Below are 57,671 nucleotides of genomic sequence, written 5' to 3'. Positions count from 1 at the left end.
TTGCGGCAGCAGATTAACAGTACTTAAAGCTTCTTTCAGGTTTTCATAATAAGCATAAGAAATATCAGCCTCAAAACCAATCTGCTCTAATTTATCTGTTTTAAGAATTTGAGCAAGCTCTGCTAAAGGCGTGCGACTTTCAATGATATCAAATCCTTGGATAGCAGCTTTGGCCAACAAGCTATAGCGAGCATCTGTTATAAAAAGACTGCGCTTAGCTGTTAAAAAGATAGTGGCTGCAGTACCCGAAAAGCCTGTTAAATAATAGACATTTTTTAAATTACTAATGATAATGCCATCCAAACCCTTTTCCTTAAGCAAGTTTTTACACTTCTTGAGACGTTCTTCTAAAAATGTTGACATTTTTTTCTCCTTGGTTCTTAGACTAACTTTCTTAAGTTTATCACGATTCTCTTCCTTTTAAAAGCCAGAGTCCATAGTTCTATAAACTGGAATGAAAGATAAAGAGAGTCAAAGAAATATGAGAAAATTCTTTTAATTTTTAGAAAAGACAGCTTATCAAAAATAAAGCGTTTACATAAATGGTAAAAAAGTGTAAACTAAATAAAAAAGTAATGAGGTTTGATACATGATACAAATGGGTTATATGAAGATTATAGTTTATATTCTACTAGCTGTTTTGGCTATTAGCATACTTAGTCTACTTACACCCCTTATTTTTCTAGCTGGACTTTTCTGTCTGTGGTTCTATAGCAAAAAAAGACCAGATAAGAAAAAACGTAACTATGCTCTAGCTGCAATCCTAATTGGTTTCATTGGAACAATCGGTCTCCATTCAATTTCAACAAAGAACTCTCAAAGTGCTCTTTCTCAACCTAAATCAGAACTAAAAGCTGAAGCTAAGGCTGGTACAGAAACGACAAGCTCAGATGCAAAAGAGAAAGAAAAGGAAGATCAATCTAAAAGCATTCAAGCTGAAAAAATGCTCTCAAGCTTTGAAAATGAAACAAGCAGAGAAAACTATACCAAGACATTCGAAGCTATCAATCAAGTTAAAGACTCAAAAGAAAAAGAAGGGTTACAAAGTCGTTTTAAAATAGCTGAACAAAGACTACTCGCAAAAGAAGCTGAGACTGAGCTAAAACAACTAGAAACCACACAAAGCAGCAACTACGTTGAAACTACAAAACAGAAGCTTAACCTTATTTCTGACCCCGTTAAAAAAGAAGAGTTGCAAAAGCGAATTGATACTGTAGTTTCAGCAATTGAGGCTCAAAAACAGGCTGCCGCACAAAAAGCACAGGAAGAAGCTAATCAGCAGCAAGCTGCCCAAAGTCCAGATACTAACCAAAGACATTATGCTAACTGTACAGAAATGAGAAACGCAGGAGCAGCACCAATTCCTCAAGGTCAAGCAGGATATGAACCACGCCTTGATCGTGACCATGATGGATGGGCTTGTGAATGATGAAAAAAAGTATCTCTATCATTCTAATCCTTGCCTATTTCCTAATAATTGGAAAACAGACAGTCTGCGCAACTACTATAAGTAGCTTATCGCAAACTGAACAAAGAGACATTGAAAATTATCAAAAAAATATTAAAGGTTTGAAAGAAGTATCTCTTTTTGATATCAACAAAATGATGACTCAAAAAAAGACATTTTACCTTTATACGGGGCGGTCTACTTGCCCTCATTGTCGTCGTTTTTTACCTAAATTATTAAAAGCAAGCAAAAAAAGTAAAAGAACTGTATTCTACCTCAATTCTCAACATACAAAATCAGACAAGCCTTTGCAAATTTTCAGACAGCACTACAAGATAAATACTGTGCCTAATCTAAGCTTCTTTAAAGCTGGTCAAAGTCTTCAAAGCTTAAAAAAAGGAAGTAAAGCAAGCAAACAAGATATTTATTTCTTTCTTAAATCTTTACAAAATTAAAGAAATCCGACACTTGTCAGATTTCTTTTCTTATAACTTCGTTTTTAAATACTGGCCAGTATAGCTTTTTTTGTTCTGGGCAATTTCTTCTGGGGTTCCTTTAGCAATGATTTGACCTCCGCCAACACCACCTTCTGGTCCCAAATCAATGATATGGTCAGCAGACTTAATCACGTCCAAATTATGCTCAATAACAAGGACTGTATTTCCATCATCAACAAAGCGTTCTAAGACCTTAAGTAGGCGGGCGATATCATCTGTATGAAGGCCTGTTGTTGGTTCATCCAAAATATAGAGACTCTTTCCAGTAGAACGCTTATGCAGCTCGCTAGCTAGCTTCATCCGCTGAGCTTCTCCACCTGAAAGTGTGGTTGCAGGTTGACCAAGGGTAACATAGCCCAAACCAACATCCTTGATGGTTTGTATCTTACGAGCAATTTTAGGAATAGCTGCAAAAAAGTCTACCGCATCATCAACTGTCATTTCCAAGATCTGAGCAATATTCTTTTCTTTATAATGCACTTCTAAGGTCTCAGAATTGTAGCGTCTTCCATGACAGACTTCACAAGGAACATAGACATCAGGTAAGAAATGCATTTCAATTTTAATAATACCATCTCCAGAACAGGCTTCACAGCGTCCACCCTTGACATTGAATGAAAAACGACCCTTCTTATAGCCTCGGATTTTAGCCTCATTGGTTTGTGCAAAGAGATCACGGATATCGTCAAAGACACCAGTATAGGTAGCAGGATTTGATCTTGGCGTTCTACCAATCGGACTTTGGTCAATATCAATCAAACGCTCAATATGTTCAATGCCTTCAATGGATTTGTGTTTACCTGGCTTATCAGCATTGCGATTTAACTTTTGGGCAACTGCTTTTTTCAAGATACTATTAATTAGGGTTGACTTCCCTGAGCCTGATACCCCTGTTACCGCAATAAATTTACCTAAGGGAAACTTAACATCTAAGTTTTGCAGATTATTTTCACAGGCACCTTTGATTTCCAAGAAGCGTCCATTACCCTTACGTCGTTCACTTGGAACAGGAATTGTTTTCTTACCAGACAAGTATTGGCCAGTAATAGACTTCTTGTTTTTAGCAACCTGTTTTGGAGTTCCTGAAGCAATGATCTGTCCACCAAAATCTCCTGCACCTGGACCCACATCGATTAACCAATCCGCCTGCATCATGGTATCTTCATCATGTTCAACAACAATCAGTGTGTTGCCTAGATCCCGCATTTTTTTAAGACTTTCAATAAGGCGGTCATTATCTCTTTGATGTAAACCAATGGATGGCTCATCTAGGATATAAAGCACACCAGACAGATTGGAGCCTATCTGCGTCGCCAAACGAATACGTTGACTTTCACCACCTGAAAGTGTCCCTGCTGCCCGCGATAGGGTTAAATAATTTAAACCGACATTTTTTAAGAAGGTCAATCGATCATGAATTTCCTTGATAATAGGCTTTGCAATGGTCTCTTCGTTTTCACTCAAGATCAAGCTCTCAAGATGATCAATGTGATCAGAAATGGATAAATCAGAAAGCTGACCAATATTGGGCCCATCTTCACCACCAATATGTACACACAAAGCCTGATCATTGAGACGATAGCCATGACAGGTGTTACACTTAAGAGCATTCATATAAGTGCGCATGACATTTCTTGTGTACTCACTATTTGTTTCATGGTAACGGCGATTAATATTGGTAACAACTCCCTCAAAAGAAATATCAATATTACGTTCACCACCAAAATCATTGACATAATGAAAATGAAATTCCTTATCACCAGAACCATATAAGACCAAGTGCTTTTCTTGATCACTAAGATCCTTAAATGGGGTATCCATATCAATGCCAAAGGCTGCCATAGCTTGCTCTAGCATAGTTGGATAGTAGTTGGATGAGATCGGATTCCAAGGAGCCAAAGCACCTTCTCTTAGTGTTTTACTAGGATCAGGGATTACCAAGTCCATATCAACTTCCAATTTCACTCCTAGTCCATCACAGGTTGGACAAGAACCAAAGGGAGCATTGAAAGAAAAAAGGCGCGGTTCTAATTCTGGAACTGTAAAGCCACAGACTGGACAGGAATAATGTTCTGAAAAGAGTAGCTCATTGCCGTCCATTGTATCGATCATTAAATAGCCATCACCCAGCCTCAAAGCTGCCTCTACAGAGTCAAACAAACGACTTCTGATACCATCTTTAATGACCAGGCGGTCAATAACCACTTCAATATCGTGCATCTTACTTTTTGATAGTTCTGGAACTTCTGAAATATCATAGATGTCCCCATCAACACGAACACGAACATAGCCATCCTTTTGAATTTTTTCAAAAATATTTTTATGCTGCCCCTTTTTTCGTCTGACTATGGGTGATAAAATCTGCATTCTAGTTCGTTCTGGTAAGGCCAGTACCTGCTCAACAATTTGTTCCACTGATGAAGCCGTAATGGCACCGTGCCCATTAATACAGTAAGGAGTCCCAACCCTAGCATACAAGAGTCTCAAATAATCATTGATCTCAGTAACAGTACCAACTGTCGAACGAGGGTTTTTACTGGTAGTTTTTTGGTCAATAGAAATAGCCGGGCTAAGACCATCGATGGAGTCAACATCGGGTTTTTCCATATTTCCCAGAAATTGACGAGCATAGGCGGACAGACTCTCAACATAGCGCCTTTGACCTTCTGCGTAGATGGTGTCAAATGCCAAGCTAGACTTTCCTGAACCAGATAAACCAGTGACTACAACTAATTTATCTCTCGGAATTTCAACATCTATATTTTTTAGATTGTGAGCTCTCGCTCCATGAATAATTAATTTATCTTGCATAATTATGTGCCCTTGGCATCCCTTCGAAAACATTTATTACATTATAACAAAATTTTCTAATATTAAGTTGCCCCAAACTTTGGGATTTATAGTATAATGGTTAAGTGTTTAATGACAATGAGAGGTACTGCGCTTCTAAGCCTTTTTTGATGGGCTGAAATGGCTGTTTCACTCTGAAATTAAAACATCTCATAAGTAAAAATGTTAGCGAAAAAGGAGGGCTGTCATGAAACAAATGTTTCTTTCATCGGCAATTGAATTCAAAGAAATTGAAACATTCGAGCCAGGAGCTTGGATCAAATTGGTCAACCCTTCCCAGGAAGAATCCGAAGAAATTGCCGATCAATTCGACATTGATATTTCTGACTTACGAGCACCCCTTGATATAGAAGAAACGTCACGTATTGCTATTGAAGATGAGTACACCTTGATTATCGTCGACGTTCCAACCTATGAAGAGAGAAATAACAAAAGTTATTACGTAACGGTCCCACTTGGCATTATCGTAACGGAGAATGCTGTTATCACGACCTGTTTAAATGATTTAACCTTATTTGAACATTTCCACAAAAGACGTGTTAAAAACTTTTACACTTTCATGAAAACACGTTTTGTTTTCCAAATTCTTTATCGTAATGCTGAGCTTTTCCTTACCGCCTTGCGTACCATTGACCGCCAAAGTGACCGTTTGGAAGCACAGCTGGAAGCTTCTACTCGAAATGAAGAGCTTATTGATATGATGGAACTTGAAAAATCCATTGTCTATTTGAAAGCTTCTCTAAAATTTAATGAACGTATTGTCAAGAAGCTCTCTAGTTCTACCAGTTCCTTAAAAAAATATATCGAAGATGAAGACTTGCTTGAGGATACCTTGATTGAAACCCAGCAGGCCATTGAGATGGCTGGCATCTACGAAAATGTCTTGAATGCCATGACAGAAACAACTGCATCAATCATTAACAACAATCAGAATGCCATCATGAAAACTCTGGCTCTGATGACCATGTCTTTAGATATCCCTACTGTTATTTTCTCTGCATATGGGATGAACTTCCAAAACAACTGGCTCCCTTTTAACGATTTACAGCACGGCTTTTGGCTCATTGTGCTTATCGCCTCTTTGGGATCTTCAGGAGTTATACTCTACTTTTTGAGGAAAAATTGGTTTTAGTTGAGCAAGCCCTATTGCAATGTCATTTCTAATAGAGCTACTTATAGATAAGAAGCATTATCGGCTTCTTATCTATGAAGGCTGTAATTGGGTGGGCTATCACACTTATTAGTTTTGAAGAAAGATATTATCGTTTTTTCTTTAAAAGGTCATAATTATGAAGCGGGGTTTCGGCCTCTTAGCTACAAGGGCGTATTAGTACCACTTTCGTTAGTTTTAAGCTTTTTATTGGAGCGGGGTTCATAGGTTTGGCTTTATCTGATATGTGGTATAGAAGACTTTTATTTGCGCGCTGCTTTTTAAGATTACTTATTTGTTTAAGGAGATATAATGGATTTACAAAATCTTACTAAAAAAAATCAAGAATTTATTCATATCGCTACTAATCGGCTGATTCAGGATGGGAAGTCTGATCAAGAGATCAAAGATATCTTGGAAGAAACCGTTCCAACTATCCTTGAGAAACAAAGACAAGGTATTCCTGCTCGAACCTTTTTAGGAGCACCCACAGCTTGGGCGGCTTCATTTACCGAAAAAAAGGCTGACGCCAAAGCAGCAAAAAACGGAGATAGACCTAAAAATACCAACCCTTGGCTCATGTGGTTAGATACTTCCCTTTTATTCATCGGAGTTGTTGCCTTATTAAACGGAATGATGTCATTCTTTAATAGCAATGCTAATGCTACCGGCCTTGTTTCTTTATTGGCCCTTGGTTTTGGGGGTGGAGCATCTATGTATGCGACCTATTACTTTATCTATCGCCATATTGGTGCCGACAAGAGTCAGCGTCCAAGCTGGTTCAAAATTATTGCAGCCTTATCCCTAGCTATGTTGGTCTGGGTTACTCTTTACTATGCGACCGCCTTCTTACCTGCAGGCCTCAATCCTAAATTGTCACCATTTATCCTAATCCTTATGGGTGCAGCAGCTTTTGCTCTTCGCTATTTCTTACAAAAGAAATACAATATCCAAAATGCCATGTCTGCCCACTAATAAACAATAAAAGTAGCAAACCCCGACCTTAAGAAGATCGGGGTTGTTTTTTATTCAAAAAAAGACCCTTCGGATCTAATTTCACTTCTCCATCTTTTGGTGAAATTAAAAAATAGTCCCCTGGACTATTTTTTAATCTTCGTTTACGTAAGGCATAAGTGCCATAACGCGAGCACGTTTGATTGCTGTTGTTACTTTACGTTGGTTTTTAGCTGAAGTTCCTGTTACACGACGAGGAAGAATTTTTCCACGTTCTGAAACGAAACGGCCTAAAAGCTCAGTATCTTTGTAATCAACATATTCAATTTTATTAGCTGCGATGAAGTCAACTTTTTTACGGCGTTTGAATCCGCCACGACGTTGTTGAGCCATATTTAATCTCCTTTTATATTATCTGTTTGACCACCTTTGTTGTCATGGTCTGAACTCAATTGAATTCACTTTTTTCCAAAACCATTCTATTTAGAATGGTAGATCGTCATCTGAGATATCCATTGGGTTTGAGTTCCCAAATGGACTTTCTTCGCGACCAAAGTTAGGTGTTTGTTGAGAAGGAGCCGAATAACTATTATTGGAAGAATTATTATTAAATCCAGCAGCATTATAAGAGTTAGATGATCCACCTTCACGTGTAGCACGGCTTTCCAACATTTGGAAATTATCCGCAACTACTTCAGTTACATAGACACGTTGACCTTGTTGGTTTTCATAATTACGAGTCTGAATGCGACCTGTAATTCCCACCAATGCACCTTTTTTAGCCCAGTTTGCTAAGTTTTCAGCTGGTTGACGCCAGATGACACAATTAATGAAATCAGCTTCACGTTCACCATTTTGACTTTTAAATGTGCGGTTAACAGCAAGTGTAAAAGTAGCAACTGCCACTTGACTTGGTGTGTAACGAAGTTCTGCATCTTTGGTCATACGACCAACTAGTACTACATTATTAATCATAAACTACCTTCTAACTAAGACTTAAGCGTCAAGTTTAACGATCATATGACGAAGAATGTCGTTGTTGATTTTTGATAGACGGTCAAACTCATTAAGTGCAACTGCATCAGTAGCTTCAACATTAACGATGTGGTAAAGTCCTTCACGGAAATCATTGATTTCGTATGCAAGACGACGTTTTTCCCAATCTTTTGATTCAACGATTGTAGCACCGTTGTCAGTTAAGATAGAGTCAAAGCGTGATACCAAAGCGTTTTTAGCTTCTTCTTCAATGTTTGGACGAATAATATAAAGAATTTCGTATTTAGCCATTGATTTTTCCTCCTTTTGGTCTAATGACCTGCACCTCTTGGCACAGGTAAGTGAGGTATGCTCACAGATTACCATTATACCTTAAAATATAGTCAAGTGCAAGAAAAAAATGATCCCTATCTGGACAAATAGGAGCTTAAGCTCTTGGCCTAGCTTTTAAGCAGACTTTCTTTCTTACTTATCTCAAGCAAAACTACAAGACAATTAAGTAAGCAGTCAGCTTTGGCAACTCTGAACATAGACAGACTACAGACAGCTTCCCTACAAAAAGATTATCAGGATGATTCAAAAACTTTACGGTCTTTTCATTTCCCAAAATCCTTTTCTTTGCTACAATAGTCTTATGTTAGATTTAAAGGATTATGGTATCCAAATGTGGGACGAAAAAAAGATTGCTTCTTTTCGACTAACCCTCCTAAATTGGTATGACCAAGAAAAAAGAGACCTGCCCTGGCGGCGCAGTCAGAACCCTTATCATATATGGGTTTCTGAAATCATGTTACAACAAACTCAAGTTCAGACGGTTATTCCTTATTATAACCGTTTTTTAGAATGGTTTCCTACTATTGAAAAACTGGCGGAGGCCCCTGAAGAACGACTACTTAAAGCCTGGGAAGGATTGGGCTACTACTCTCGTGTACGCAATATGCAAAAGGCTGCCCAGCAAATCATGACTGACTTTGACGGACTGTTCCCAAATAATCATCAAGATATCAGCAAGCTAAAAGGCATCGGCCCCTATACTGCCGGAGCCATATCAAGCATTGCCTTTAATTTGCCAGAGCCTGCAGTAGATGGGAATGTGATGCGTGTCATGGCTAGGCTATTTGAAGTTAATTATGATATTGGCAACCCTAAAAACCGAAAAATCTTCCAGGCTATCATGGAAATCCTCATTGACCCTGAGCGCCCCGGAGATTTCAACCAGGCACTGATGGATCTGGGCACAGATATCGAATCTGCTAAGAACCCCAAACCCGAACAATCCCCTATCAAGTTTTTTTGCGCAGCCTATTTACATGGAACCTATGACAAGTACCCCATCAAATTACCAAAGAAAAAGCCCAAACCTATTCAGATACAAGCTTTTGTTCTTGTTAATGCCCAAGGTAAATATTTGTTGGAAAAGAATAATCAAGGTAGACTTTTAGGTGGTTTTTGGTCCTTCCCCTTTATAGAAACTGACCTGATTGGACAACAATTGGATCTATTTGAAGAAAATAATACAGTCTTAGAAAGCATCTCAAAGGTAGCTACTTTTGAAGACACTTATCAACTAAAACCCCAGTGGACTAACCAAACTTTTCCTTCTGTCAAGCACACCTTTAGTCACCAAAAATGGACCATTAACTTAAAAGAAGGCCTTCTTTCTGATCAGCCTAGTTTTCAAGATCAGAGCAGAAAATTAGAATGGGTTGACCCAGATGATATGAGTCACTACCCTATGGCAGCTCCACAAAAGAAGATGCTTGAAGCCTACTTTAAAAATAACAAATAAGCCATCTTCTACTTGCTTTACAGACCTGTCAACTTCCTGTAAAGAACTATCAGGACACCCCTTAGAAATCCTATTCTTTAGCCATGTCAAAGAGCTTTGATAGACAAAAAATAAGATCCCACCTATACTGATTCTTGGAAAGGAGATTAAGATGAAACTTGGTAAGCAAATCATCCGCTACCGCCATAAACATCAGCTCTCACAAGAAACACTTGCAGAAAAAATATATGTCAGCAGACAAAGTATTTCAAATTGGGAAAACAATAAAACCTATCCCGATATCCATAGCCTTTTACTGCTCTGCAATATTTTTCAAGTGAGTTTAGATCAGTTAGTCAAAGGAGATCTTAAAGAAATGGAAAAAATAGTATCAGCAGACGACAAGAAAAATTTTGATCGCGATAGCCTCATAATGACCAGTCTCATGTTCTTATTGATGGTTGTCGCTTTTCCCTTATTTTACTTCCTATCATGGCTTGGTCTGGGTATTTTTCTTCTTATCTGGGCTGTTTGCATGTTTTATGCTAACCGTGTAGAAAAGTTTAAGAAAAAATATGATATACAAACCTATAAGGCCATTCTTGCCTTGGAAAAAGGAGAAAGGTTAAGCTCTATAGAAACTTATGAAGAAAGAGCCAAATATCCCTATCAAAAACCACTCATAGTCCTAGCTTTTACCCTCATTGCTGCATTGATCTGCTTTATTAGCAGTATGGTCACTATTTTCTTACTCAACTTTTTTAATTAAAAAAGCCCCAGTAGTTAATCTACCGGGTTTCTTTATTGATCTTAAGAAGCTGGAAAAACTCAGTGCTTAACCAATCTCCTCCATGATAGCTTTGATTTGCTCTTTGGTATGAACGCCAGCTACCTTCTTAACAACTTGTCCGTCTTTCTTGAACAAAAGTGTTGGAATAGACATAATACCAAATTCTTGAGCTGTATTTGGATTTTCATCAACATCAAGCTTCACAATCTTTAAGACGTCTTCATCTAATTCTTCTGAAAGCTGCTCAAGGATAGGAGCTTGCATTAAGCAAGGTCCACACCAGGTTGCCCAAAAATCAATTAGAACAAGACCTTCTTTTGTTTCTGATTCAAAGTTTGCATCTGTAACGACTTCTGTCATCGCTTTTCTCCCTTTCTTTTATAGTCCTAAGTTTATTTTAGGGTAAAAAGCCCTAGAAAGCAAGAATCTGCTACCTAGGATTGAATGTCCTAAGTATCAGCTTGAAAATAAATTGTGAAGCAGTCTATCCCCCCTCTTTCTATGCAGCATTTGCCCTTAAAAAATAATCTCGTAGCAGCTTTAAGACATGATCTTAGACTTTTGTTACAATCAGTTTAGAAATAAGTAAGAAAAGAGGAATTTATGATGTACACTTACGATATGATTGTTATCGGTTTTGGTAAGGCTGGAAAGACCTTAGCTGCTAAAATGGCTCAGCTGGGTAAAAAGGTAGCTCTTGTTGAAAAAGATCAATCCATGTATGGCGGCACCTGCATTAATATCGGCTGCATTCCCACAAAAACTCTGATTACTGCTGCTAAAGAAAAGATGACTTTTGCAGAACTTATGAATCAAAAAGAAACCGTGGTCAGCCGTCTAAGACAAAAAAACAAGACTGGCTTAGAAGCTTCTGGAGTTGTTTTATACAACGGCTTTGCCCAATTTATTTCAGACAAGGTTATTGAAGTAAAGGCAGGCGAGGATCAGCTAGAGCTCAGCGCTGAAACTATCATTATCAATACTGGTGCAGTTTCTCAGCATTTTCCAATACCAGGTCTAATGGAAAGTAAACATGTTGTTGACAGCACAGCTATGCTCTCTATCACAGAAAAACCAAAGAAACTGGCTATTATTGGTGGAGGAAATATTGGGCTTGAGTTTGCTAGTCTCTATGCAGGCTTGGAAAGTAAAGTCAGTGTCTATGAAGCTGCTCCTAAGATTTTGGGCTCCTATGAACCAATAGTGGCTGAAATGGCTCAATCCTATATGGAAGAAGATGGCATCACCTTCCACCTGGGTGTCAAAGTTGAAGAGATCGCAGACACTGAGGATGGTAAAGTTTCCCTAAGTGTCAATGGTCAAAAAGAAGTCTTTGATCTCATTCTCTATGCTATGGGACGTAAACCAGCAAGCTCACACTTGGGGCTAGAAAATACTGCTATCGAAGTTAGTGACAGAGGCGCTATCCTAGTAGATGACTTCTGTCAAACTACTGTTAAAGGCATCTACGCTGTGGGAGATGTTAACGGAGGTCCACAATTCACCTATACTTCTCTTGATGATTTCAGGATTGTCTTTGGCCACCTGACTGGACAAGGCCACTACAGCCACAGTGAACGCAAAAACATCCCAAGTACAACCTTTATTAACCCACCTCTAGCTCAAGTAGGATTAACAGAAAAAGAGGCAAAAGAAAAGGGTCTAGCTTACAAGACCAAGGAATTATTAGTAGCCAATATGCCAAGAGCTCATATCAATAACGATCTCAGAGGAATCTTTAAGGTCATTGTTAACAGCCAGACCAATGCTATCTTAGGTGCAACCCTTTTTGCAGAAGGTTCTCAGGAATATATCAATTTAATTAAAATGGCAATGGATAATAATATCCCCTATACCTATATTAAAAACCAAATCTTCACCCATCCTACTATGTCAGAAAACCTTAATGACCTTTTTAATTTTTAAATAGACTAAAAAGCTTGAAAAGAGTATCAGCCCCTAAAGTTGGACAAGGATCCAGCTGAGGGAAAACCTACTCTTTTCAAGCTTTTTGATAGGTCTATAAATGAATGAAGCTTTACCCAAAACTATCCTAAGTTAGCAATGGTACAGCCAGAACCTCCAGCATTTTGTGGGGCATAAGCAAAGCTTTTAACATGTTTATTTTTGCGGAGATACTTGCTAACAGCTTCACGGATTACCCCTGTTCCTATACCATGAATGATATCCACTTGGCTCATATTATTGACCAAAGCTTGGTCGATGAAGGCATCTAGTTCCTGCATGGCTTCTTCATAACGTTTTCCACGTAAATCAAGTCGCGCTCTAGGTCCACCACTAGCCTTAGCATTTCTTTTAACCAGATTAACAGAACGCTCTTTTTGTTTTTGAGACTCTTCAGCAACTTTAAGAAGGTTAAATTCATCCTCTTTTAGGGTCATCTTAATCAAACCTACCTGGGCTTCCCAGCTATTTTCTTTCTTTTGCTTGATTAAGGTTCCTCTTTGGCCATAGGCAGTTACAATAATATCATCACCTACACGTGGTGCACGTAGCTTTTTAGCCTTCTTCAAGACCTTGTTTTTAGAAAGTTCAGGACTTGGGACTAACTTTTTCAACTGAGCCTTTGCTTCTATGATCTCATGAGGTTTTAATTGCGCTTTGTCATGCAGTTTACTTAAAATATCCTCACTCTCTGCTAGAGCTAGATCAACAATTTCCTGCGCCTGCTGGCTGGCCTTTTCAAGTTCTTTTTCCTTAACTTGGGAAAATTCATTGTAGAGCTTTTTGACAGCACGATTAAATTTCAGATTATCTTGTTCCACTTCTTTAATATGGTCTAGTCGTTTTCTACTGTCAATAGTTTGTTTTTCCAGTTCTTCAATAATCCTATTGACATCACTATCAGAAGCTGTCATATCCTCTGCTTGATCCACAATGATTTTAGACAGGCCCAGTCGTCTAGCAATTTCAAAGGCATTTGAACGACCAGGAACTCCCTGCATAAATTTATAGGTAGGCTTCAGGCTATTAGCATCAAATTCCATACTGGCATTTTCAACAAAGTCTGTTTCAATACCATAGGCTTTTAATTCTGGATAATGGGTTGTCGCCATTGTCTTAATCTGCTTTAGACGAAGCTCTTCTAAGATAGCCATAGCTAGACTAGCACCCTCTTGTGGGTCTGTTCCAGCACCTAATTCATCAAAAAGTACCAGGCTGTTCTGGTCAGCTTTTTCTAAAATAGCAACTATGTGGGTCATGTGACTAGAAAAAGTCGACAGACTTTGTTCAATGGATTGTTCGTCTCCAATATCAGCAAAAATATCTTCAAATATAGCAATATTAGAGCCCTGATCAGCTAGTATAGGCAGACCAGACTGCCCCATTATTTGCGCCAAACCTAGGGTCTTCAACATAATTGTTTTACCCCCAGTATTTGGACCGGTAATAACAATGACAGATAGATCCTTACTAAAGCCTAAATCATTAGGAACAGCATCCTTTAAAAGAGGGTGTCTAACATTTAATAAATGAATCCCTTTATCTTCACTAATTATTGGCCAAGTGGCATCTTTAGCCTCCTTGTAAAGGTATTTGGCACGAACAAAGTCTAAATGTCCTAACAACCAGGCATTATTAGCTAGAGCCCTGCTGTGAGGCCTAATCATATCAGACAAGGCCTTTAAAATACGACTCATTTCATGTCGCTCGTCAGCATGGTACTGGGTAATTTCTTCATTTAATTGCACCAAAGCCCTTGGCTCAATATAGACTGTATTTCCCGAAGCAGAGATATCATGGACAACACCAGCCACTCGGTTTCGATAAGTATTTTTTACTGGTAAAACACTTCTACCATTACGGCTAGCAATCAATGATTCTGACAGATAATCTCCCTGTTTTTTGAGAATATCTTGCAGGAGCTGTCTGACCTGATGCTCACTGTTAGAGATTTTCCTTCTGATACTTTCTAGTTCTGGACTAGCAAAGCTCTCAATAAATGCAGCATCATTAATAGCCTGTAGGCCGCCTTGAAGTTGTGGGAAGACTTCTAATTTCTCAAAAAGTTGGTTCAAAACCTTTAAGTCAACATTCTCTAAGTTAAGATAGAACTGGCTGGCCTCAGTAGAAACAAGCAGTAATTTTTTAATATCTAATAACTCTTGAATATTAAGATCAGCTTCTAGTTCCAGGCGACGTAAACTTTCTGAAATATCTCGAAGAGTCCCTAAAGAAAAACGATTGGCAGCTAAAAACATTTGCTCCATATCTGCAATTTCTTGGAAAGAGTCCCTTATTTTTTCACTCTTAGTAGAAGGCAGCAAGGCCTTTAACTCCGCTAACCCTTGTTCTGTCTGCAGGTAAGGGCTAAATTGTTCCTTTACCTTGTCAAATTCTAACTGTTCTAAAATTTTATTGTTCATAAGTCTCATTATACCTTAAAATACTGATAATTTGGAGTAAAGTAAAAGACCAGACAAAAAGTTCTGGTCCTATAGGATTTTGCTTATCCATAAATTCTTAATAAGTGAGGTCATTGGAGGACAGTGCTCGATTAAAAGCCTAGGCAAGACATGCCCGTGCAACTGATTTTGAATCAAGGGCACTGGTATTGTCGCAAGTAGACTAAAAATCATGGACAAAAAAATCACTGTAACAAGTACAGACATGAGCCCACTTCCTAGATTGAAATAAAGTGAATCCAGGTAATCAATTGGTAGAAAATGAACAAAGACACCTAAGAGCCTGACAAAGGCATAAACTGCTAGTGCAATGATCAAAAAAGCTACCCCTGCGTAGAAGACACGATTCAAATCGAAAATATTCACTTCCCTAAAAAAAGCAGTCCGCGTTCCCTCGGCTGGATTAGTATAAGGCACCCAGAGGGACAACTTATCAGCCAAAGTCTGGTAATAATGCTTTGCAACAAAAAGTGATGCCAGTGCACCAAAAAAGTAAAAAGTCTGTAATATGATTCCTCTATTATAGCCTATGTAAAAATTCCAAAACATAATTAGTAAAATAAAAATTGAAATCATTATTATCCCTCATCCAAGCTAGTCTGATTGATTTTTTCTTGAATGCCTTCAAGCATCTTACGTCTGAGTTCACTCATCTCAGACTCTAGTTTTTCAAATTCTATTTCACGATTCAATTGAGTTGATAAGGAATTAATTGCCATTAATATGGCCACTGTTTCACTATCTGCCTCTGGCAATTTTTCTTTAATAGCAGAGTACTTTTCTTTTGCTACCCGCTCTACCTCTTCCATAAAAAGATTATCTTTATCTGTTGTCAGGGTTAAGGTTTTTTCACCAAAGGTAAATTTATAACGATTATTACTTTTCATAGCGCCACCTCATATAGCATTATACCTTAATTTCGGACTTTCGTAAAATATAGAAATTCTTCAATTTATGATTAGGTACTTGCCCCACAGTTCCTATTTTTGTGTTAAAATATTTCATATGGAAACCATCGTAATGAAAATAAAAGAATCTGACAAAAACAGAATTCTTAAAAGACTTTTAGACTACCAAACTAGTAGTGCCAATCCATACCTTGAACTTTCTTCCAAATATAAGGGAGTCACAATTTCCCTCTATAAATCTGGTAAAATCGTTTTTCAAGGTGGAGCTGCTAAAGAAGTTGCTCATCATTTTGGTTTTCAAACTGAAAGTGATGACTCAAAAAACCAATCAGACAACTCATATAAAGAAGATTTGCCACTGATTGGAAGTGATGAAGTTGGCAATGGTTCCTACTTTGGCGGCATAGCTGTGGTAGCTAGTTTTGTCAGCCCATCTGACCACCCCTTTTTAAAGTCATTGGGCGTTGACGATTCTAAAAATCTCAATGATCAGAAGATCAGACAGATTGCACCACTTCTTGAAGAAAAAATTCAACACAAGGCCTTGCTCTTATCACCACAAAAGTATAATCAGTTGGTTGGTAAAGGCAAAGCTTATAATGCTGTATCTGTTAAAGTAGCCTTACACAATCAAGCTATCTATCTTTTACTAGAAAAGGGGCTAAAGCCTCAAAAGATAGTTATTGATGCCTTTACCAGTCAAGCCAACTATGAAAAGTACCTCTTGCAGGAGAAAAATCATTTTAAGAATGTCATCACCTTTCAAGAAAAAGCTGAGAGTAAATACCTGGCTGTAGCTGTCAGCTCTATTATTGCTCGCAATCTCTTCCTTGAGAATCTAGACCAATTAAGCCAGGAACTTGCTTATAAGCTACCTAGCGGCGCTGGTAAAGCTTCTGATCAGGTGGCCTGCCAATTGTTAGAAACATATGGATTAGAAGCCCTAAATCACAGCGCCAAGTTACATTTTGTCAATACCCTAAAAGCCCAAGAGCTTTTAAAAAATAGAAAATAAAGGAAAACAATGAAAAATTTTATTAAAGAATGGGGTTTATTTATCCTCTTTTTCTCACTTTTTGCCCTAAGTCGCCTTTTTATCTGGCAACCTGTCAAAGTAGATGGCCATTCAATGGATCCAACTCTTGCACATGGTGAACGCCTTATCGTTTTTAGCCACACCTCTATTGATCGCTTTGACCTTGTTGTTGCAAGAGAAAAGGAAAATGGTGAAAGTAAAGAAATTGTTAAACGTGTCATCGGCTTACCTGGCGACCATATTAAATATGAAAACGACAAACTCTACGTTAACGGCAAAAGAGTTAAGGAAAAGTTCTTACTAGATTACCAAAAAGCCTTTAACAACGACAAGCTGCAAGAAACCTACAATTATAACAGCCTCTTCCAAGAATTAGCCAGAAACTCTAACGCCTTTACCAGTGACAGAGAAGGAAGAGTCACCTTTTCAGTAACGGTACCAAAAGATGAATATTACCTCCTTGGTGATGATCGCATTGTTTCTAAAGATAGCCGCGAAGTTGGAACCTTCAAGAAAGAATCCTTAGTTGGCGAAGTCAAGTTCCGTTACTGGCCACTTAGTAAAATGACAACCTTTAAAAATTAAAACCTGCCTCTGGCAGGTTTTAAACTATCTCTTCCATTAGAAAGGGCAGCAAATGGAATATTACTTTTCAGGGACCATAGACCGTATTATCTTTGAAAATGCCAGCAATTTTTTCAAAATCCTTCTATTAAATATTGAAGAAACTGACAGTGACATGGATGATTTTGAAATCATTGTGACTGGAACAATGGCTGATGTCCTTGAAGGTGAAGATTATACCTTTTGGGGTGAATTAACCAACCATCCCAAATATGGTCAACAAGTTAAAATGACCAGGTATCAAAGACTAAAACCAAGCTCTTCTGGTCTGATTAAATATTTTTCCAGTGACCATTTTAAGGGAATCGGGAAAAAAACAGCGGAAAAGATTTTGGAATTGTACAGTGACAATACCATTGATCAGATCTTGGAAGACCCAAGTAAACTGGATACGATCACAGGCCTATCAAAGAAAAATAAAGAAGCCTTTGTCAGCAAGCTCAGATTAAATTATGGGACTGAGCAAGGGATTGCCAACTTGGTTAGTCTAGGCATTTCCAACCGACTTGCTTTTAGTATTTTTGATTGTTATAAAGAAGATTCCCTTGACATCGTTAAAACAAATCCCTATCAGTTGGTCGAAGACATCCAAGGGATTGGCTTTAAGATGGCTGATAATTTAGCCCAGGATTTAGGGATAAAAAGCGATGCACCTGAACGTTTTCGGGCAGCCCTCCTGCATTCCTTATTAGAACAGTCCATAAGCCAGGGTGATACTTACATAGAAGCAAGGGATCTTCTGGAATTTGCCATTAACCTACTTGAAGATTCCAGACAAGTTGAATGCCAACCAGCCAGCGTGGCTCATGAACTGAGTCAGCTCATAGCTGAAAAAAAAGTTTATAATCAAGGAACGAAAATTTTTGATATCAGCCTCTATCTGGCAGAAGATGGCATTAAAAAGCATCTTTCTCGCATTTTAGATCATGAGCTCTCTAAAGACTTTTCTAAGGAAGTCATTGAAGATGAAATAGAGGCTATCCAGCAAAAATTCCAGATTACTTATGATAACGTCCAAAGGCAAGCTATCCACCAGGCCCTAAGTCAGAAGGTTTTTATTCTAACAGGTGGGCCTGGTACTGGAAAAACAACTGTCATCAGAGGAATCCTTGAGGCCTATGCTGCTATTCACAAAATTGATCTCAACAAAAAGGATATTCCCATTATTTTAGCAGCTCCTACAGGGCGTGCAGCTAGACGAATGAATGAGCTGACTGGTCTAGCAAGTGCTACCATTCACCGACATCTAGGCTTAAATGGTGATAATGACTATCAGGCCATGGAAGATTATCTGGACTGTGATTTACTGATCGTTGACGAGTTTTCCATGGTAGATACCTGGTTAGCCAATCAACTCCTAGGAGCTATTTCATCCAACACGCAAATCATCATCGTAGGTGACAGTGATCAGTTGCCATCAGTTGGACCAGGACAAGTTTTAGCTGATCTTTTAAAAATAGCTGAGATTCCCCAGATTGCCCTCAAGAAAATCTTTAGACAATCTGAAGATTCAACCATTGTTGACCTTGCTAATCAGATGAGACAAGGCTTCTTACCTGCTGATTTTAAAGAAAAAAAAGCTGACCGATCTTACTTTGATGCCCTCCCCCAACACATTCCTACAATGGTAGAAAAAATTGTCTCGGCTGCAGTGAAAAGCGGGATTGCTTCTGATGAGATCCAAATCTTAGCTCCTAACTACAAAGGGCAAGCTGGCATCAACAATCTTAATCAACTCATGCAAGAACTTCTAAACCCTCTGGGAACAGGCAGTGAATTTGTCTTCAATGATCTCCACCTACGCCGAGGTGATAAGGTGCTTCATTTGGTCAACGACGATCAAGTTAATGTTTTCAATGGAGACATCGGCTACATTAAAGACCTGATTCCAGCAAAATACACGGAATCAAAGCAGGATGAAATTGTCATGGATTTTGAAGGTACCCAGGTGACCTATCCTCGAAATGAATGGCTCAAAATAACCCTGGCTTACGCCATGAGTATTCATAAATCTCAAGGCAGCGAGTTCCAAGTTGTTATCCTGCCAATAACCAGACAAAGCGGACGCCTCTTGCAACGCAATCTAATTTATACAGCCGTGACACGTTCTAAAAACAAGCTCATCTTGTTAGGGGAATACGCGGCCTTTGATTATGCCATCAAAAACGAAGGTGACAAACGAAAAACCTATCTAGTCCAACGCTTTTACCCAGAAAATGAGCAGCAAGAAAGCCCACAAGTTGAGGTAGAAGAGCAGATCAACGAGGAGAGCAAGGAACAAGAAGAAAAGGGTCAAAGAAAGGAAAGCAAAACTTCTAAGAAGGAGCAATTTCGCCTAAGCAATGAGAATTTTCTAACTATCGATCCAATGATTGGCATCACAGATGAAGATATTGCCACTTTTTTCAAAAATCATTAAAAATAGCTATTGCGAAATTAAAAAATGTGCTATACTAACTTTGTATTAAAGCCAATATACAAGTGAACATTAGGAGGTTCTCATGGTATCATACGAAAAAGTACGTCAGTCACTACGTACCTTAAATATTGTTATTATCGTCTTAAACGCCATTTTAGCAGTTTTGTCGATAATAGGCTTAGTTTCTATCGCCCTGGTCATGAATAATGAGGAAGCAAAAGCAGCACTAGATTCTGCTACTATGGCCTCTCTTGAGCAGCTAATGACACCATTTTCGATCTTTATTTCAGCTCTTTCCCTTTCTCTAACCATAGCTATTCTTGTGACAACAGTTATGAACCAATCAAAAATCAAAACTAAGCAAGAAATCAGCTACCTACCTTACTACCTTGGCTTTGCTCTTGTTACTGTAAATATCATTACACAACTACTATCAGCACCAAATATTATAGGTATTGCTATTCAGCTAGCTTTCTTAGCCCTTTATTACTTCCCTTATTCCAAAGCTAAAATCTTAAATAACAAGGAAGAAGATTTAGAGGTATAAAAAAAATAAAATAGTCTACAGATAGATTGAAGAAAAAGACTTTTTTCTTCAATCTTTTTATGTCTTTTTTGGGATTTTTCTGTTGTAGTAGCGAGACCAAAGTGTCTTGTTGAGAAATGGCCAAGTAAAAAGTGATGAAAAAGAGATTCACCACTTTAGCTATCTCTGTTTTAGACTTTAATTTCTTTTCTTCTTCAAATATTTAGAGGCCAAGGCTAATATCCTTGTGCTTATCTTCCAAGGCTGTCATGGTTACTCCCAGTAATCTAATGCCATTGGTTTGTTCTTCTAGACTTTCATAGATGGCAGCAGCCCTTTGGTTGATCAGCTCAAAATCCCTTGTTGGCTCAGCAAGACTGACCCTTTTTGTCAAGGTCGTAAAATCACTATACCTAACCTTTAAAATCACTATTTTTCCTAGCTTTTTATAGCTCTCCATAATTTCAGTCACGCGCTTAGCATTCTTGGCTATCTCTGCTCTGACGTCTTCTTCTGTATATAGGAGTTTAGCGTAGGTTCTCTCACTACCAATTGATTTACGGATACGATTGGCCTTAACTTCTGAATTACTAATCCCTCGAGCCTTGCGGTAGAGGTCATAGCCAAAGCGACCAAAGTGATCAATCAGTTGCATTTCTGGTATTTCTAAAAGATCTCGCCCCCGATAAACACCCATTTCATGTAACTTTTCCACTGACTTTTTCCCAACCCCATGAAACTTCTCAATTGGTAAATCTGCCAAAAAATCTTGGGCCTCTTCTGGTAAGATCAAGGTTAATCCATGTGGCTTTTCAAAATCACTGGCCAACTTAGCTAAAAATTTATTGTAAGAAATACCAGCTGAACAGGTCAATCCTAATTCTTCCCAAATATTATGCTGAATGAGCTTAGCAATTTTCACTGCTGATTTTATCTTTAGCTTATTGTCAGTCACATCTAAATAAGCCTCATCAATAGACATGGGCTCAACCAGATCGGTGTACCTTTTGAAGATACTACGAATCTCCAAGCCTACCTGACGGTATTTGTGGTAGTTCCCTGAGATAAAAATAGCCTGTGGACAGCGATCATAGGCTTCTTTTGAACTCATGGCGGAGTGAATGCCAAATTTTCTAGCTTCATAGCTGCAGGTAGACACAACCCCACGCCCCCCAGTTTCTCTTGGATCCTTGGCAATGACCACTGGTTTTCCCCTTAATTCGGGATTATCACGAATTTCCACCGCAGCAAAAAAGGCATCCATATCAATATGAATAATTTTCCTTTTGGTATTGTTTAACAATGGAAATATTAGCATAATCCCCTCCACTTTTATTATACCCTTTACTAGCAATAATGCCAATTTTCGACTTTTTAATACAGTTTGTGACTGTTTCAACAAACTGTACTAGAAAAGAATCTCTGATTTGTCAAGATTTTTGCTTGGGAAAACGTTTCCCGTATGTTAAACTAATGGTGTAAATGGAACACCCCCATTGTTACTAGAATATTAAGGAGACTCTTATGGCAACTGTAAAAACTAACACAGATGTTTTCGAAAAAGCTTGGGAAGGCTTTAAGGGAACTGACTGGAAAGAAAAAGCAAGCGTTTCTCGTTTTGTACAAGCTAACTACACCCCTTACGATGGAGATGAATCATTCTTAGCTGGCGCTACTGAACGTTCACTTAAAATCAAAAAAATCATTGAAGACACTAAAGCAGGTTATGAAGAAACACGCTTCCCATTTGACACTCGTCCTTCATCAATTGCTGGTATTCCTGCTGGTTACATCGACAAAGAAAACGAACTCATCTATGGTATCCAAAATGATGAATTATTCAAATTAAACTTCATGCCAAAAGGTGGTATCCGTATGGCGGAAACAACCCTTAAAGAAAATGGCTATGAACCTGACCCAGCAGTACATGAAATTTTCACTAAATATGTAACCACTGTTAATGATGGTATCTTCCGTGCCTACACTTCAAATATTCGTCGCGCACGCCACGCGCATACCGTAACTGGTCTGCCAGATGCTTACTCACGTGGACGTATCATCGGTGTTTACGCACGTCTTGCTCTTTACGGAGCTGACTACCTCATGCAAGAAAAAGTCAACGACTGGAATGCTATCACTGAAATCGACGAAGAATCAATCCGTCTTCGTGAAGAAATCAACCTTCAATACCAAGCACTTGGTGAAGTTGCTAAACTTGGTGATCTTTACGGAGTTGACGTACGTCGTCCAGCTGAAAACGTTAAAGAAGCTATCCAATGGGTAAACATCGCATTCATGGCTGTATGTCGTGTGATCAACGGTGCTGCTACATCTCTTGGACGTGTACCAATCGTTCTTGATATCTTTGCAGAACGTGACCTAGCTCGTGGAACATTTACAGAATCAGAAATCCAAGAATTTGTAGATGACTTCGTTCTTAAATTACGTACTGTAAAATTCGGTCGTACAAAAGCTTACGATGCCCTTTACTCAGGTGACCCAACATTTATCACAACTTCAATGGCTGGTATGGGTAATGACGGTCGTCACCGTGTTACAAAAATGGACTACCGTTTCTTAAACACTCTTGACAACATTGGTAACTCTCCAGAACCAAACTTAACAGTTCTATGGACTGATAAATTACCTGAATCATTCCGTCGCTACTGTATGAAAATGAGCCACAAACACTCTTCTATCCAATACGAAGGTGTGACAACTATGGCTAAAGAAGGTTATGGTGAAATGTCATGTATTTCATGTTGTGTATCACCACTTGACCCAGAAAACGAAGACCAACGTCACAACATCCAATACTTTGGTGCACGTGTTAACGTTCTTAAAGCTCTCCTTACTGGTCTTAACGGTGGTTATGACGATGTTCACAGAGACTACAAAGTCTTTAACGTAGTTGAACCAATCACTTCAGAAATCCTTAACTACGACGAAGTTATGGCTAACTTTGAAAAATCACTTGACTGGTTGACAGATACTTACGTAGATGCCCTTAACATCATTCACTACATGACTGATAAATACAACTACGAAGCTGTTCAAATGGCCTTCTTACCAAGTCAACAACGCGCTAACATGGGATTTGGTATCTGTGGTTTCGCAAATACAGTAGATACCTTATCAGCTATTAAATACGCTACAGTTAAGACTATCCGTGATGAAAATGGCTACATCTACGACTACGAAGTTACTGGTGACTTCCCTCGTTATGGTGAAGATGATGACCGTGTTGATGATATTGCTAAATGGTTGATGGAAGCTTACCACACACGTCTTGCAAGTCACAAACTTTATAAGAATGCTGAAGCTTCAGTTTCACTTCTTACTATCACTTCAAACGTTGCCTACTCTAAACAAACTGGTAACTCTCCAGTTCACCGTGGTGTCTTCCTCAACGAAGATGGCTCAGTTAACACAAGCAAAGTTGAGTTCTTCTCACCAGGTGCCAACCCATCCAACAAAGCTAAAGGTGGATGGTTACAAAACCTTAACTCATTGGCTAAACTTGACTTCTCACATGCCAATGACGGTATTTCATTGACAACTCAAGTATCACCTCGTGCCCTAGGTAAAACATTCGACGAACAAGTTGATAACTTGGTAACTGTACTTGATGGTTACTTTGAAAATGGTGGTCAACACGTTAACTTGAACGTTATGGACCTTAACGACGTTTATGACAAGATCATGAGCGGCGAAGACGTTATTGTTCGTATCTCAGGTTACTGTGTAAACACTAAATACCTTACACCAGAACAAAAACAAGAGTTGACTCAACGTGTCTTCCATGAAGTTCTTTCAATGGATGATGCCGCTGAAGCTGTCTCAGGAAAATAAGTTTTACGAAAGGAGCCTGTCTATTGACAACGCTCTTTTTTTCGCTAAAATAGTTTTATGATTATTAAACAAAGCCGCAATACCCTATCAAAAACCTATCTAGATGCTGTTAAAATACGCCAAACTGTCTTTGTCGGAGAACAGGGAGTGCCCCAAAATATTGAGATTGATAAAGATGAAGCTCATTGCTTACACTTTACTGTCTATAGTGATTCAGGAAGCCCTTGCGCAACTTGTCGCATACTACCAGACAATGTCAATCAGATTGCCAGCTTACAGCGTATGGCCGTTTTAAGTGATTATCGTGGACAAGAAATCGGGAAGACCTTGATCCTCTATGCAATGGATTACTTTAGGATTCAAGGTTTTGAAAAGATGGTTCTACACGCCCAGCTAAGTGCTGAAGATTTCTATAAAAAATTAGGATTCACCTGCCAAGGAGAGATTTTCCAAGAGGCAGGCATAGACCATATTACCATGGAAAAAGACTTGTAGACTGAAGACATGACAGACCTTCCTCAAGGCTCTCTCTTTGGTCAATAAACCTCGTCTCATTAGTTAAGAAAAGGAGCTTACTAGCTTGAAACAAAAGAAAAGATTACTACTCACCCTTATTATCAACTCTTGTATCAGTTCCTTTCTTTCCTACTATTTCTCTATCTCGCTTCTCCAGTTTGGATTTTTTCAGATCATTAATTTTCTATTCCAAATAATCTTCTATTTCCTAACAGTAGATAAACTTAAGAAACCCCTCAATAGGAAAGTCCTTCTTAAAAATTACTATCATAACCTAAAAAACAATGCTGGACTTTTCGCGATTATTTTGCTGATCATAAGCTTTGAACTTTTTGGAAGCAACTCATCATACAATCGGTTTTTTAACTATAACCTACTACTTCTAATTTTCTCAGCTTTTTATATTAGCAGTTTTAACGGTTATTATGCTCCTAAACTCTTTAAAAAACATCACAAAAAAGACCAAGCCTGATAGGCTTGGTCTTTTCTTACTGATAAAGCCTTCTAATAGCTTCCATAATCCGATTTCTTTCCTTGATCCAATCTTCACGATGATCCTTTTCATAAGTCCTATTGGTAAGAAAGATGGCTGCCTGATTTTTATCATTAAACATAATAAAAGGTCCAGTATAGCCTGTATGATCCAGCCAACCCGCTTCATATCGCCAGGCAATGGATCGCATATTATCTTTCTTACTGTAGTTTTGAAAAAGATTGTGGGACTCATGGTTTTTCATATACCACTCTAAGAAAAGCTCTAAATCCTTAAGACCTGAAAAAAGTCCAGCTGAACCTGTATGGTTCTCTAGCACCTTTGCCTTAGGATCATGAACCTTTCCATCATTAATTCCTTTTACAGTTGCCAGAGCATCCCTTCTAGGTCCAAAAGAAATCTGAGACATCCCCAGCGGCTGAAAAATATAGTCCTCAAAAAGTTGATCTAGCGGACGTCCATAAAATTCTTCCAGCATAAATCCCAAAAGGATAAAATTAACATCACTATATAAAAAATCAGTATTCCCTCTATCTTTTAGATGATTCATGGCTTCCTTAAGCTCTTTGGCATTTAGCTGATCCCTATTGGGGATAAAGGGATCTAACCCACTGGTATGGGTTAAAAGCTGCCGCAGACTAACCTGACTATTTTTAAAATCAGGGTAATAATCCTTCAAGGGCCTATCAAGCTCTAAAGCTCCGCTCTTAAGCATAAGAATACACAGGGTACCCACACCAACAACCTTGGAAACACTGGCTAAGTCATAAACCAAGCCAGCTTTGACGGGTTCATGGCCATCTATGGTTCCAAAATAGTAGTCCTGCCATTTTCCGTCCTTAAAAAGAGCCAAACTGGCTCCGTGGTAAACCTGTGAACTGATTTGCTCTTCAATCAAATCAAAGAGTTTGCTTGTCATTTCATCAACCAAACTTCTACTTGACTTGGATCTGACAGTACAAGGATGTTTTCTTTCTTATCAAGGTAGAGATCTAACCCCTTAGCTTCCCATTGTGCTTTTACTTGCTTCAGATCACATTCTTTTGGAACAGAAAACTCAAGGATTTCTAAGTCCCAAGTGAGATTGGGTGCAATAGCTAGATCAGGTCCACTGGCCTGTGTAAAATCCATTTCAATAGGAAAAGAACTTTCAAAGAGTGCCTCATAAAAATTACGCGATTTTTGTTCATCTAGTACATTCAAAACAATTTTTTCAAAGGTAAAGTCAGGCAGTCCTCTAAAGTCCTTGTCTGCTTCTAACTGTGGAAGTTCAGCTGCCTCTAAAAAATTGACATCATCTTCAGCGTGCAGTAAAAAGCGATCTCCTTCTGGAGAAAACGTCTCATAGGCATAGCCATTTTTCCCTTTAAAAAGTCTCTCGACTTCTGCTCCATGGGCTATTAATTGTTCAATGGCTTTTGGTTCCTTACTTTTAATAACGATTGTATTAAGCTTCTTAGCTCCTTCTACCGCACGGGCTCTGGCTGACGGTGTTTCTTCAATAACAAACCGTTCTTTGCCATCACCAAAGGATGTGAAGACAGCAATGGCATTTTCCTCATAGACCAGCTTCATTCCTAAACTTTTTTGGTAAAAGTCAATGTTTACTTGACGATTGTTGACACGTAATACAGGGGTATTAAAAATAGTACCTTTTAATAAAGTCATATGTCCTCCTAATTTCATTGCTATTATAGACAAAAAAACGCATTTTGACAAGAAATTATGTGCTAGCAGTAGGTCATTGACCAACAGCCCTTTTTTTTGTAAACTATTAGCTATGAATGATTTACTTATCCTACGTTTTATACAGTTTTTGCTAATAGCGGCAATGCTTTTTATTTTTATAACCTTGGTCACCCATCTTAAGGCCAAAAAAATAAACCCCTTTGATCGTTTTTTTACAGGTTTTTGGATTGGTCTGATTACTGATGCACTTGATACCTTAGGAATTGGCTCTTTTGCCACCACAACGACATTTTTTAAAGTCACCAAGTTGGTTGATGACGATAGTAAATTACCGGGTACAATGACTGTGGGTCATGTCATCCCTGTATTAATCCAGTCACTCTGCTTTATTTTCGTGGTTAGGGTTGAGACCCTCACCCTGATCTCAATGGCTGCTGCTGCTTTTATCGGGGCTTACTTTGGTACTCGAATTACTAAGAATTGGCATACTCCAACTGTCCAGATGATCCTTGGTTGCCTTTTAATCCTTGCCTCAGGCATTATGATCTTTAGAATGATCACCAATCCTGGTTCTGAGATTGCACACTCAGCCCATGGCCTGCATGGCATTTGGCTTCTCATTGGTATCATCTTTAATTGTATCATAGGTATTTTAATGACCATGGGGCTTGGAAACTACGCTCCAGAGCTGATCTTCTTTTCACTTATGGGACTAAGTCCAGCAGTAGCCATGCCAGTTATGATGCTTGACGCTGCTATGATTATGACAGCATCCAGCCGACAGTTTATCAAAGATGATCGTGTCTCATGGAAGGGACTGATCGGCTTATCCACTGGAGGCGTGATTGGTGTTCTTTTAGCTGTCTTTTTCCTTACTAATTTAGACATTAATAGCCTTAAAAAACTAGTGGTTATTATAGTTATTTTCACAGGAATCATTCTTATCCGCTCTTCCAGAGTAAACCAGATAGCAAATAATAAAAAAGAGGCTTAAGCCTCTCAGAGTGAAGACAAAGTTCTTGTCTTCACTTTTTTGATATTTTTCTAAAGTGGCTCGGACTTGGGTGTGCTCTCATTCTAGTTTCAAGGAGAGCAGATCAAAAGGTCCACTGGACCTTTTGATTCCCACGGAATTCCATTACTAATTTTTTAGCCCCCTCGCTTTTTCGTTTCAAGACTCACGCAGAATTAGTCCACTGGACTAATTCTCTCTAAAAAATTCCGTCGTGGCTTTTTTAAATTGAACTAAGCCACTTATGCCACTGGGAAAAATATCTTATTCGTGATAATAAGTCAGTACTTTTCTCTTCTTGGGAGTATAATAGCATTAAGAATAATTGTGAGGTGCTCCCTATGTTTCACAAAGAAAATCCTGATTACAATCGCAATCAAGTCGGCTTTTTATAGCTTAGATGAGTTAGTCCTAGAAGACCATTTGCTTCGTCAAATTGATCACATCATAGATTTCTCTTTTATTTATGACCTAGTGAAAGATAGTTATTGTCTTGATAATGGGCGTCCCAGCTTAGATCCAATACTGTTGGTCAAACTTCCTATTATCCAATTTCTGTTTGGAATCCGTTCCCTGCGTCAAACCATTAAAGAGATTGAAGACAAACACTATTTACCTAGATCAATAGGCTAAGAAGCTCTGCAGCCTATCAATAAATTTCCTATTTTTGCGAGCAAGAGCGAGCTGATTAAGGCTACCTCCGCCGTGCTGAAAGTTAGGTATGGAATTCTTTGGTTTTCTTAAACAGTCACTCCCCTGACTGTTTAACCTGTCCGACAGCACCTAAGGAAAGTGTCAAAAAATGACTTTTTCTTAAAACTAAAAAAAGGCCTAAGCCTCTTTTTTTAAAATATCTTTATAGGTATAAATATTTAAAGAATGCAACTGCTGCTATTGCTGCCAAGGTAGGAGCAAGTACAGGTACCCAAGCGTACCACCATTTAGAATCACTTTTAGCTTGTCCTAAAACAGATTTAGGCAAGAGATGGTGAACAAGACGAGGTCCAAGGTCACGTGCTGGGTTCAAGGCAGGTCCAGTTGGGCCACCTAATGATGTCACAAGTGTCATAACAAGGAAACCAATACCTAAATGGGCTACAGCAATTGGTCCCGTAACATATGGTGAAATCTGTGTAGCTGCAGTGGTTTGATCATAGCCAGCTTCAACAAGTTTACCAACAAGTTCCACACCAAAATAGTTTTTAGTCAAGGCTAAGGCACCAAAGAAAAGAACAAATGATCCGATAAATTCATTGGCAAATCCATTAAAGAGAGCTGGTTTTTGGCTATCTTTTGTTCCATCATCAAGAGCTGAGATAGTAGAAAATGATCCTAATATTGGATTTGGATTTTCAGTCTTTTTAAAGTAGGGAGCATAGACAGCTACAACTACTAATTGTCCAAAAACAGCTCCAAGTATTTGAGCAATCATATATTGGACAACATGTGCCCAAGGGAAAAGTCCAGAAACAGCTAAACCTAGTGTAAAGGCTGGGTTAATGTGATTCCCTGAAACATTACCAAACATTAAAGCTGGCATCATTACCCCAAAACCATAACCTAAAGCGATAATAACCCAACCAGAGTTATTTCCTTTAGTCCCTTTTAAATCAACATTTGCAACAGCTCCATTACCAAGAATAATCAGCAGGGCAGTTGCAAGAAATTCTGTGATATATTTCACAGTCCAAGTAACATCCATTAGTACTCATTTCCTCCAAAATTTTTAATCATAATAGATACTATTCTATCAAGTATTATGGATATTGTAAAGGCTGGGAAAACACTGTTATTATAGGCATAAAGAGACTGTGAACTTTTTCTTATTCTTTTATAAGATAATTTTTCTTAATAAAATACATTATGGTGCATATCACTGGAATAAGGGCAGCTAAGAGATACAAGTGACGATAGGCTTCAAGGCCATTACCAAGCAGACTATCTTTAATAAGACCAAGTAGGAAAGGACCAGATCCTAAGCCTAAATCCAGCCCAATCATATAGGTTGACATGGCTGTGTTAAAACGATGTTCCTCAACACCGACAATAGAAGCGGCTTGACCACAAGACATAAAACTACCATAACCAAAACCAATGAGAGCACCAGATAAGAGATAAGAAGTTCCTCCCTTAACACAGGCAAGTAAAAGAAGACCAAGAGTTAAGAAAAAGTAACTTGGGTATAGAACCCATTTTTCACCCTTAGCATCCATTAAACGTCCCATTGCTGGCCGAGTGATGGTAATAACAAGAGCATAGACAATAAAAAAATAAGCTCCAACACTTGTTAAGTTGATTTCATTTGTATAAATCTTTTGAAAACCTAAAACAGAAGCATAGGAAATCCCCATCAAAAAGGCAATGCCGGTAATGAAAAGCGCCTTTCTTTCAATAAAACTATCCAAAGTCCAGGATTTACTCTTAGCTAATTGTTGCTCATTCAAAACCATGTTTTTGACAGGAAAAAGAAAGGAAACAAAGACAACCAGAGCAACCAAGAGACTAGATAAGACAATAATCATCCTGAAATTAATGTGTAAATTATCAAGCATAAAGGTTCCTACAAAAGGACCAATGGCTGCCGCTAAGCTGGTTGACAGACCGTACAAATTAATCCCTTCACCACGTTTACAAGATGGAATATAAGAGATCACAATAGTATTGGTCGCAGTTGATACAACCCCATAAGCAAAGCCATTGAAAAAACGAACCAGATACATAGCAGCAATTGTTGGCATAAAGAAATAAGCCAAGGTCGTGAGTAAATAAAAGATGGCACCCCCACGTAAAACCAATCGCCGACCAAAGACTTCCAATTGTTTTCCAAAAATGAGTCTGGCTAAAAGCGTCCCTAAAATGTATATCCCAGTTGCCAAACCAGCCTGACTAGTACTGGTTCCGAGCTGACGGGTAGCAATAAAGGCAATGATCACTGTAAAAAGATAATAGACCATATAAACAATAAAGTTCAACACCGTAATAGCAATAAAGTGTTTATTCAATAATTTTTCTTCCACTGAAAATGAAACCTCCTTCGTTTTCAGTAACATTTTACATCAATGATAGAATATAATATATTTCAATGGTATAATATAGATGTTATTGCCAATCAACATTAGCAAATGTTATGACAGCTTAGAATCTAATGTCTGGAGGAAGCCTTGAATCATCACATCTTACAAAATTATATTAGTAAACACAATTTCCCAATTGTTGAAAAAACTTATCATAAATACCTCACTTTTGAAAGTATCGAAGATGATTACACCTATATTCTTAAGGATGGTATTATCAAACAAAGCGTCCTTTCCAAGCATGGTAATGAATTCAATTTAAGATATGTAAGTGGCTTAGAACTGACCTCTGTTCTTAATGAAGGCTATTCAAAAAATTCAGGTGAACCCTACAATGTCCGAATTGAATCTGAAAAAGCCAGCTTTTATAAGATCAGCCGTAAACAATTTCTTGAAGACATCAAGAAGGATATTGAACTGCAAGGCTACATTAAGGACTTCTATCACCATCGCCTCCAGAGATCCATGAAAAAGATGCAGTGCATGTTAACCAATGGACGAGTGGGCGCCATATCCACACAGATCTATGACCTGATGAACCTATTTGGCCAACCCATTGAAAACGGTGAAGTTTATATCAACTTTGTTATTACCAATGAAGAACTGGGAAAATTTTGTGGCATCTCCACAGCTAGCAGTGTTAGTCGTATTTTAAAACAGTTAAAAAAAGAAAATATTATCCGTATCGAGAATCAACATATTATCATCAGTAATGTTGAAAAACTAAAAGACAATATTGTTTTTTAAGAAGGGAGCACTATGCGTTATAATCAATATTCCTATATTAAAACCAACTCACAAGTCGCCAAGGCTGAACTGGAAGAACTAGGCTTTAAATTTCCAGATTCTAGCAGCAATAAGCTTATTTTCAAAGCCTTTCTACAAAGCTACTTCTTTCAGAGCCCAGATCTAGATTACAAACTTTCCAATTTAATTGCTGACACCAAAACAAACCTCTTAGATTTTTTCAATTCCTCAAGGGACTTAGATAAAGACGTTTTTGATATGGTTGCCCTGCAATTATTAGGTTTTATTCCTTTTTTTGATTTTGAAAATAGCAGAGCTTTCACCAAGGAAATTGCCTTCCCAGTCAACTTTAATGACAATGATTTAGTAGTCAGTCTCCACCAACTCTTAGCAAGTCGTCATAAAAACGGAATGACCCTGCTGGATGACTTGGTCAGTAAAGGTTTCTTAGCCACTGACAATGCCTATCATTTTTTTAATGGCAAGTCACTTGCTAGCTTTGATACCAATGATTTAATAAAAGAAATTGTTTATGTGGAAGCACTCCTAGATACAGATCAAGATGGCAAGACCGATCTCATCAAGGTCAATATCCTTAGGCCAAAAAGTTCTAAGCCCCTACCCACTATCATGACCGCAAGCCCCTACCATCAAGGTATAAACGAGGTTGCTAATGATCGCAAATTGCATCAGATGGAGGCAGAGCTCCTTGTCAAGGAACCAAAGGAAATCACGGTAGAGGATCAAAAGATTAGTCTTTTAGAGCCTTCCCACAAAGACCTGCCGGTAACAGATAGTGAAGAGAGCTTCTCTTATATCGACTCTTACAGCTTAAATGATTATTTCCTGGCGCGTGGATTTGCTAACATCTATGTTTCAGGCGTTGGAACAGCCGACTCTGATGGTTTTATGACTTCTGGAGATTACTTGCAAATTGAAAGCTTCAAGGCTGTTATTGATTGGCTAAATGGACGGGCAAAAGCCTATACTAGCCATAAACGTGAGAGCTATGTCCAAGCAACTTGGTCAAATGGTTTAGTGGCGACAACCGGAAAATCTTATCTGGGAACCATGTCAACAGGCCTTGCCACAACGGGTGTTAAGGGCTTAGAGGTCATCATCGCTGAAGCTGCCATCTCTTCCTGGTATGATTACTACCGAGAAAATGGCCTAGTCTGTAGCCCAGGCGGATATCCAGGTGAAGACTTAGATGTCCTAACTGAATTAACCTATTCCAGATCCTTGGCTGCTGGAGACTATCTCAGACAAAAAGAAAACTATCAGAAGCTCCTTGAGCAACAAAGCCAGGCCCTGGATAGAGAAAGTGGTGACTATAATCAATTTTGGCATGACCGCAATTATCTCCCACATGCTAAGAACATCTCCTGTGAGGTTGTCTACACGCACGGTCTACAAGATTGGAATGTTAAACCTGCTCAGCTCTATCAGATCTTTAACAGCCTCCCTGAAAACGTCAAAAAACATGCCTTCTTACACCATGGGCAACATGTTTACATGCATAATTGGCAGTCCATTGATTTTCGTGAGTCTATGAATGCTCTGCTCTGTCAAAGGCTGCTCAAAGTTGACAACCATTACCAATTACCAAGTTTGATCTGGCAGGATAACCAAAAAGCTCAGACCTGGCAGGAGCTAGATCGCTTTGGTGGACTAAAGAGCTGCCACTTACCTCTTGGGGAGACAAAGCAAAGCATTGACAATCACTACAGTAGTGATAGATTTGACAGTTATGCTAAGGATTTTAGAAGTTTTAAAGCTGATTTATTTTCAGGGAAGACCAATCAGATACAGATAAAGATCCCTATCAAAGAAGCCCTTTTGATGAATGGTCAACCCACCTTACAAGTCAAGGTCAAATCGTCCAGCACCAAAGGCATCTTATCAGCTCAGCTATTGGACTATGGAAAAAAGAAACGCTTTTCTGACACACCCGCCATCCTTGATTTGAAGGTCATAGACAATGGGAAAAACTTTTCAAGGGATGATCTGAAAGAACTACCCCTTGTAGCTTCAGATCATAGGCTAATCACAAAGGGTGTCTTGAACTTGCAAAATAGAAATAGTCTTATGAGGGTTGAAAGCATTGAAAAAGATCAGTGGATGACTGTCACATTTAAGCTGCAGCCAAGCATCTATCAGTTAGAAGCTGATGATGAATTGAGACTAATCCTCTATACAACAGACTTTGAACATACCATCCGTGATAATAGCCAGTATCAGCTGACCATTGATCTAAAAGAGTCTCAGCTCACAATTCCCTATACTTAAGCTGAGATCTTGGAAAAAACGGAATCATAACATAAAAAAGTAACTTGAGCAAAAGTTACTTTTTTTAACTATAAATTATGGGAAGGAGAAATTTATTTCGTAAAAACCGAATCTTCATCTAAAAAAATATCATCAAGGGAGACTGATAAAATTTCAGCTATGCTCTTCAATTTTTCATACTTGGCTCTTCTGAGCATAGAAACATCTTTTTCATATCGAGCAATGGTTCTAATGGAAATACCTGTTTGAGCTGCAAGTTCTTCTTGGGTCATCTTTCGAGCTAAACGTAGTTCTTTTAAGGTTGTTTTGTCCACTTTATCTCCTCCAGTTTCGTATTAAATTTATATGATAACAATATTATAAACTTCGGTTTTTATGAAGTCAAGTATTTTCTGTTATCTCTTCATTATTGTTTCGAAATAGCCTATTTTATGGTATTATATGACTTAAAGAAACAAAGGAGACAAAAATGACTGAAAATAAAAACCTTTTTGCATCCAATTTAAAATACCTCAGATTAAAAAACGATATGGAACAATTAGAGCTAGCTAAACTCTTAGATCGCAAAAGCGCATCAACCATTAGCGAATGGGAAAGTGGCAAATACACACCAAAGTTTCCAGTCATTGAAAAAATTGCTAAGATTTTTAGCGTTGACATAGATGCCCTATCCAAGGTTGATTTAAGCGATAACTATGGTTATAAAAGCAATCAGTCTTCTGCAAGTCCCATCCTCATGATTTCTGAAAAACTAAATTTCGAAAATTACAACCAACTAATTGATTATGGTCAAAAATTATTGGAAGATCAAGAAGAAAGTAATGATAAGGATGAAGACCAGTAAGGACTAGCTGCTTTTTAAAGCCTTTTTCTAAAAGATTAGCTAGAATAAAAAACAGGAAATTTCCTGTTTTTTATGAACTTATTTTTTTCCTACACTAGGTGTATCTGAAGGGTATCTAAAACTCAAGTTCTGAGATACGATACCATAAAGTGAACTACCTGTTAAGACACGTTTTGACAAATCAACCTTCTGCGCATTAGCATAAATTTCAGCATCGGTTGGGTAACGTACTGCACCACCAGCCTGATTGACCTCATCTGCAGATACTGACGAAGCTTGTCCAATAGTCATCATAGCCCCACCAGCAAGCATAGCAGAAATTATTCCAATTTTCACCTTTTTAGCCAAAGAAGACCAACTTGCATACCCTTGAAGTTTTGTTTCCATAACAATTACCTCTTTCCCTTAATTATTTGATGACCTCAGTATAACAAGAAGAAATAAAGTAAACATGATCTAAAAATAATTCTTAAATCGCCCTTATAAAAGTATAAAATGCCATAGAAATCTCTTTTTCCACATAGTTAGGCTGACAGCAGTCTCCCAGCAAATATCAAAAGACGGTTTTAACCCCTTCATAAGTCAATCAGACAAAAAAAGACAAGTCAGGCTTTATATGGTATAGTAATAACTAGCCAGTGTTATAGATACGGACATATTATCTTGTTAGCAGAACTAGACAGTCTCCTAAATGGATAGGCTAGATTCAACTGCTAATAGAAAAAGGAAATCATTTAGTCTCTTTAACTAAGCTAATCTGCAAAAAAATAGGGTCTAAACCCTTGATACGAAAGGAATCTATAGAAAATTATGATGAATATGCAAAACATGATGAAGCAGGCGCAAAAGCTTCAGAAGCAAATGGAACAAAAACAGGCTGATTTGGCAGCTACAACTTTTATTGGCAAGTCTGCTCAGGACTTGGTGACAGCAACTTTTACAGGGGATAAGAAGTTAGTTTCTATTGATTTCAAAGAGGCTGTTGTTGATCCTGAAGATGTTGAAACCCTATCAGATATGACCACTCAGGCTATTAATGACGCTTTAAATCAAATTGAAGAAGCCACTAAAAAATCACTTGGTGCCTTTGCTGGCAAAATGCCATTCTAAAAAAATACTGTTTCATGTACTCCTTCAATCATGGACATCAAGTCCAAGACCTTATGAGCTGTACATAAAACAGTTCTTTTTTTATTTTACCAAGCCAAGACCAAGCAAGAGGATTTTATTTTAATCAAATAAGCCACCCAGTGCTGCAAAGGGATTGTTGCTTGTCTGGTCAAGATCCTTACTTTGCTTTTTAAGATAGGCCTTATTGTCATCAAATTCAAGAAATTTTTCATAAAGGCGAGCTGTCATGCGAGCATCCTCTAAACTATTGTGACCCTTGCCTTTGATGTTTAGAAAAGCTGCAACACTTGTTAATTTCAAATTTGAAATACCATTTAAATCCGTACTGCGACGTTCAAAGGCTTCGTCATAAAGATCCACCTTGTAGTGGCTCTCTAAGTCCAAACCATTCTCCGCTAAAATAGGTAAATCCGACTTATGGGAATTGTAACCAACTAAAGGTAGGTCTCCTACAAAGTCCCTAAAGTTTTCGACCACAGTCTGCACCTTAGGAGCCTTTGCAATCTTATCAGAGGTGATTCCCGTCAGACCATTAATAAAACTCTGCAAGGGGACATCTGTGTAAACATAGGTGTCAAAACTGTCAACTTCCTGATGATCTTGATATTTAACTGCAGATAATTGTATCAAGTGGCTAACGTCTTTGACCGTATTAAACTCCAAATCAAAGGCAACATAGGTATTAAGTATTTCCATGAACTCTCCTAGCTAAAAAGACCCTTGGGGGCCTTTTTTTATTTTTATCTTTATTTTCCAAATAGACGGCTCAAAAAGCCTCTTCTCCCAGAAGCAACAGACTGAACCTCATCAACCTTGCTGCGTGCTTCATCAGCTTCTGCTTTGGCTTCTTCTAACTCTAATTTCAAAGTTTCCTTATCAGCCATGGCTTTAGCAGTTAGCTGTTGTTGCTGATCCAATTGCTTATCTTTTTCAGCAATTTGGACATCCTTAACACGCATCTGCTCATCCTTAGCAGCCAACTGGTCATCTTTTGCCTTTAGTTGGTTATATAGACGTGTAATCTCTGTATTTTTTTCGTCCACAAGGATCTCTAAGAGTTCGCGTTGTTTTGTTTCTTCACTAATTGGCTCGTCATCAAAGATTGTCTTTTTATAAATTTCTTCCAACTTAATAAGGCCACTACGCTTAACCACAGTGACTCCCTTGTCATTTTTATCAAGATCTTCATCTGGAAGTGATTTGACACGATTGTTGACAGCCTGACGGCTAACTCCCAAGATTTCAGCTAGTTCACTAACTGTCTTTTCTATTGCCATATTTTCCTCTTTATAGTTATTACTGCATATTCTTAATAAGAATAGTAACACAATACTAGTATTCTGTCAATTTCAGTTAGCTTAAATGCTTATTAAACAAAAGAATGGAAGTGTCAAAACCCTAAACTAAAAGAAGCCGTTTTAATGTACGGCTCAAGACATAGATATGGGATCACCTTCCTTTCAGTTTTCAGACGGTTTCAAGGAAAAAGCATCCTATCTATTTAATATTCCATTCTTAGCAGAAAAGTTTCCCTTCCTACTAATTCTATTATAGCTCCCTTAGGCAAACTTGTCACAATTTAAACAGATAAGTAACCAAGATTCTAGGTAAAGCAGAGACAATATGGTAAGATAACTATATGAAAAACTTTGATACCATTATTATTGGCGGAGGCCCCGCGGGGATGATGGCAGCCATTGCTTCTAGCTATTATGGCTACCAAACCTTACTGATTGAAAAAAATAAAAAACTAGGTAAAAAACTAGCTGGCACTGGTGGCGGCAGATGTAATGTCACAAACAGCGGCAGCCTAGAAGAACTCCTAGACGGAATACCAGGCAATGGCCAATTTCTCTACAGCGTCTTTTCCCAGTTTGACAATCACGATATTATTAACTTTTTCCAAGAAAATGGCGTTGCTCTTAAGGAAGAAGACCATGGCAGAATGTTTCCAACAACTGATAAATCACGAACCATTATTGCTGCGCTAGAAGAAAAAATCAAAGAACTGGGTGGGCAGATCCTCACCCAAACCGAAATTGTCTCCGTCAAAAAGAAGGACGATCTCTTCCAACTGAAATCAAAAGACCAAGAATTTACCTGCCAAAAACTCATTGTCACAACAGGGGGCAAATCATACCCATCAACAGGCTCTACCGGCTTTGGCCACGATATCGCACGCCACTTCAAACTCCAGGTGACCCCCTTAGAAGCAGCCGAAAGCCCACTCTTAACAGACTTCCCCCACAAGACCCTGCAAGGCATATCACTAGACGATGTCACCCTGTCCTATGGCAAGCATGTGATCACACATGACCTACTCTTCACACACTTTGGACTCTCAGGTCCTGCAGCTTTACGCCTCTCCTCCTTTGTTTCTGGCGGAGAAATAGCTGAGCTGGACTTTTTGCCAAAAATCTTAGAAACAGAAATCGACCACTACCTAGAAGAAAATAGAAATAAAACCATCAAAAACGCTTTAAGAACTTACATACCAGAACGTGTGGCTGAATTCATAGCGACTGACTTCCCAGAAAAAGTCAAACAGCTGACTCCCAAACAAAAACAAGCCCTCATTGATAAGCTCAAAAAGCTGCCCATCCCCATAAGTGGCAAGATGTCCTTAGCCAAATCTTTTGTAACCAAAGGTGGCGTTGACTTAAAAGAAATCAATTCCAAAACCCTAGAAAGTAAAAAAGTTCCCGGTCTCCACTTTGCTGGTGAAGTTCTTGATATCAATGCACACACTGGTGGCTTTAATATCACTTCTGCCCTTTGCTCAGGCTGGGTTGCAGGTAGCCCTCATTATTAAAGATCCTATAACGTAGAAGATTTTCTACGTTTTTTCTTGCATTCTGAGACAAAAGTTGTATAATAGAGCTATGTTTTCTTAACTGGTTAATTACTGGTTAAGAAAATTCGGAGTCCTGATAAAGCTCCGAGATTATTAAACTTATTAGAAGGAGAAAGCAATGGCAAAAAAGTCAAAAATTGCTAAGTACCAAAAGCAGCTTCTACTGATAGAACAGTATGCTGACCTACGTCGCGAACTTAAAGCCAAAGGTGATTATGAAGCACTACGTAAATTACCACGTGATTCAAACCCTAACCGCTTAAAAAATCGTGACAAGATTGATGGCCGTCCTCATGCTTACATGCGTAAGTTTGGCGTTAGCCGTATCAACTTCCGTGACCTTGCTCACAAAGGCCAACTTCCTGGCGTCACTAAAGCTAGCTGGTAAGCTTTAACACTTTCTTTGAAATCTCTTGTCCCCTCAAGTATTTCAATTCAAAACAAGTTTAGTAATCATAGAAGCCAATTATTTATCATATAAAAGGTCCGGTATGCCAAGATGCCGGGCCTTTTTTTATTCTACAAATGAGATCATACCAATCTACAGCCTTTGGAATTTTTTGCTAAAAACCTAAGATCTATGAAAAATCCTCGTATTATTAGTTTTTTGTCTGTCCTATCCAAAATCTTCTAAGACTTGCTCAACCAATTCTTTATTGACTGGAATAGGGGAATTGACAATAAACCTTTCTTCTAAGACTTCATCAGTCAACTTCAAGAGCTCAGCTTTTGAAATCTGATACTCTTCAAATGGTCTTAAGCCTAAGATTTCATCCCTAAAGGCAAGAAAACCTTGAGAAACAAAGCTACCTATATCTGCTTGGCCACTGGGATCAAGGCCTAATATATAGCCAACTTCTTCTACTTTTTTAGGCAGAACCTTTGCCACTTGCTTTATTGTTGCCGGCAAGGCATAGGCAACACAGGCTCCATGAGGTATCTTATAGGTGGCTCCTACAATATGAGCTAAAGAATGCCCTATATGAGTTCCTCCATTATTTAATATAAGACCTGACAGGGCTGCTGCTATGGCAACTCTCTCACGCGCCTCTATATCCTTTCTATCACTAACAACTTTTGGCAGATATCTTCTTAATAAAAACATGACCTTCTCACACAGCACATCAACCATAGGCGTAGACAGTTTTGAAGTGTAGGCTTCAAAGGCATGGGAAAAAGCATCTAAGCCTGTCATGATACTGATGCTCTTAGGCAAGGTGGTCAAGAAGCCAGCGTCAATAATAGCATAGTCACTAAGGATATTGTCAGACAAGATAGCTATCTTCTTTCCTAGGTCAGGATCCGTCACAACAAGAGCATTTGACAGTTCACTACCAGTACCTGAGGTTGTAGCTAGGGCAATCTGCCCACTAAGCCTTTGTGGAATAGCTTTGCCATTCATATAATCCTTAATAGAACCCCCACACTGCTGGACAATATTGATACCACGTGCACCATCAATAATGCTCCCTCCACCAATAGAGATGATACAGTCACACTTATTGTCCTTATAGACTTTTGCTCCCCTATCAATTTGCTCTATACTTGGCTCTGTCGTGATCTGGTCGTAAATCACATGGGTCAAGCCCTCATCCTCAAACCTTTTTAAGAGCTCTTTAATCTTACTATGGTTTAAAAAATAACTATCAATGACCAGTAGAGGCTTCTGATACTGTCTTTCCAAAACAATTTCTGCAATGACCTTGTCAGAGTCCCTACAGACCTTGATTTTTACAGGTTGTTCTAAATTAAACTGCATTTTTCTCCCCCTTATTTCCCTTGGGACTTAGTCCAGCTGACAGTCTCTGGCTGCTTGATCTGCTAGTTGACAAAAAGCCCTGACCTTAGGAAGATCCTTCTCAATGACCCCATCAGCGAACTTGTAGCTAGTTTTGGTAAGAGAATCCACCCCGTAAGGTTTAACAAACTTAATACATTCAGCCACATTGTCAGGGCCAAGACCACCAGCACAAATAACAGGTACCTTGACAGCATCAACAATGGCTGCATCAATAGACCAATCATGGGTCAGCCCACTGGCTCCAATGCCTGTATCTGGTGCTAAGCCTGAGTCCGTCAAAATATAGTCACAAAATTCCGCATAGTATTTGGCCCGATCAATAGCCTCTTTACCATCAACCAAAACAGCCTGCATTAATTTGACTTCTGGGAATCTGCTCTTTAATTCTGAAGCAAATTGAGGATCTGCTGTAAATTCCATGCCTGCTATATGCACAATATCAGGCTTTATCCGTCCAATAATCTCAAAAATTTCCTGAGGATCCTTATTAAGCATGATGGCCACTGTTTTGACCTGTCTTTTTCTGGCTTCTTCAAAAATCTTATCCACAACGTCATGGTTGACCCGGTGGGCTGGCACCCCTCCATTTTGCCTGGGCACTAGTCCGATATGGTCAGCTCCAGCTTCCATGGTTGCAACAGCTTCATTGTAATTAACAATAGAATAGATTTGTTTAATCATCTCTTATAACCTCTCTAGATATTTTCTCTTGCGACTTTTATGAGTTTTCTAACACTTAAGTCGGGAGAGACAGCCTCTTCTGACTCCACTGTAATCTTAGCAGCGGCCTGAGTGAACTGATTGACTTCTTCAATGGACAATTCATTGCCAAAGTTAAACCTAGCCCAAATTAGGGTTGCCATGGTACAATCACCAGCTCCATTTGTGCTGACAAGCTTACTCACAAAGGGGCGGCTAATTAAATAACCCTCTTTATTTAAGCCCAAGATTCCTCTTGAACCCAGTGAAATAAAGACATTTTTGACTCCTTCTTCTCTTAGAAGCTTGGCTGCTTCTAGAGCTGTCCGGTCATCTACAACCTTTATTCCTGTTAGGGTAGCGGCTTCATAGGCATTGGGCTTAAAGGTATCGATATAGGGCAAGACCTGCTTCAGGCGAGGAGATTTTGCACAAGAAACAGGTTCCGCAAAGATGGGCACTTGAACCCTTTGAGCCAACCAATGAATAGTTTCTTCACTGAGATTGGCATCAATCACACAGATCTTAGCCTGGTTGATAAAGTCCAGCTTATCTTCTAGAAAGGCAGGAGTAATGTGCTCAACAATTGTCATATCATTAATGGCCGTGACCATATCCCCCTTAGCATCAGTCACATAAAGATAGGTTGAACTAGGCTGACCCGCCAGCCTTTGCGCATAATCCAAATGAATCTTATTCTCCTGACACTCTCTTTCTAGGATTTTCCCAAAGGAATCATCTCCATAGACAGTAATCAAATAGGTTGGCACCTCATATTTTCTTAAGTTGATGGCAATATTGTGCCCAACGCCACCAACACTTGTCTTGATATGACCAATATTAGAATCATGATCCCGATAGCTCTGCCCAGATAAACCAGCTATATCTAAGTTGAGACCTCCAACAATAACCACATAAGGATCTTCTACCATAAGAACTCTCCTTGAAAATTTTTGACCTAGGTGTTATGTTAATAGTAGCATTAGCATCATTTTCCTTCAACAAAACTGTAGATAAATGGACATTTGTTTAATATAACCCTTTTTGAAAGCAAGGAAAAATAAACAGATAAAGAGGCATGAGGTAAAAAAATGACAAAAAGAGAAAAGGAAATTCTGGATATTATATCTGACAATCCCTTTATAAGCCAGGATCAACTGGCTAAAATCCTTGGAATATCCCGCTCTGCTGTGGCCACACATATCTTTAACCTGACTAATAAAGGACTGATCAGAGGCCGAGGTTACATTCTCAGTCAACCCCAATTTGTGACAATCATCGGTGGTATTAATATTGATATCATCGGTTTACCCAATGAAAAAATCATAAAGAACAATTCCAACGCAGGACAACTGGAGTTTTCACTGGGAGGCGCAGCCTTTAATATCGCCCTTGGCCTTAGGAAATTGGATGTTCAGAATTTTTTGATTTCAGTCTATGGGGATGATTCTTTTAGTGATATGTTTTTAAATCATGCCAAGCAAAATCAGCTGGATATTTCTTGCTGCGAGCAACTAGAGGGAGAGAGGACTTCTACCTTCTTATATGTCGAGAATAAGACTGAAAAAGACTACTTTGGCATTGATGATATGGGGATCTACCAACATATGACCCCCACTTTTTTAAAGAAATACATCACCAAGATAAATCAATCTGATTACTGTATTATTGATACCAATATCCCTGCTGCTACAATTGATTACCTCAAAGAGCAGGTAGAGGTTCCCATTATTGCCAAAACAGTCTCTCTCAGTAAGAACCTCTCACTGATTCCCCTGTTATCTCAGCTCCACTATCTGGTAACAACCCCTGTAGAACTGGTCGAACTCATATCTCAGGTCACTCAGAAAGCCTGTACTCTAGAAGAAGCCATTGACTATTTGTTAAAGCATGGAACAGAAAACATTATCCTTCTGGATACGGAAAATACCCTGAGCTACTATTCTAAGTATCACAGCCAATCTCTGACCATCAAGCACCATGTGGTAAGCCATACTGGTGGCATTGCCTCTTTGACAGCTGCCCTGGTCTTTTGCCTGATTAATAATTTTGAACTAAGGCAAACACTAGAATACCTCTATTCAGCACTTTTACTGTCCCATGATTCAAGCTTCCCCTTACACCCCTCTTTCTCCCTAAAGGCTTTACGAAACAAAAGAAAGACCTACTTTACTAGCAAATGAAAAAGCTGAGCAGGAAGCCTAACCTTTCTATCAAGCATTACTTTAAGATGACCATAGCAAAAAGGGCCTCCAAAAAGAGAGCCCGTAACCTTTATTATAAGCCCCTTTTTTATCATCACTACTATCTAATAACTGATTACCACGGTATTTCTCTCCTGTTTCTTCAACTGTCTCGCCCCCACTATCAAGATGTTGAGCCAAATAACGTTGGCCATCTTCTATTCTATCTTTTCTCCCTTGATAAAACAGGTCAAAAGTGTTCTTTCTGACAGTGGTTTTTTGTCTTCTTCCTCCTCTTCTCTTTCTCCACTTTTTCTTTCTTGTTCTTCGCTAGTATCGTCACCCTCTGCCTGATCGCCTTGAAGTCCTTCTCCATCAGACGGATAACCATCATCTTCGAATTGTGGTCTATCAGATGGATAATCTTTCTCTTCTTCTAGTAGGTCAGGTTTTAGATTTTGGTTTTCTTTTTTAAGTGAAGGTATTTCTCTCGGTGGGACATGTTCTGCCCCTGGTGGGTAGGTTCCCTGTCCAGGACCTTGTCCTGGCATACAAGGATCAGCACCAAGTGGGAAAGTTGATCTCTTAGGATCTTGACCTGGTGGGTAAGTGATTCCACCTTGTGTTGTTGTGTTTGCTGAAACAGAAGTGTCTCCTGCTAGCAATCCAAGAGCTGTAACTCCCATATAGAGCCATTGCTTACCTGATTTCCATGTTCTAAATAGATTTTCAAATTTTTCAAAATAGGCCTGTCAGAAAATTCAAGAATGACTTTTAAGGACATGAAAAAAGCTTGAAGAAAACATTTCTTCAAACTTTTAGTCTTCATAATAGGGAAAGGCTAAGCTTGGCTTTGCGTTGAGATCCAGCTTGGCAAAATGCCCCTTATCATATTCTACTGCTGCTGCAAGGGCAATCATCCCAGCATTGTCCCCACAAAGTCTTAAAGGAGGGATGAGAACATCAATATCTTTGATTTCTTCTTCCAAACGTTCCCTAAGTCCTTGGTTAGCAGCAACTCCGCCAGCCACCACTAAGAGTTTGGAAGGGTATTTCTCTAAGGCCTTCTTTGTTTTTACCATCAAAATATCTAAGACAGCAGCTTGGAAGGAGGCACATAGATCTTCTAGAATAAGCTCCTCCCCTTTTTGCTGGGCATTGTGGTAGAGGTTAATAAAGGCTGATTTTAAACCTGAGAATGAAAACTCTAGGTTGTCTTCTTTAATCATTGCCCTTGGAAAATTGTAAGTATCTTGCCCCTTATGAGCCAATTGGTCTATTTCTCGACCAGCTGGATAGCTTAGCCCCATCACGCGGCCAACCTTGTCATAGGCTTCTCCCACTGCATCGTCTCTCGTTTCACCAACGATATAGTAGTTGCCAGCTTCTGGGACATAGACTAATTCTGTATGTCCTCCTGAAACAAGCAGTGCCATCAGTGGGTACTCCAGAGCTTTTTCTTGTCGGGCAGCCATAAGATGGCCAGCCATATGATTAACAGGAATCAGTGGGAGCTGGTGAGCCCAAGCAAAGGCCTTAGCGGCAGCTATTCCCACTAAAAGAGCTCCTACCAAGCCTGGACCATAGGTCACAGCAACAGCTTCTAAATCTGAAGCAGTGATGCCTGCTTGACTAAGGGCATCTTCAAAACAGGTGGTTAAAACTTCCACATGGTGTCGGCTTGCAACCTCAGGAACCACTCCGCCAAAACGTTTGTGACTTTCCACCTGACTAGCTATGATATTACTTAATAGTTCATGGTCATTTTTTAAAATAGCAATGCTGGTTTCGTCACAGGAACTTTCCACTGCTAGTAGATATCTATCTGTCATGTTTTTCTTCTCGTTTCATTATCAATGCATCCTCTATAGGGTCTCTGTAGTAGTTTTTTCGTTTTCCGATCACTTTAAAAGCAAATTTTTGGTAGAGTGCTCGAGCTGCAGTGTTGGATTCTCGAACTTCAAGAAAAAGGGGAAGATCGTCATCAATCATCTGCAAGAGACTTGAGGCAATGCCCTTACCTTGAAAGGCTTTACAAACTGCTAGATTGGTGATTTCTCGCTCTCCTAATAGGTTCTGCAAGGCTAAAAAACCAACTAGCCGCTCTTTGTCATAAGCAAAATAAAAATCCACTTGCTCAGATAGCAAGTCCTTTTTAAGCTGTTCCCTTGTCCAAGGAGACTTGCCGTTGGCATCTGTCAGGATACTAAAAAGAGTCTCAACTTTTTCTTCTACTGTTTTCATCTTAGACCCGTTTGATGTACTGACCATCAGCTTCTGTCTGGTGGTTTTTCAACCAATTTTCTTCTGCTTCAACCTTCTTTAAATAGTTTGGAACAAAGGCATCAACAGAGACTGCTGGTAATTCTATTGCTCTTAGGCCTATCTGGTAAGCAGATGGCAGGGTTTCTATGATTTGAGCCTGTGGAAGACTTTCTCTAATTTCTTGCCTAAAAGCTTCCACTTCTCCAACAAATACAAGCTTTTCACTTGCTCTTACACGATCTACTAAGTCAGAAAACGCCATGTACTGTTCTGTGCTAATGCTTTTTTTATTCTGGTAGAAGCCTGCATAGACATTATTTCGTCTGGCATTAATAATAGGGATGACCGTTGCTGATGGCTCCTGATAAGAAGCAGCTAGGGCATATAGACTGGAAACACCCACTAAGTCAATTTTTAGACTATAGGCCAAAACTTTGGCGGTAGCGACTGCTACACGTAATCCCGTGTAAGAACCCGGCCCCTGAGCAACAGCAATCCTATCTAGATCGCTGGGCTCTAAGTCCACAGAAGACATGAGAAAATCAATAGCTGGCATAAGACTGACGCTATGATTTTTTTTAATATTTATCTTTAAGTCGGCTAAGAGCTGGTCATCTTCTAAAATGGCCAGAGCCAAACTCTTGTTTGATGTGTCAAATGCAAGTATCTTCATCTTATTTTTCCCCTTAAATCACTAGTTTTTATTATAACATAAATGCTCATGGCTGAACAAATAAGGCCATCTATCACTTGTGAAAACTGCTAAGTTTTTATTTCAAAGCTTTTACTAAAGCTTGATATTATGGTATAATCTTAGTAATTGCACAGAATCAGGTAAACATTTATTACTCCAGAACCAATATACAAAGGTCAAAATGGTAGTTACATTTGACCTATTTGTTATTGTTTGGACAATGATTCATAATGAAAGGAATATTACAAATGATTTATAAAATTTTTTACCAGGAATCTAAAAACCGTAACCCCCGTCGTGAGAACACAAAGGCTATGTTCATCGAAATTGAAGCCAGTAACGAACTAGAAGGCCGCATCAAGGCTCGTAAACTGGTCGAAGAAAAAACGGATTACAATGTTGAATTCGTTGAACTGCTTTCAGATAAACACTTAGAATACGAAAAAGAAACTGGTGTTTTCGAATTAACGGAGTTATAATATGGCCAATATCGATTTAAAATCTAATGAAGTCGGTGTTTTTGCCATTGGAGGCCTGGGTGAGATCGGGAAAAATACCTATGGGATTGAATACCAAGATGAAATTATCATCGTTGACGCTGGTATCAAGTTTCCAGAAGACGACCTTCTAGGTATTGATTATGTCATCCCAGACTACTCTTATATTGTTGAAAACATTGACCGTGTCAAAGCCTTGGTGATTACTCATGGACATGAGGATCATATCGGGGGCATCCCATTCTTATTAAAACAAGCTAATATCCCCATTTATGCAGGACCATTAGCTTCAGCTCTTATCCGTGGCAAGCTGGAAGAACATGGCTTACTGCGTGATTCAAAAATGTACGAAATTAATCATAACACAGAATTAACTTTTAAAAATATGAGTGTTAGCTTCTTTCGTACCACCCATTCCATCCCAGAACCTCTTGGTATTGTTATTCATACACCTCAGGGCAAGATTGTCTGTACTGGTGACTTCAAGTTTGACTTCACTCCGGTGGGCGAACCTGCCGATATTCACCGGATGGCTGCCCTAGGAGAAGAAGGCGTCCTATGTCTTTTATCAGACTCAACAAATGCTGAGGTTCCAACCTTTACCAACTCTGAAAAGGTAGTTGGCCGCTCTATAATGAAGATCATCGAAGGCATCCATGGACGTATCATCTTTGCTTCCTTTGCTTCTAATATCTTCCGTTTGCAACAAGCTGCTGAAGCTGCTGTTAAAACAGGACGAAAGATTGTTGTCTTTGGTCGCTCTATGGAAAAGGCTATCGTCAATGGTATTGAGCTAGGCTATATCAAAGTTCCCGCAGGAACCTTTATTGAGCCTAATGAGATCAAAAATTACCATGCTAATGAGATCCTAATCATGTGTACTGGTAGTCAGGGTGAATCTATGGCTGCCCTAGCTCGCATTGCTAATGGTACCCATCGTCAGGTCAGCCTGCAACCAGGTGATACTGTTATCTTTTCTTCTAGCCCAATCCCAGGTAACACTACTAGTGTTAACAAGCTTATCAACACTATTCAAGAAGCTGGCGTTGAGGTTATCCATGGCAAGGTCAATAATATCCATACCTCAGGTCACGGTGGTCAACAAGAACAAAAACTCATGTTACGCCTGATCAAACCGAAGTTCTTTATGCCAGTTCATGGTGAGTACCGTATGCAAAAGGTACATGCTTGTCTTGCAAAAGATACAGGCATCCCAGAAGAAAACATCTTTATCCTAGAAAACGGAGATGTCCTTGCCTTAACCAGTGATTCTGCCCGTCGTGCTGGTCACTTTAATGCTCAAGATATTTATGTTGATGGTAATGGTATTGGTGACATTGGTACAGCAGTACTTCGTGACCGTCGTGACTTGTCCGAAGACGGAGTAGTCTTAGCTGTTGCAACTGTTGATTTTGAGACACAAATGATCTTAGCTGGTCCAGACATCTTAAGCCGTGGTTTCATTTATATGCGTGAATCAGGTGATCTGATCCGTGAAAGCCAGCGTGTTCTTTTCAACGCTATCCGTATTGCCTTGAAAAATAAGGATGCTAGCATCCAGTCTGTAAATGGTTCCATCGTCAATGCTCTTAGACCTTTCCTTTATGAGAAGACTGAAAGAGAACCTATTATCATACCTATGGTATTAACTCCAGATAAATAATAAGACAAAGATCCAAGTAGTCAATCTACTGGATCTTTTTGCTATTCAAGCTTTTTAAGAGCATTGCTAAATCTTAAAAGAAGTATAAAAAAATTGAAGAAAAAACTTTTTCTTCAATCATAAATAGCTGTGAGCTAGTTCTTTTTATTGGCTAACAACTTATATTGTTCAGCTTCTTCTTGAGTTGAATAGACAAAATGTCCAGGTGTGATTTCACGCATCTCTCTTTCTTGTCCATCAAGTTCTAAGCTGGTATCATAGAGCTCAGCTACGCGCTTACGCTCTTTATCAGGATCTGGTTCAGGAATTGCTGATAAGAGACTTCTGGTGTAAGGGTGGATGGGATTGTTGTAAACTTCTTCTGAAGTTCCAATTTCAAGCATTTTACCCCAGTGCATAACGCCGATACGGTCTGAAATGTATTTAACCATTGATAGATCGTGAGCAATAAAGAGGTAGGTGAGGCCATGCTTTCTTTGCAATTTTTGCATGAGGTTAACAACCTGTGCCTGGATAGAAACATCCAAGGCAGAGATTGGTTCATCAGCAATAATGAATTTTGGTTTCACAGCAAGGGCACGCGCAATACCAATCCGTTGACGCTGACCACCTGAGAACTCATGAGGGTAACGTGTGACATGATCCTTATTTAGACCAACCAGGTCTAACAGTTCCTGAACACGATTTTCTCTTTCTTCCTTGGATTTGGTCAATCCATGGATATCAAGCCCTTCAGCTACGATATCTCTGATTTTCATCCGTCCGTTAAGGCTAGCCTGAGGATCTTGGAAAATCATCTGAGCATTCTTACGAAAGCCATAGAGTTCCTTACCTTTTAAGTGAGAAACCTTTTCTCCATCGAAAATAATTTCCCCACCATTAATATCATAAAGCTTCAAAATGGCACGACCAACTGTTGTTTTACCAGAACCTGATTCTCCAACAAGCCCAAAAACTTCACCTTCATAAATATCAAAGCTGACATCATTAATGGCTTTCACTTCATTCTTTTTCCCTTTATTAAAGGTCAAAGTAACATTTTTTAGTTCAACTAATTTTTTACGTTCTTCAGTCATTAATCCTGCCCTCCTTTCTTGCTCTGCCACTTAGCCCAACGTTTTTGAATTGGTAGAGGAGGTGTCACCTTTGGTGCTCTTTCATCTAAAAGCCAAGTTGCAGCGTAATGGGTATCCGAAACCCTGTACATAGGTGGTTCTTCTTCGTGATCAATGTCTAATGCAAACTCATTACGTGCTGCAAAAGCATCTCCCTTTGGAGGATACAATAAATCTGGAGGTGTCCCTGGAATAGATTGTAAACTTCCCGCCTCAGTGTCTGTTGTAGGCATTGAGTTCAAGAGACCCCACGTGTATGGGTGTTGTGGATTGTAGAAGACCTCATCAACTGTACCATATTCAACAATTTTGCCGGCATACATAACAGCTACGCGGTCTGCCATACCAGCGACAACTCCCAAATCATGTGTGATAAAGATGATGGATGATGAAATTTGTGATTGTAATTCCTTCATCAATTTTAAAATTTGGTTTTGAATGGTAACGTCCAAGGCAGTTGTCGGTTCATCAGCAATCAAAATTTCAGGATTTGCAGCAAGGGCAATAGCAATCACTGCACGTTGCCTCATACCACCTGACCATTGGTGAGGGTAATCATTGATATGTTCATCAGGATTTGGAATACCCACCTGTTCCATCAATTGCAGAGCACGATCTAGTGCTTCTTTTTTACTAACATCTTCATGTGTTAAGATAACTTCTGCTATCTGCATTCCGATTTTCATGGTAGGGTCAAGACTGGTCATAGGATCTTGGAAAATCATGGCAATTTCCTTACCACGGACTTTCACCCAGTCATTTTCTTTCAGTTCATTCAGCTTTTTTCCTTTGAAATCAATGTCACCACTTATGCTGGCATTTTTTGCATTCAATCCCATTAGTGTTCGAGTTGTCACGGACTTACCAGATCCTGATTCTCCAACAATGGCTAAGGTTTCTCCTTTTTGCAATTCAAAGTTAATATTACGAATGGCCTTAACATCTCCAGCATATGTCTTAAAATCCACGTGGAGGTTTTTGACACTCAAAATTGTTTCTTTTGTCATTTTGTTCTCCTCCTAGTCGTTACTTGATTTTGGATCAAAGGCATCACGCAAACCATCACCTAAAAGAATAAAGGCAAGGGAAATAAATACCAGAGCCAAGGCTGGAAGCAAGACTTGATAAGGATAGTATTGCAGATTTTCTTGGGCATCTGTAATCAATGAACCAAGTGAGGCAGTCGGAGGTTTAACCCCTAAATTAATGGCTGATAAGACCGCTTCATACATAATAGCACTTGGAACAGTCATCATGATTTGAACAATGATAATTCCAGAGATATTTGGTAGGACATGTTTAAAGGCAATTTTAAAATTACTTTCTCCCAAGGCCCGGGATGCTAATACAAAATCACGCTCACGGTAAGAAAGGGTCAGGTTCCTCACCTGCCTAGCCATGGAAGTCCAACCAACAATGGCAATAGAGAAAATGATGGACAAGACACCATTTCCTAAAAGGAGACCAAGCATGGTTACAATAACTAAGTTAGGAATAGATGAAATAATCTCAATGATCCGTTGCATGAGGGTATCAACCCTTCCCCCAGTAAAGCCAGAGATCAGCCCGTAAGTCACCCCGATAATGAGGTCAAACATGGTTGCCACAATAGCAATCAATAGGGAAATCCGGATACCAACGGTAATCCTTTTACCAATACTACGGCCAAGATTATCAGTACCTAGTAAGAACTTCTTATCCTCTGGCACACCTTGGTCAGCATAGGCATCATTAGCTTCTGTATTTCCAGCATACTTAATATGGCCATTCCAGAAAGGTAGGCTAGCACTTAATTTTGGTGGTAGGTTACGGTAGACACTAACGTTCTTACTGTTAAAGCTATTGGCATCTTTTTTAGATACAAATAAGCTTGAACTCACTGAGAAAATCAGTAGACTAGCTAAAAAGACCATGGCAACTACGGCCAATTTATTGTGTTTTAATCTTCGCCAAGCATCTTGAAGGAAAGACAATGCTGGCTTTGCAATTTTTTCTTGTGAGTCAGAACTACCTGCCCCAACAAGTTTAAATGTTCTTGTTTCTTCTAGCATCTTACTCTCCTATCCTAGACGAACTCGTGGATCAGAAATACTAATCACAATATCAGTAATAAGGATTGCTACCATAAGCATCAAGGCATATACAATAGTGGTTCCCATAATCACGGGATAATCTTTGGTTGGGATAGATGAGACAAATTGTTGTCCAATACCTGGAATGGAAAAAATTTGTTCAATCAAAGCCGAACCAGTCAAGATATTAGCAGCCATAGGGCCAACCAAGGTCAAAACAGGAATCATTGAGTTACGATAAGCGTGTTTATTTGTTACCTGACGCTTGGTTAAACCTTTAGCTCTAGCTAATTGGATATAATCTGAATTTAGGGTTTCAATCATTTCACTACGGAAAAAGCGCGTAACCTGGGCAAAAACAGGAATGGCTAAGGCAAGGGTTGGAAGAATGGTTTGAGCAAAGCTTCCCCATCCAGAAAGTGGAAGTAGACCCCATTTGAAACCAAAATAATCAAGAAGCAACAAACCAATGATAAAGGCTGGTACGGAAATGCCCAAGGTTGAAATAACACTTAAAAAGGCATCAATCTTATTATTTTTATTACGAGCAGATACTGCCCCCACTAAAAGTCCTGATGAAATACCAACAATTAAGGCTTGAACCCCTAAATGAACTGACACACCTAAACGCTGAGTGATCAGTTTTGTCACTGATTGATTGATGGATTGATAACTTGTTCCGAAATCTCCATGCAGAATATCCATGAGGTATTTTAGATACTGTTGCCATAAGGGCTTATCTAAACCATATTGTTTATTCATCATAGCAATCATTTCGTCAGTTAACTTAGGATTGTTGTATGGTGTTCCTGGCATTATCTGCATCAAAAAGAATGATAGGGTCACAACCACCCACAGTGTTACTAATAATATAGCCACACGTTTTAATAAATATTTAGTCATATTTTTCCTCTAACGAAAGCAAGAACTGGTTTAGAACCAATTCTTGCATTATTACAATACTTATAGCTCAAAGCTTATTTTTTATAAGCGTAAGTAAAGTCAACATTTAGACCGGTCGTATTACGGATAAGGCCTTTGATACTTGGATTTTGCAATCCTTCCCCATTACGGAAGTAGATAGGGTTGTAGTTAGCTTCATCAAAGAGGGCTTTTTCACCTTCTTTATAGTCATCAGCTGCTGCATCTGTATCCAAAGCGTCTGTTGTTAAAGCTTTTTCATAGGCTTTATCGAAGTTTGGATTAGAAAACTTACCATAGTTGTATGCTGAGCCAGACTTCACCAAGCTATAGAAAGTAGAACCTTCTGGATAGTCACCACCCCATAAAGCAAGGGCTATTTCAAAATTTTGAGTTTTAGTATCTTCAAGACGCTGTTTGAAAGTAACAAATTTTTCTTCAACTGTTAAACCTGGTAGGGCTTTTTCCCAAGTTTCTTTGATGTAGTCAACGGTTGCCTTAGCAACTGGTGAATCAGCATCAGATGTAATGGTTAATTTAAGATTAGGCTTACCAATTTCTTTCAATCCTTCTTTGAATAGCTTAGCAGCTTCTTCCTTGTTATATTGGTAACCAGGAGCTACATGTTTGGTTAAATCACCACCATCTTTTAATTTAGCAAGACCAGTTGGGACAATAGCTGTTGCTGGTTTAGAACCAGTATCTACTGCTGCAGATACAATTCCCTTACGATCGGTTGCTAGGTTCAAAGCTTGGCGAATTTTTTTATTGCTTAGGCCTTCTACAGAACCTGTTTGGTTATATACCATATAAGCTGTTGTTGCTTCTAAAACTGGAACAACATCCTTATTTTTCTTGTTGGCATTGTAGATTGCAGAAGTTCCTGAAATATTGGCGAAGTCCAATTTTCCTTGTTTGTACATTTGAACTGCTGTATCTGGTTTTTTAACAGTTTGAACATTAATTGTTTTTGTTTTAACGTGTTTAGCATCCCAGTACTTGTCATTTTTAACAAGTTTGAAAGTACCACTAGTACCATTCCAATCTTTAACAGTATATGGACCAGAGTAAACTTGTTTTTCAGAAGATGTACCATAATCTTTACCAGATTTTTTAACAAATTCTTCTTTTTGTGGCATGAAGTTTGAGAATGACAATAGGCTCTTGAATTGCGGAGCTGGAGCAGAAAGGGTAAAGATAACCTTGTTTCCTTCAGCCTTAACTCCTAGAGAATCCAAGTCTTTATTTTTACCTGAGTTGATATCTCCAGCATTCTTAACATGTGCTTCTGTAGCCAAATAAGCATACTCAGAAGCAGTGGCAGGATCTACCATACGTTTCCAAGTATAGACAAAGTCTTTAGCTGTTAATTCACTACCATCAGACCATTTCAAACCATCTCTTAAAGTAGCAGTGTAGGTCAAACCATCTTTTGAAACTTCAAGTTCTTTAGCAAGATCTGGTTTAAGTTTACCTTCTTTATTAACACGCATTAAGTTACTTCCAGAGTTACCAATTGCTAAACTTGAATAAGTATCTGTGTTTTTAGAAATATCCAATGAAATGATTTCTGTAGGCGTATACCAGTTGATTTCATCTTTGTTGTCTGACTTTGTAGCTTTATTGCCACAAGCCAACAATAGGGTTGTTGACGCAAGTGCAATAGCTCCTAAGCCAGCACGTTTCCAAGTTACTTTCTTTGATCCTACCATGTAAAGAACCTCCTAGATAAATAGTGTGTAAGTTGATAGATTAAATTATACCACAATTCTGAACAAATGGAATATATTTATCTGAAAATTTTGATATTAAATTTTTATGTACTAGTGAAATTCAAAACACTGATTTGACAAGCTTAATAATTAAATTTTTTAATAAATAACCATATACAATGAATATATTCACAAAAATCGCTAAATTACTTTAGCGATTTCTCATTAATAGCTATATAAATAGTTGTCAATTTCCCATTGTGAAACAAAGCTTGCGTAGGATGCCCACTCAATTCTTTTGGCTTCAATAAAGTTGGTGTAAATATGCTCACCTAGAGCATTTCTGACAACATCATCTGTTTGAAGAGCCTTCAAGGCATTATGTAGGGTTGAGGGTAAATCTACAATTCCTGCTTCTTGACGTTCTTCAACAGTCATATTGTAGATATTGGCTTCTACAGGAGTTGGTGCCTCTATTTTATTTTCAATTCCATCAAGGCCAGATTCCAATAAAACAGCTAAGGCTAGGTAAGGATTTGCTGTAGGGTCAACTGAACGGAGTTCTAAGCGCGTTCCCTTACCACGTGAAGCTGGGACGCGGATCAAAGGAGAACGGTTGCAGCCAGCCCAAGCTACATACACCGGAGCTTCATATCCTGGAACTAGGCGTTTATAAGAATTTACTGTCGGGTTCATAATAGCTGTAAAGCCGTAAGCATGCTTCATTAGACCACCTAAGAAGTAATAGGCATCATCAGACAGTTGCATACCGCGTTCATCATTTTCATCATAGAAAGCATTATTGCCATCTTTATCAAAGAGTGACATGTTACAATGCATTCCTGATCCAGCAATTCCAAATTTTGGTTTAGCCATAAATGTTGCATATAAGCCATGCTCACGAGCTATTGTCTTAACAACCAGTTTAAAGATTTGGATGTTGTCACAGGCTTTTAAGACTCCATCATATTTAAAGTCAATTTCATGTTGTCCTACAGCAACCTCATGGTGGCTGGCTTCTACTTCAAAGCCCATTTTGGTAAGAACATTGACAATTTCACGTCTTGTATTATCTGCTAAATCTGTTGGAGCCAAGTCAAAGTAGCCACCGTTGTCATTAACTTCTAAGGTTGTTTTTCCACTCTCATCCATTTTAAAGAGGAAAAATTCTGGTTCTGGTCCTAAGTTAAATGATTGGTAACCAACAGAATCCATATGTTTTAAAGCTCTTTTTAGATTACCACGAGGGTCTCCAGCAAAGGGTTTTCCTTCTGCAGTGTAGATGTCACAGATTAGGCCTGCAACTGCTCCGTTTTCATCTCCCCAAGGAAAGACAATCCAAGTATCTAAATCAGGGTAAAGATACATGTCTGACTCATTGATGCGGACAAATCCTTCAATAGAAGAACCATCAAACATGACTTTATTTGATAATACTTTATCTAATTGTTCCTCTGTAGCTGGAATTTCCACATTTTTCATAATGCCCATGATGTCTGTGAACATTAATCTTAAAAAGGTAACATTTTTTTCTTTTACTTGGCGTCTTATATCTGCTGCGGTGATTGTCATTGAAGAGTTCTCCTTATTTTAATTACATCTCTTAAGTTTAAATGCGAAAGTGACCCATAGATTGTGATGGTACTGTAAAACCACCCTGGTTACGAAGTTCATCTTGTAGGATACGTCGAACATCCGCATCGGTTAGCACTTTTTCTTTTTGTTTGGCTTTATTATTACGATCTGCATATTCGCGTTTGATAGCAGCAATATTGAGACCATCATTTAGAAAATCCTTTATTTCTAAAAGACAATCCATGTCATTTAAGGAGAACATCCTGCGGTTGCCCTCTGTTCTCTCAGGTTTAATTAAATCATGATCTTCATAATATCGAATTTGTCTAGCCGTTAAATCTGTCAGTTTCATAACTGTTCCAATAGGAAAGACAGCCATCGAACGTCTCAGTTCCTTTTCTTTCATGGAAAGCTCCTTTCAAAAAACTATTATAGATCTTCATTCTATGAAAGTCAAGGGTGTCATGTCAGAAAACCTTACATCATTTTTTGTTTTTCTTTTCTTCCAACTTTTTCCGCAAAAATTCAATATCTGTATTGACTAATATGGCAATAAAAACACCACAGAAGGTTTCAAAAACTCTTGAAAAGACATACATAAAGGTATCGCCTGAGGGGATAGATAGGGTAATAACCAATAGGGCTGCGACTGCACCTATAATTCCAGATTGGTTGTTAAAAGAGACATTAACCATAATGGTTAACATGGTTAGTATGGGTACAAAAACCAAGGTTACCCAAAATTGCTGCTGAAAAATAGCCTGCAAAATATAAAATAGAACCGCAAAAACACCACCAATACTGTTTCCTAGAATTCTGGAAACCCCAAAAGATAAGGTCTTATCAAGGTTCTCTCTTAGACTAAAGACCGCAGTCAAAGCACCAATTTGAAAGCCTTGCAGACCAAAAAGATGAAATAATAAGAGGACTATAAAGACTGATAATCCCGTTTTAAATGTGCGCATCCCTAGTTTTAGTTTTTTGGGATCGAAATAATAATTCATAACTCCAGTTGCCATTCCCTTTATAAATAATATAGCTAGTTTAACATAATAGCAGTCTATTTGTCATATCATACCCTTAAAGACATCATAATAGTCGGTTTTTCTAACATGAAAACAAAATCAATTTTCTAAATAAAAATGTAATTATTGATTGTTTTTTGAAAATGAAATCAAAAACTTTAAGAAGTTTTTTCGTATATAAAAAAGAGTAGAAGTTTTCTTAACAAAGAGCAAATTAAAAAGTGATGATCAAGAGAAATCATCACTTTGTCTACTTCTAAAGAAAGGCTTTATGAGCCTTTTATAAGATATGAGCATCATAGACGTCTACCCTTCACTATAGTGAAGGACTAGTCGCCCTACCACGGGTACCTCTAGGAAATCTTAGATTTCTAACTTACCACCTACTTTTCTGTTAAGGCAGCTAAGCCTGGTAATTCTTTACCTTCTAATAATTCCATTGATGCGCCGCCACCGCGTCACAAATACTTCCATTACAAAAAAGGTCACAAAAGTAACCTTTTTCTAACATTCCACTTCTAACATTCCAGTTTTGTTCCTTTTTCTACAAAATCAG

Annotated in this window: 56 protein-coding genes and 2 pseudogenes (1 of these 58 only partly in view); 24 read left to right on the top strand and 34 right to left on the bottom strand. The window is 38.7% G+C overall.

Annotated elements, in window-relative coordinates; translation table 11 throughout:
* Positions 1-363, bottom strand: the start of a protein-coding gene (locus HBN42_RS05635; protein ID WP_165994086.1) for a M24 family metallopeptidase. Its footprint begins 714 nt before the window's first position; 363 of the gene's 1,077 nt are visible here — the first part of the coding sequence; its start codon is at positions 361-363; the stop codon falls past the left edge of the window.
* 226 nt (positions 364-589) lie between these two features.
* Here HBN42_RS05635 and HBN42_RS05630 point away from each other — a divergent pair, with 226 nt between their 5' ends.
* Positions 590-1,429 carry an excalibur calcium-binding domain-containing protein gene (locus HBN42_RS05630; protein WP_165994085.1) on the top strand — a complete coding sequence of 280 codons (840 nt, stop codon included), beginning with the start codon at positions 590-592 and terminating at the stop codon, positions 1,427-1,429.
* Positions 1,426-1,902 carry a DUF6568 family protein gene (locus HBN42_RS10315; protein WP_420377901.1) on the top strand — a complete coding sequence of 159 codons (477 nt, stop codon included), beginning with the start codon at positions 1,426-1,428 and terminating at the stop codon, positions 1,900-1,902. The genes HBN42_RS05630 and HBN42_RS10315 overlap by 4 nt, the downstream gene beginning before the upstream one ends.
* A 30-nt stretch (positions 1,903-1,932) precedes the next feature.
* Here HBN42_RS10315 and uvrA read toward each other — a convergent pair whose 3' ends face one another.
* Positions 1,933-4,755 (bottom strand): excinuclease ABC subunit UvrA, encoded by a 2,823-nt coding sequence (gene uvrA / locus HBN42_RS05620; protein ID WP_165994083.1) that lies wholly within the window; start codon positions 4,753-4,755, stop codon positions 1,933-1,935.
* A 226-nt stretch (positions 4,756-4,981) separates the two neighbouring features.
* On the opposite strand from uvrA, the gene HBN42_RS05615 reads away from it, so the two are divergent.
* Together HBN42_RS05615 and HBN42_RS05610 are read left to right on the top strand one after the other, a co-directional pair.
* Positions 4,982-5,926: a magnesium transporter CorA family protein gene (locus HBN42_RS05615; RefSeq protein WP_165994082.1), complete on the top strand. Its 945-nt coding sequence runs from the start codon at positions 4,982-4,984 to the stop codon at positions 5,924-5,926.
* A gap of 330 nt (positions 5,927-6,256) precedes the next feature.
* Positions 6,257-6,919, top strand: a complete 663-nt coding sequence (locus HBN42_RS05610; RefSeq protein WP_165994081.1) for a DUF1129 domain-containing protein — start codon at positions 6,257-6,259, stop codon at positions 6,917-6,919.
* Between the two features lie 132 nt (positions 6,920-7,051).
* Here HBN42_RS05610 and rpsR read toward each other — a convergent pair whose 3' ends face one another.
* The 3 genes from rpsR to rpsF form a co-directional block, all read right to left on the bottom strand.
* Positions 7,052-7,291, bottom strand: a complete 240-nt coding sequence (gene rpsR, locus HBN42_RS05605) for a 30S ribosomal protein S18 (protein WP_165994080.1) — start codon at positions 7,289-7,291, stop codon at positions 7,052-7,054.
* Between the two features lie 90 nt (positions 7,292-7,381).
* Positions 7,382-7,873: a single-stranded DNA-binding protein gene (locus HBN42_RS05600; protein WP_165994079.1), complete on the bottom strand. Its 492-nt coding sequence runs from the start codon at positions 7,871-7,873 to the stop codon at positions 7,382-7,384.
* Between the two features lie 21 nt (positions 7,874-7,894).
* Entirely contained in the window at positions 7,895-8,185 is a 291-nt protein-coding gene (gene rpsF / locus HBN42_RS05595; protein ID WP_165994078.1) for a 30S ribosomal protein S6, read from the bottom strand.
* A gap of 343 nt (positions 8,186-8,528) precedes the next feature.
* Here rpsF and mutY point away from each other — a divergent pair, with 343 nt between their 5' ends.
* Together mutY and HBN42_RS05585 are read left to right on the top strand one after the other, a co-directional pair.
* Positions 8,529-9,683: an A/G-specific adenine glycosylase gene (gene mutY / locus HBN42_RS05590; protein WP_165994185.1), complete on the top strand. Its 1,155-nt coding sequence runs from the start codon at positions 8,529-8,531 to the stop codon at positions 9,681-9,683.
* A 151-nt stretch (positions 9,684-9,834) separates the two neighbouring features.
* Entirely contained in the window at positions 9,835-10,431 is a 597-nt protein-coding gene (locus HBN42_RS05585) for a helix-turn-helix domain-containing protein (RefSeq protein ID WP_165994077.1), read from the top strand.
* A 66-nt stretch (positions 10,432-10,497) separates the two neighbouring features.
* On the opposite strand, the gene trxA is transcribed toward HBN42_RS05585, so the two are convergent.
* Positions 10,498-10,812: a thioredoxin gene (gene trxA / locus HBN42_RS05580; protein WP_165994076.1), complete on the bottom strand. Its 315-nt coding sequence runs from the start codon at positions 10,810-10,812 to the stop codon at positions 10,498-10,500.
* Positions 10,813-11,058: 246 nt separating this feature from the next.
* On the opposite strand from trxA, the gene HBN42_RS05575 reads away from it, so the two are divergent.
* A complete protein-coding gene (locus HBN42_RS05575) occupies positions 11,059-12,378 on the top strand; it encodes an FAD-containing oxidoreductase (protein ID WP_165994184.1) in 1,320 nt (439 codons plus the stop codon).
* Positions 12,379-12,500: 122 nt separating this feature from the next.
* On the opposite strand, the gene HBN42_RS05570 is transcribed toward HBN42_RS05575, so the two are convergent.
* The 3 genes from HBN42_RS05570 to HBN42_RS05560 form a co-directional block, all read right to left on the bottom strand.
* A complete protein-coding gene (locus HBN42_RS05570) occupies positions 12,501-14,840 on the bottom strand; it encodes an endonuclease MutS2 (RefSeq protein ID WP_165994075.1) in 2,340 nt (779 codons plus the stop codon).
* Between the two features lie 69 nt (positions 14,841-14,909).
* Positions 14,910-15,455: a CvpA family protein gene (locus HBN42_RS05565; protein WP_165994074.1), complete on the bottom strand. Its 546-nt coding sequence runs from the start codon at positions 15,453-15,455 to the stop codon at positions 14,910-14,912.
* A gap of 2 nt (positions 15,456-15,457) precedes the next feature.
* A complete protein-coding gene (locus HBN42_RS05560; RefSeq protein WP_165994073.1) occupies positions 15,458-15,766 on the bottom strand; it encodes a hypothetical protein in 309 nt (102 codons plus the stop codon).
* 118 nt (positions 15,767-15,884) lie between these two features.
* On the opposite strand from HBN42_RS05560, the gene rnhC reads away from it, so the two are divergent.
* The 4 genes from rnhC to HBN42_RS05540 all read left to right on the top strand — a co-directional run bounded on the left by rnhC (position 15,885) and on the right by HBN42_RS05540 (position 20,413).
* Positions 15,885-16,802: a ribonuclease HIII gene (gene rnhC, locus HBN42_RS05555; protein WP_165994072.1), complete on the top strand. Its 918-nt coding sequence runs from the start codon at positions 15,885-15,887 to the stop codon at positions 16,800-16,802.
* Between the two features lie 9 nt (positions 16,803-16,811).
* Positions 16,812-17,408, top strand: a complete 597-nt coding sequence (gene lepB, locus HBN42_RS05550) for a signal peptidase I (protein ID WP_165994071.1) — start codon at positions 16,812-16,814, stop codon at positions 17,406-17,408.
* A 52-nt stretch (positions 17,409-17,460) separates the two neighbouring features.
* Positions 17,461-19,866 (top strand): SF1B family DNA helicase RecD2, encoded by a 2,406-nt coding sequence (gene recD2, locus HBN42_RS05545; RefSeq protein ID WP_165994070.1) that lies wholly within the window; start codon positions 17,461-17,463, stop codon positions 19,864-19,866.
* 82 nt (positions 19,867-19,948) lie between these two features.
* On the top strand, positions 19,949-20,413 hold the full coding sequence (locus HBN42_RS05540; RefSeq protein ID WP_165994069.1) for a hypothetical protein: 465 nt from the start codon (positions 19,949-19,951) through the stop codon (positions 20,411-20,413).
* Positions 20,414-20,615: 202 nt separating this feature from the next.
* On the opposite strand, the gene dinB is transcribed toward HBN42_RS05540, so the two are convergent.
* Positions 20,616-21,710, bottom strand: coding sequence for a DNA polymerase IV (gene dinB / locus HBN42_RS05535; RefSeq protein WP_165994068.1), 1,095 nt, complete (start codon positions 21,708-21,710; stop codon positions 20,616-20,618).
* A 206-nt stretch (positions 21,711-21,916) separates the two neighbouring features.
* Between dinB and pflB the strand changes: the two genes are divergently transcribed.
* Positions 21,917-24,244 (top strand): formate C-acetyltransferase, encoded by a 2,328-nt coding sequence (gene pflB / locus HBN42_RS05530; protein ID WP_165994067.1) that lies wholly within the window; start codon positions 21,917-21,919, stop codon positions 24,242-24,244.
* A 57-nt stretch (positions 24,245-24,301) separates the two neighbouring features.
* A complete protein-coding gene (locus HBN42_RS05525) occupies positions 24,302-24,739 on the top strand; it encodes a GNAT family N-acetyltransferase (protein WP_165994066.1) in 438 nt (145 codons plus the stop codon).
* 509 nt (positions 24,740-25,248) lie between these two features.
* On the opposite strand, the gene HBN42_RS05520 is transcribed toward HBN42_RS05525, so the two are convergent.
* Positions 25,249-26,172 carry a serine hydrolase domain-containing protein gene (locus HBN42_RS05520; protein WP_165994065.1) on the bottom strand — a complete coding sequence of 308 codons (924 nt, stop codon included), beginning with the start codon at positions 26,170-26,172 and terminating at the stop codon, positions 25,249-25,251.
* Positions 26,169-26,921 carry a CppA family protein gene (locus HBN42_RS05515; protein WP_165994064.1) on the bottom strand — a complete coding sequence of 251 codons (753 nt, stop codon included), beginning with the start codon at positions 26,919-26,921 and terminating at the stop codon, positions 26,169-26,171. The genes HBN42_RS05520 and HBN42_RS05515 overlap by 4 nt, the downstream gene beginning before the upstream one ends.
* A 112-nt stretch (positions 26,922-27,033) precedes the next feature.
* Between HBN42_RS05515 and HBN42_RS05510 the strand changes: the two genes are divergently transcribed.
* Positions 27,034-27,936, top strand: coding sequence for a sulfite exporter TauE/SafE family protein (locus tag HBN42_RS05510; RefSeq protein ID WP_165994063.1), 903 nt, complete (start codon positions 27,034-27,036; stop codon positions 27,934-27,936).
* Between the two features lie 359 nt (positions 27,937-28,295).
* Positions 28,296-28,554 (top strand): annotated as a pseudogene (locus tag HBN42_RS05505) (transposase); the annotation flags it as partial.
* A 256-nt stretch (positions 28,555-28,810) separates the two neighbouring features.
* Here HBN42_RS05505 and gla read toward each other — a convergent pair.
* Together gla and HBN42_RS05495 are read right to left on the bottom strand one after the other, a co-directional pair.
* On the bottom strand, positions 28,811-29,656 hold the full coding sequence (gla, locus tag HBN42_RS05500) for an aquaglyceroporin Gla (protein WP_165994062.1): 846 nt from the start codon (positions 29,654-29,656) through the stop codon (positions 28,811-28,813).
* Between the two features lie 121 nt (positions 29,657-29,777).
* Positions 29,778-30,971: an MFS transporter gene (locus HBN42_RS05495; protein ID WP_165994061.1), complete on the bottom strand. Its 1,194-nt coding sequence runs from the start codon at positions 30,969-30,971 to the stop codon at positions 29,778-29,780.
* A 144-nt stretch (positions 30,972-31,115) separates the two neighbouring features.
* Between HBN42_RS05495 and HBN42_RS05490 the strand changes: the two genes are divergently transcribed.
* Both HBN42_RS05490 and HBN42_RS05485 read left to right on the top strand, forming a co-directional pair.
* Positions 31,116-31,775, top strand: a complete 660-nt coding sequence (locus tag HBN42_RS05490) for a Crp/Fnr family transcriptional regulator (RefSeq protein WP_165994060.1) — start codon at positions 31,116-31,118, stop codon at positions 31,773-31,775.
* Between the two features lie 12 nt (positions 31,776-31,787).
* The gene (locus tag HBN42_RS05485) at positions 31,788-34,064 is read left to right on the top strand and encodes a Xaa-Pro dipeptidyl-peptidase (RefSeq protein WP_165994059.1); all 2,277 of its coding nucleotides are present in this window, start codon (positions 31,788-31,790) and stop codon (positions 34,062-34,064) included.
* Positions 34,065-34,156: 92 nt separating this feature from the next.
* Here HBN42_RS05485 and HBN42_RS05480 read toward each other — a convergent pair whose 3' ends face one another.
* The gene (locus tag HBN42_RS05480; protein ID WP_165994058.1) at positions 34,157-34,378 is read right to left on the bottom strand and encodes a helix-turn-helix domain-containing protein; all 222 of its coding nucleotides are present in this window, start codon (positions 34,376-34,378) and stop codon (positions 34,157-34,159) included.
* 155 nt (positions 34,379-34,533) lie between these two features.
* On the opposite strand from HBN42_RS05480, the gene HBN42_RS05475 reads away from it, so the two are divergent.
* Positions 34,534-34,908, top strand: coding sequence for a helix-turn-helix domain-containing protein (locus tag HBN42_RS05475; RefSeq protein ID WP_165994057.1), 375 nt, complete (start codon positions 34,534-34,536; stop codon positions 34,906-34,908).
* A gap of 78 nt (positions 34,909-34,986) precedes the next feature.
* On the opposite strand, the gene HBN42_RS05470 is transcribed toward HBN42_RS05475, so the two are convergent.
* On the bottom strand, positions 34,987-35,295 hold the full coding sequence (locus HBN42_RS05470; protein WP_165994056.1) for a hypothetical protein: 309 nt from the start codon (positions 35,293-35,295) through the stop codon (positions 34,987-34,989).
* A 423-nt stretch (positions 35,296-35,718) separates the two neighbouring features.
* Here HBN42_RS05470 and HBN42_RS05465 point away from each other — a divergent pair, with 423 nt between their 5' ends.
* Entirely contained in the window at positions 35,719-36,018 is a 300-nt protein-coding gene (locus HBN42_RS05465) for a YbaB/EbfC family nucleoid-associated protein (protein ID WP_165994055.1), read from the top strand.
* Between the two features lie 120 nt (positions 36,019-36,138).
* Here HBN42_RS05465 and HBN42_RS05460 read toward each other — a convergent pair whose 3' ends face one another.
* A complete protein-coding gene (locus tag HBN42_RS05460) occupies positions 36,139-36,735 on the bottom strand; it encodes a 3'-5' exonuclease (protein WP_165994054.1) in 597 nt (198 codons plus the stop codon).
* Positions 36,736-36,785: 50 nt separating this feature from the next.
* On the bottom strand, positions 36,786-37,316 hold the full coding sequence (locus tag HBN42_RS05455; protein ID WP_165994053.1) for a DUF536 domain-containing protein: 531 nt from the start codon (positions 37,314-37,316) through the stop codon (positions 36,786-36,788).
* Between the two features lie 362 nt (positions 37,317-37,678).
* Here HBN42_RS05455 and aao point away from each other — a divergent pair, with 362 nt between their 5' ends.
* Positions 37,679-38,851 carry an aminoacetone oxidase gene (aao, locus tag HBN42_RS05450; RefSeq protein WP_165994052.1) on the top strand — a complete coding sequence of 391 codons (1,173 nt, stop codon included), beginning with the start codon at positions 37,679-37,681 and terminating at the stop codon, positions 38,849-38,851.
* A 160-nt stretch (positions 38,852-39,011) separates the two neighbouring features.
* A complete protein-coding gene (gene rpsN / locus HBN42_RS05445; RefSeq protein ID WP_165994051.1) occupies positions 39,012-39,281 on the top strand; it encodes a 30S ribosomal protein S14 in 270 nt (89 codons plus the stop codon).
* Positions 39,282-39,509: 228 nt separating this feature from the next.
* Here the strand turns inward: rpsN and HBN42_RS05440 are convergent, their stop codons facing one another.
* From HBN42_RS05440 to HBN42_RS05430, 3 genes are read right to left on the bottom strand one after another with little or no spacing between them, the layout of a single operon-like run.
* The gene (locus HBN42_RS05440) at positions 39,510-40,652 is read right to left on the bottom strand and encodes an iron-containing alcohol dehydrogenase (protein WP_165994050.1); all 1,143 of its coding nucleotides are present in this window, start codon (positions 40,650-40,652) and stop codon (positions 39,510-39,512) included.
* 27 nt (positions 40,653-40,679) lie between these two features.
* Positions 40,680-41,375 (bottom strand): phosphoribosylanthranilate isomerase, encoded by a 696-nt coding sequence (locus HBN42_RS05435; protein WP_165994049.1) that lies wholly within the window; start codon positions 41,373-41,375, stop codon positions 40,680-40,682.
* Between the two features lie 14 nt (positions 41,376-41,389).
* A complete protein-coding gene (locus HBN42_RS05430) occupies positions 41,390-42,325 on the bottom strand; it encodes a carbohydrate kinase family protein (RefSeq protein WP_165994048.1) in 936 nt (311 codons plus the stop codon).
* A gap of 159 nt (positions 42,326-42,484) precedes the next feature.
* On the opposite strand from HBN42_RS05430, the gene HBN42_RS05425 reads away from it, so the two are divergent.
* Entirely contained in the window at positions 42,485-43,576 is a 1,092-nt protein-coding gene (locus HBN42_RS05425) for a PfkB family carbohydrate kinase (RefSeq protein ID WP_165994047.1), read from the top strand.
* A 42-nt stretch (positions 43,577-43,618) separates the two neighbouring features.
* On the opposite strand, the gene HBN42_RS05420 is transcribed toward HBN42_RS05425, so the two are convergent.
* The 5 genes and pseudogenes from HBN42_RS05420 to tsaB all read right to left on the bottom strand — a co-directional run bounded on the left by HBN42_RS05420 (position 43,619) and on the right by tsaB (position 46,514).
* On the bottom strand, positions 43,619-43,777 hold the full coding sequence (locus HBN42_RS05420; RefSeq protein ID WP_165994046.1) for a hypothetical protein: 159 nt from the start codon (positions 43,775-43,777) through the stop codon (positions 43,619-43,621).
* 17 nt (positions 43,778-43,794) lie between these two features.
* Positions 43,795-44,295 (bottom strand): annotated as a pseudogene (locus HBN42_RS05415) (KxYKxGKxW signal peptide domain-containing protein); the annotation flags it as partial.
* A 99-nt stretch (positions 44,296-44,394) separates the two neighbouring features.
* Positions 44,395-45,408, bottom strand: a complete 1,014-nt coding sequence (tsaD, locus tag HBN42_RS05410) for a tRNA (adenosine(37)-N6)-threonylcarbamoyltransferase complex transferase subunit TsaD (RefSeq protein WP_165994045.1) — start codon at positions 45,406-45,408, stop codon at positions 44,395-44,397.
* Positions 45,398-45,820, bottom strand: a complete 423-nt coding sequence (rimI, locus tag HBN42_RS05405; RefSeq protein ID WP_165994044.1) for a ribosomal protein S18-alanine N-acetyltransferase — start codon at positions 45,818-45,820, stop codon at positions 45,398-45,400. The genes tsaD and rimI overlap by 11 nt, the downstream gene beginning before the upstream one ends.
* Position 45,821: 1 nt before the next feature.
* The gene (gene tsaB / locus HBN42_RS05400) at positions 45,822-46,514 is read right to left on the bottom strand and encodes a tRNA (adenosine(37)-N6)-threonylcarbamoyltransferase complex dimerization subunit type 1 TsaB (protein WP_165994043.1); all 693 of its coding nucleotides are present in this window, start codon (positions 46,512-46,514) and stop codon (positions 45,822-45,824) included.
* Positions 46,515-46,783: 269 nt separating this feature from the next.
* Here tsaB and HBN42_RS05395 point away from each other — a divergent pair, with 269 nt between their 5' ends.
* Positions 46,784-47,014 carry a DNA-directed RNA polymerase subunit epsilon gene (locus tag HBN42_RS05395; RefSeq protein WP_165994042.1) on the top strand — a complete coding sequence of 77 codons (231 nt, stop codon included), beginning with the start codon at positions 46,784-46,786 and terminating at the stop codon, positions 47,012-47,014.
* 1 nt (position 47,015) lies between these two features.
* The gene (gene rnjA, locus HBN42_RS05390; RefSeq protein WP_165994041.1) at positions 47,016-48,695 is read left to right on the top strand and encodes a ribonuclease J1; all 1,680 of its coding nucleotides are present in this window, start codon (positions 47,016-47,018) and stop codon (positions 48,693-48,695) included.
* A gap of 134 nt (positions 48,696-48,829) precedes the next feature.
* Here the strand turns inward: rnjA and HBN42_RS05385 are convergent, their stop codons facing one another.
* The 8 genes from HBN42_RS05385 to HBN42_RS05350 all read right to left on the bottom strand — a co-directional run bounded on the left by HBN42_RS05385 (position 48,830) and on the right by HBN42_RS05350 (position 57,094).
* On the bottom strand, positions 48,830-49,771 hold the full coding sequence (locus tag HBN42_RS05385; protein ID WP_165994040.1) for an ABC transporter ATP-binding protein: 942 nt from the start codon (positions 49,769-49,771) through the stop codon (positions 48,830-48,832).
* The gene (locus HBN42_RS05380; RefSeq protein ID WP_165994039.1) at positions 49,771-50,817 is read right to left on the bottom strand and encodes an ABC transporter ATP-binding protein; all 1,047 of its coding nucleotides are present in this window, start codon (positions 50,815-50,817) and stop codon (positions 49,771-49,773) included. Before HBN42_RS05380 ends, HBN42_RS05385 begins: the two co-directional genes overlap by 1 nt.
* A gap of 12 nt (positions 50,818-50,829) precedes the next feature.
* Positions 50,830-51,861 (bottom strand): ABC transporter permease, encoded by a 1,032-nt coding sequence (locus HBN42_RS05375; protein ID WP_165994038.1) that lies wholly within the window; start codon positions 51,859-51,861, stop codon positions 50,830-50,832.
* A gap of 9 nt (positions 51,862-51,870) precedes the next feature.
* On the bottom strand, positions 51,871-52,785 hold the full coding sequence (locus tag HBN42_RS05370) for an ABC transporter permease (RefSeq protein ID WP_165994037.1): 915 nt from the start codon (positions 52,783-52,785) through the stop codon (positions 51,871-51,873).
* Positions 52,786-52,859: 74 nt separating this feature from the next.
* A complete protein-coding gene (locus HBN42_RS05365) occupies positions 52,860-54,515 on the bottom strand; it encodes a peptide ABC transporter substrate-binding protein (RefSeq protein WP_165994036.1) in 1,656 nt (551 codons plus the stop codon).
* 225 nt (positions 54,516-54,740) lie between these two features.
* Positions 54,741-56,087 (bottom strand): type I glutamate--ammonia ligase, encoded by a 1,347-nt coding sequence (gene glnA / locus HBN42_RS05360; protein WP_165994035.1) that lies wholly within the window; start codon positions 56,085-56,087, stop codon positions 54,741-54,743.
* 37 nt (positions 56,088-56,124) lie between these two features.
* On the bottom strand, positions 56,125-56,496 hold the full coding sequence (locus HBN42_RS05355) for a MerR family transcriptional regulator (RefSeq protein ID WP_165994034.1): 372 nt from the start codon (positions 56,494-56,496) through the stop codon (positions 56,125-56,127).
* Between the two features lie 76 nt (positions 56,497-56,572).
* On the bottom strand, positions 56,573-57,094 hold the full coding sequence (locus HBN42_RS05350) for an FUSC family protein (RefSeq protein WP_165994033.1): 522 nt from the start codon (positions 57,092-57,094) through the stop codon (positions 56,573-56,575).
* Positions 57,095-57,671 lie beyond the last annotated feature (577 nt).

Source organism: Streptococcus catagoni, from assembly GCF_011421425.1.
Lineage (GTDB): Bacteria > Bacillota > Bacilli > Lactobacillales > Streptococcaceae > Streptococcus > Streptococcus catagoni.
This window is presented reverse-complemented; position numbering and strand designations above follow the sequence as displayed.

Excerpts from the sequence above, each read along its gene's own strand:
- HBN42_RS05565 (WP_165994074.1), bottom strand. The coding sequence starts at position 15,455 with ATGATTTCAATTTTTATTTTACTAATTATGTTTTGGAATTTTTACATA.
- HBN42_RS05460 (WP_165994054.1), bottom strand. The coding sequence starts at position 36,735 with ATGGAAATACTTAATACCTATGTTGCCTTTGATTTGGAGTTTAATACG.
- HBN42_RS05435 (WP_165994049.1), bottom strand. The coding sequence starts at position 41,375 with ATGATTAAACAAATCTATTCTATTGTTAATTACAATGAAGCTGTTGCA.
- HBN42_RS05470 (WP_165994056.1), bottom strand. The coding sequence starts at position 35,295 with ATGGAAACAAAACTTCAAGGGTATGCAAGTTGGTCTTCTTTGGCTAAA.
- HBN42_RS05385 (WP_165994040.1), bottom strand. The coding sequence starts at position 49,771 with ATGACTGAAGAACGTAAAAAATTAGTTGAACTAAAAAATGTTACTTTG.
- HBN42_RS05395 (WP_165994042.1), top strand. The coding sequence starts at position 46,784 with ATGATTTATAAAATTTTTTACCAGGAATCTAAAAACCGTAACCCCCGT.
- recD2 (WP_165994070.1), top strand. The coding sequence starts at position 17,461 with ATGGAATATTACTTTTCAGGGACCATAGACCGTATTATCTTTGAAAAT.
- HBN42_RS05575 (WP_165994184.1), top strand. The coding sequence starts at position 11,059 with ATGTACACTTACGATATGATTGTTATCGGTTTTGGTAAGGCTGGAAAG.
- HBN42_RS05540 (WP_165994069.1), top strand. The coding sequence starts at position 19,949 with ATGGTATCATACGAAAAAGTACGTCAGTCACTACGTACCTTAAATATT.
- tsaB (WP_165994043.1), bottom strand. The coding sequence starts at position 46,514 with ATGAAGATACTTGCATTTGACACATCAAACAAGAGTTTGGCTCTGGCC.
- HBN42_RS05585 (WP_165994077.1), top strand. The coding sequence starts at position 9,835 with ATGAAACTTGGTAAGCAAATCATCCGCTACCGCCATAAACATCAGCTC.
- pflB (WP_165994067.1), top strand. The coding sequence starts at position 21,917 with ATGGCAACTGTAAAAACTAACACAGATGTTTTCGAAAAAGCTTGGGAA.
- HBN42_RS05370 (WP_165994037.1), bottom strand. The coding sequence starts at position 52,785 with ATGACTAAATATTTATTAAAACGTGTGGCTATATTATTAGTAACACTG.
- HBN42_RS05630 (WP_165994085.1), top strand. The coding sequence starts at position 590 with ATGATACAAATGGGTTATATGAAGATTATAGTTTATATTCTACTAGCT.
- mutY (WP_165994185.1), top strand. The coding sequence starts at position 8,529 with ATGTTAGATTTAAAGGATTATGGTATCCAAATGTGGGACGAAAAAAAG.
- trxA (WP_165994076.1), bottom strand. The coding sequence starts at position 10,812 with ATGACAGAAGTCGTTACAGATGCAAACTTTGAATCAGAAACAAAAGAA.
- HBN42_RS05465 (WP_165994055.1), top strand. The coding sequence starts at position 35,719 with ATGATGAATATGCAAAACATGATGAAGCAGGCGCAAAAGCTTCAGAAG.
- HBN42_RS05485 (WP_165994059.1), top strand. The coding sequence starts at position 31,788 with ATGCGTTATAATCAATATTCCTATATTAAAACCAACTCACAAGTCGCC.
- rnhC (WP_165994072.1), top strand. The coding sequence starts at position 15,885 with ATGGAAACCATCGTAATGAAAATAAAAGAATCTGACAAAAACAGAATT.
- HBN42_RS05475 (WP_165994057.1), top strand. The coding sequence starts at position 34,534 with ATGACTGAAAATAAAAACCTTTTTGCATCCAATTTAAAATACCTCAGA.
- HBN42_RS05520 (WP_165994065.1), bottom strand. The coding sequence starts at position 26,172 with ATGACAAGCAAACTCTTTGATTTGATTGAAGAGCAAATCAGTTCACAG.
- HBN42_RS05365 (WP_165994036.1), bottom strand. The coding sequence starts at position 54,515 with ATGGTAGGATCAAAGAAAGTAACTTGGAAACGTGCTGGCTTAGGAGCT.
- HBN42_RS05560 (WP_165994073.1), bottom strand. The coding sequence starts at position 15,766 with ATGAAAAGTAATAATCGTTATAAATTTACCTTTGGTGAAAAAACCTTA.
- HBN42_RS05440 (WP_165994050.1), bottom strand. The coding sequence starts at position 40,652 with ATGCAGTTTAATTTAGAACAACCTGTAAAAATCAAGGTCTGTAGGGAC.
- HBN42_RS05430 (WP_165994048.1), bottom strand. The coding sequence starts at position 42,325 with ATGGTAGAAGATCCTTATGTGGTTATTGTTGGAGGTCTCAACTTAGAT.
- HBN42_RS05455 (WP_165994053.1), bottom strand. The coding sequence starts at position 37,316 with ATGGCAATAGAAAAGACAGTTAGTGAACTAGCTGAAATCTTGGGAGTT.
- HBN42_RS05525 (WP_165994066.1), top strand. The coding sequence starts at position 24,302 with ATGATTATTAAACAAAGCCGCAATACCCTATCAAAAACCTATCTAGAT.
- HBN42_RS10315 (WP_420377901.1), top strand. The coding sequence starts at position 1,426 with ATGATGAAAAAAAGTATCTCTATCATTCTAATCCTTGCCTATTTCCTA.
- rnjA (WP_165994041.1), top strand. The coding sequence starts at position 47,016 with ATGGCCAATATCGATTTAAAATCTAATGAAGTCGGTGTTTTTGCCATT.
- rpsR (WP_165994080.1), bottom strand. The coding sequence starts at position 7,291 with ATGGCTCAACAACGTCGTGGCGGATTCAAACGCCGTAAAAAAGTTGAC.
- aao (WP_165994052.1), top strand. The coding sequence starts at position 37,679 with ATGAAAAACTTTGATACCATTATTATTGGCGGAGGCCCCGCGGGGATG.
- HBN42_RS05615 (WP_165994082.1), top strand. The coding sequence starts at position 4,982 with ATGAAACAAATGTTTCTTTCATCGGCAATTGAATTCAAAGAAATTGAA.
- gla (WP_165994062.1), bottom strand. The coding sequence starts at position 29,656 with ATGGATGTTACTTGGACTGTGAAATATATCACAGAATTTCTTGCAACT.
- HBN42_RS05510 (WP_165994063.1), top strand. The coding sequence starts at position 27,034 with ATGAATGATTTACTTATCCTACGTTTTATACAGTTTTTGCTAATAGCG.
- HBN42_RS05355 (WP_165994034.1), bottom strand. The coding sequence starts at position 56,496 with ATGAAAGAAAAGGAACTGAGACGTTCGATGGCTGTCTTTCCTATTGGA.
- HBN42_RS05515 (WP_165994064.1), bottom strand. The coding sequence starts at position 26,921 with ATGACTTTATTAAAAGGTACTATTTTTAATACCCCTGTATTACGTGTC.
- HBN42_RS05350 (WP_165994033.1), bottom strand. The coding sequence starts at position 57,094 with ATGAATTATTATTTCGATCCCAAAAAACTAAAACTAGGGATGCGCACA.
- HBN42_RS05425 (WP_165994047.1), top strand. The coding sequence starts at position 42,485 with ATGACAAAAAGAGAAAAGGAAATTCTGGATATTATATCTGACAATCCC.
- tsaD (WP_165994045.1), bottom strand. The coding sequence starts at position 45,408 with ATGACAGATAGATATCTACTAGCAGTGGAAAGTTCCTGTGACGAAACC.
- HBN42_RS05570 (WP_165994075.1), bottom strand. The coding sequence starts at position 14,840 with ATGAACAATAAAATTTTAGAACAGTTAGAATTTGACAAGGTAAAGGAA.
- rpsN (WP_165994051.1), top strand. The coding sequence starts at position 39,012 with ATGGCAAAAAAGTCAAAAATTGCTAAGTACCAAAAGCAGCTTCTACTG.
- rpsF (WP_165994078.1), bottom strand. The coding sequence starts at position 8,185 with ATGGCTAAATACGAAATTCTTTATATTATTCGTCCAAACATTGAAGAA.
- HBN42_RS05380 (WP_165994039.1), bottom strand. The coding sequence starts at position 50,817 with ATGACAAAAGAAACAATTTTGAGTGTCAAAAACCTCCACGTGGATTTT.
- uvrA (WP_165994083.1), bottom strand. The coding sequence starts at position 4,755 with ATGCAAGATAAATTAATTATTCATGGAGCGAGAGCTCACAATCTAAAA.
- glnA (WP_165994035.1), bottom strand. The coding sequence starts at position 56,087 with ATGACAATCACCGCAGCAGATATAAGACGCCAAGTAAAAGAAAAAAAT.
- dinB (WP_165994068.1), bottom strand. The coding sequence starts at position 21,710 with ATGCTAATATTTCCATTGTTAAACAATACCAAAAGGAAAATTATTCAT.
- HBN42_RS05375 (WP_165994038.1), bottom strand. The coding sequence starts at position 51,861 with ATGCTAGAAGAAACAAGAACATTTAAACTTGTTGGGGCAGGTAGTTCT.
- HBN42_RS05610 (WP_165994081.1), top strand. The coding sequence starts at position 6,257 with ATGGATTTACAAAATCTTACTAAAAAAAATCAAGAATTTATTCATATC.
- lepB (WP_165994071.1), top strand. The coding sequence starts at position 16,812 with ATGAAAAATTTTATTAAAGAATGGGGTTTATTTATCCTCTTTTTCTCA.
- HBN42_RS05600 (WP_165994079.1), bottom strand. The coding sequence starts at position 7,873 with ATGATTAATAATGTAGTACTAGTTGGTCGTATGACCAAAGATGCAGAA.
- rimI (WP_165994044.1), bottom strand. The coding sequence starts at position 45,820 with ATGAAAACAGTAGAAGAAAAAGTTGAGACTCTTTTTAGTATCCTGACA.